Source organism: Pseudomonas sp. 14P_8.1_Bac3 (assembly GCF_025466085.1).
Lineage (GTDB): Bacteria > Pseudomonadota > Gammaproteobacteria > Pseudomonadales > Pseudomonadaceae > Aquipseudomonas.
Genome location: NZ_JANLOD010000010.1, coordinates 57,672 through 113,524, shown reverse-complemented (window position 1 = coordinate 113,524; position 55,853 = coordinate 57,672). Strand labels below are relative to the sequence as shown.

Here is a 55,853-nt window from a genome sequence, read left to right as displayed (position 1 = left end):
CCAGGCATAAATGAAACTGCCGAGGGGAATGTCGCCCATGCCGATCTCGTCGCCCGACAAGTACGGTTTGACCGCCAGCGCCTGATCAGCCATCGACAGCAGCTCGGTGCATTCCTTGATCGCGGCGTGAATGGCCGGCCAGTCCTGTTTGTCCGCCGGCGTGCGCAGGACACCCCAGAACACCGTGCGGAACGGGCCGGCAAAACTTGACGTGGTCCAGTCCATCCATTTGTCGGCGGCGGCGCGAACTTTCAGGTCCGCCGGATACCAGGCGGTGTCGCTGGCGTGGAGGGCCATCAGGTAACGCACGATGGCGTTGGATTCCCACAACACGAAGCCGTCATCCTCAATGACCGGCACACGGCCGTTGGGGTTCATCGCACGGTATTCCGGCGTATCGACGACACCAAAGGCACCGCCGGCATCGATGGCTTCATAGGCCAGGCCCAGTTCCTCGGCAGCCCACAAAGGTTTCCTGACATTCGACGAATTTTTCCGACCCCAGATCTTCAGCATGACCGCCTCTTTATGGATGAATGCGCAGGCAGCATACGCCGGATCAGGCGCGACTCAAATCGCTCTGCATGTCCCCCAGCAGCGGCGGCAGTTGCTCGCTGAACAGATGCGGGTAGCACTTTTCCAGGTGCTCGAAGAAGAACTTTTCCGGCACGTCGGTGAATTGGCCGTGGTCAACCAGGTATTCCATCAACTGCGCGCCGTCGCGATTGAACGGATGGAAAACGCTGCCGTTGATGCCGTCGAATTCCAGCGGTGCCACGTTGAACAGTTCGCACAGTTGCTGGTTGAACGCCGGCGTGGCTTTGACCCAGCGGCCGTTCAGGTACAGCTCGGTATAACCATGCATGGCGAACACGTCACTTTTAAGCAATTGCAGCAAACGAGGGGTCGACAAATGATTGCGCACATCCGCCAAGCCAATCCGCGCGGGAACCCCGCAATGCCGGGCCGCAGCGGCCAGCAGCGTGGCTTTGGGCACGCAATAGCTTTCGCCCGTCGCCAGCGCATAACTGCCGCGCAAGGTGACCGGATCGCGACTGAACGTGTAAGGGTTGTAACGCACGGCCTCGCGCACCGCGTAATAGAGGTTGATGGCTTGCTCGAGCGGATTGCGGCTACTGCCACGATGTTTTTCGGCGAACTCCACCACCGACGGGTGGTCACTATCGATGAAGCGGCCGGGACTCAGATACTCGTGCATGAGAACAATCTCCTGAAGATGCCACGAGTCTAGCGACAGCTTCAGCACGGAGATAACGACGTATCGGCCAAACCTGGACGCTTAGCCGCCCGCTCAACGAACGATTTGCCCCGGCGGCTGCCAACCGGTCCGACAAAACTCATCGAAGGTTTCCCACGATTTCAATCCCATCGCTCTGACCACCCTGTTTTGCGGATGCCGTCTAAGCTCTGAAGGTTGTTTTTGCCCTTGTTTCACGGAGGATTAAATATGCTGCTGTTGTGGATACTGGTTCTGGTTGTCGGGATTGCGTATTTAGCCCACCGCCGCATCGCCCCGCTGCCCGCCCTGTGCATCGTTGCCGTTTATGTGGTGGCAATGGGCGCCTTCAGTCGCGCGCCGGGCTGGTTGCTGCTGGTGTTGTGGCTGTTGATCGCCGCCGTCGCGGCGCCTTTGCTGCTACCCGACCTGCGCCGTAAATACTTCAGTGCGCCGCTGTTCAACTGGTTCCAGAAAACCCTGCCGCCGATGTCGGAAACCGAACGCGACGCCATCGACGCCGGCACGGTGTGGTGGGACGGCGAACTGTTCAGCGGCCGTCCGGACTGGGACAAGCTGCTGTCCTACCCGAAAGCGCATCTGACCGAAGAGGAACAGGCCTTCATCGACGGCCCGACCGACGAGCTCTGCGCGATGGTCAGTGACTGGCAGATTGGCCAGGACATGGACCTTCCCGCCGAAGCCTGGGCGCACATCAAGGAAAACGGCTTCTTCGCCCTGATCATTCCCAAGGAATACGGCGGCAAGGGCTTTTCTGCCTACGCTCACTCCCAGGTGGCGATGAAACTGGCAACCCGCAGCGGCGACCTCGCTTCCACCGTGATGGTCCCCAACTCCCTCGGTCCGGCCGAGCTGCTGTTGCATTACGGCACCGACGAACAACGCAATCATTACTTGCCACGCCTGGCACGCGGCGATGACATCCCGTGCTTCGCCTTGACCGGGCCACTGGCCGGCTCCGACGCCGGTTCGATGCCCGACAGCGGCGTGATCTGCAAAGGCGAATGGGAAGGCCGGGAGACCCTTGGCCTGCGCCTGAATTGGGAGAAGCGTTACATCACGCTCGGCCCGGTCGCCACCCTCCTCGGCCTGGCGTTCAAGGCCTATGACCCTGATCACTTGCTCGGCGATAAAGAAGACCTGGGCATCAGTCTGGCGTTGATTCCGACCGACACTGCGGGCGTTGAAATCGGCCGTCGTCACTTGCCTTTGGGCGCGGCGTTCATGAACGGTCCGAACTCCGGCAAAGACGTGTTCATCCCGCTGGACTTCCTCATCGGCGGCCAGGACATGCTCGGCAAAGGCTGGATGATGCTGATGAACTGTCTGTCGGTCGGGCGTTCGATTTCATTGCCGGCGGTCGGCACCGGCGCAGCGAAGTTCACCAGTCTGGTGACCGGTCAATACGCGCAGGTTCGTGAGCAGTTCAACGTGCCGCTGTCGGCATTCGAAGGTATTCAGGAAGCCATGGCGCGCATCGGCGGCAATGCCTGGATGATGGACGCGGCGCGGATGCTCACCGCCAATGCGGTGGATCTGGGTGAGAAACCATCGGTGCTGTCGGCGATTCTCAAGTATCACCTGACCGAACGCGGCCGCGAGTGCATCAGCCACGCCATGGATGTTCACGGCGGCAAGGCGATCATCATGGGGCCGAACAATTACCTAGGCCGCAGCTGGAATGGCGCGCCGATCTTCATCACCGTGGAAGGTGCGAACATCCTCTCGCGCAACCTGATGATCTTCGGCCAGGGTGCGATTCGCTGCCATCCGTTCGTCCTGAAGGAAATGGCCCTCGCCGGTCGCGAAGACAAGGATCAGGCCCTCGTCGAGTTCGATGGCCTGCTGCTCCAGCACATCGGTTTTGCCGTGAGCAATGCCGCCAGCACGCTGGTGCTCAACCTGGGTTTCGGCCACTTCGAACACGCGCCAGGCAACACGCTCAGTCAGGGTTACTTCCGTGCGCTCAACCGTCAGGCCGCGGCGTTCGCCATGCTCGCCGACCTGAGCATGATGTTGCTGGGCGGCGAATTGAAACGCCGCGAACGCCTGTCGGCGCGCTTGGGGGACGTGCTCAGCAACATGTACCTCGCCTCCGCCGCGCTCAAGCGTTATCACGACCTCGACTCGCCGGAACACATGGCGCCGCTGTTCATCTGGGCCATGGAAGAAAGCCTCGGCCAGTCGGAGCGCGCGCTGGATGAACTGCTGACCAATTTCCCGAACAAGGTGCTGGGTTGTCTGTTACGGGTGATCGTGTTCCCGTTCGGTCGTCGCCACAAAGGGCCGTCGGACAAACTCGGTGCCGAAGTGGCTGCGGTCATTGGCCGGGCCAAGGGCGATCCGACCCTCGAGGAATTGCTGGGTGGCTGCTTCCGTCCGCAATCAGCCGACGACGCCGTGGGCGCCCTGCAACACGCGTGCGACTTGTTGAACGCCGCGCAGCCCCTGCATAAAAAACTGCATGTGGCGCTCAAAAGCGGTCAAGTCAAACCGTCTGCCGGGGAAAATGCCGTCGATGCCGCGCTGGAGGCGGGCGTACTGCAACCGGTGGAAGCGCAAAACCTGCGAAATGCCGAAGTGGCGCGGCGCAAGGTGATTGACGTCGATGATTTCGACAAAGAGGAGTTGGCGCTGGCCGAAGGAAAGGTCCGCTGATCCCCGTGACCATGTAAAAAAGGGCGCGGGCGCTTTATACTCCCGCGCCCGTTTTGCTCTTGAGGACTTATCTCGTGTCCAACGTCGTTGCCGATCATCTCGTTTTGCTTGACCACTTGCGCAGCATCCTGGTCGCCGTGGGTGAGGCCGAACAGGTTCCCGAAGAAAGCCATGCCTTGTTCCTGGAGCGCTTCGACGAACTGCGCGCGTTGCTGCCGGTCGACCCGATCGAAAGCCAGTACCTGGGCCAGGACATTCTGTGCCAGGTGATCACCCGTTACCCGCAAATCGCCCATCTGGTCCCGCGTGACCTGCTGTGGTATTTCGCCGGGGACTGCCTGCATTACATGCCCGATGATGAAATCGACCTGTACCAGGCCCTTGAAGAACGCCGCTTCGAAGCCGAACAGAACGACGAACCGTTTGACTGGAATCAGGAAAAACAGCTGCTGGCGATGTCGAACGACGACAGCAAGCACTGATCCCGATCAGTCACGCAAAAGGCCCGCATGGTTGTTCATGCGGGCCTTTTTTTGGAGTGGGTTATGAGGGGCTCGCCCGCGAAGGGGCCTCAAAGCAACCCTTCACTTTCAGGCAGCTCATATTCCACCGCCATCCGACCTGACGCACCCGGCTTCCCCGGTTTGCTCAAGGTTGGCTCCTTCTCCAGGCACTCCACCAGATAATCGATCAATACCCGCAGCTTCGGCGGCATATAGCGGGTTGGTGAATGCAGCAACCACGCACCGCCGTGGTACGACGCCAGAAACGTCCAATCCGGCAACACCTGCACGATCAAGCCCTGCTCCAGCGCATAACGCGCCGTGAAGTACGGCAAGCTGCCAATCCCGATGTGCTGCAGCACCGCGCCGAGTCGCACGCCGGTGTGATTGGCGGCATATCGCCCGCGTACCCCGACGGTCACGGCCTTGGAGCCTTTCTTGAATTTCCAGCGCGCATCACTCGGCGTTTCGCCCAGGTAGATGCAACTGTGGTTAAGCAAGTCATGGGGATGCGTCGGCGTACCATGCTTTGCCAGATACTCCGGTGTCGCGCAGAGCATATGGTCGATGGTCAGCAATTGCCGCCCCACCAGCCCGGCGGGGGGGTGATCGGTAATACGAATCGCCAGATCGACGTTGTCGTCGATCAGATCCACCTGACGGTCCTCAAGCAGCAATTCCACATCCACCTTGGGATAACGCCGCAAGAATTCCGGTATATGCGGGTGAATCACGAACCGTCCTACCGCCTTGGGCACGCTGACTCGCACCAGCCCTTCCGCTTCATCGGTGAACTGACCACTGATTTCCATCACCGACTTGGCGGCGCTGACCATCTCCTGACAACGCTTGAACACCTCCTCACCACCGTCGCTGAGCCGCAACTTGCGCGTGGTGCGTTGCAGCAGTCGGGTGGCGAGCGCCTTCTCCAGGCGCGAAATGCTGCGACTGACCGCCGACGGCGACGAGCCCAATTGGCGCGCGGCTTCCGAGAAACTCCCGGTCTCGACGACTTTGACGAAAATCGCCATTTCACCGAGCAATGGCAGCGGAAGATTTATGCTCACAGCGCAACAGTCCTTTGAGGTTGGAACGGATTATCACGCAATTCCACGATTCATATAATGAAAAACATCTTTAACGAGGGCATGGAATATGACGCTTCGCCTCTTTTTCCATAGTGATGACCTCAAGGCCAATGTGGAAGTACTGGAATGCACACCCCACGAGAACGAATTCGCCGTGGAGTTGCGCGCAACACTGTTTCACCCTCAGGGCGGCGGACAACCGTTCGACACCGGCTGGATCGGTGATAGCCAGGTGCTGCGCGTGGTGCAGGATCCGCAGCGGATCATCCATTTCGTCGATCGCCCGGTCACTCTCGGCATGACCCAGATTCGCGTCGATGAGGCGCGTCGTCAGTTCAATACGCGGATGCATTCCGCCGGCCATCTGATCGGACATTTCGTACAGGCCATGGGCTGGATGCCGATCAAGGCCCATCACTGGCCAGGCGAAGGCCGGGTGCAGTTCAAACCGGCTGAGTCAGCACAGGAAGTCGACGCCCGAACCGTCGAGTTCGGCATCGAACAATGGATCGCCCATGACCTGCCGCGTCTGACATCCCTGCGCGAAGGCGCCCGGGAAATCGGCTTTGGTGAACTCCCCGCCTACGGCTGCGGCGGCACCCACGTACGTAGCCTGACCGATCTGGGTACGGTCACGATCGCTTCCGTCTCGCAGAAGAAAGGCACGTTGTCAGTGCACTACAGCGTGAATTGAGCCTAGGGGCGCTGCACGTTCCGGCAGCACCCGACGCCTGGGGAGCCCGCATTCGCCGGCTCCGTTGACTCTCCAATGGATGGACCTGAACCATGATGCTTGATGTCGAGCGTCTCGATGAGACGTGCATAAAAAAACTGGCCAACGAAGAAGTCCTCGCCATTCGCGTCAAGCGCTTCCTCGCCCCGCCGCTGGCGCTGCAGATCGGCGACAGGATTCTTGCGCCCGGCTTCGAAGGCTATATCAACGCGCCGAGCATCGGCCGAATCGGCATGGCGTTTTACGAGGCGGAAAACCAGCCACTGCTGATCGAGGATTATTTCGAGCGCGCCACCCGCAATATCGCGGAGTTGCGCAACCGTTGCGCGCCCTACTCGTCTCCGGTCGACACCTTGCGCTGCATGCTCGACGAATCCTGGCCGGCCGGCGCCCATCTGGAAAACCTCTACGGTCGCAAGATGTACGTCGGTCTGTCCCGAGTGGTGAAACCCGGCGTGTGCTTCCTGGCTCACCACGACATCTTCGCCAAGGACGCTCCGGACAGTTACCAGGCGAGAAGCCTTGACGCGCAGTTCGCCTGCAATGTGTACCTGAATATGCCTGCCGAGGGCGGTGCCCTGCAGATGTGGGACCACGACATTTCCCCGGACCAGTTCGACGAGATGCGTGGCGACAGCTACGGCATCGACCCCGCGTTGCTCGGCACTCCGATCCTGGAGATTCGTCCCGAGCCCGGTGATTTCATCATGTTCAACTCGCGCCGCATGCACGCGGTGACGCCGGGCGTGGCCGATCCGCGCCTGAGCCTTTCATTCTTTGTCGGCTACCGCGGCAATGCTTCACCCCTGACCTTCTGGAGTTGAGATGCAGTATTCGAACTACCTGGGTGAATTTCTGGCCCTGGCAATCATCCATTTTCTGGCTGTGGTTGCGCCGGGGCCGGACTTCGCGGTCACCATCCGCCAAAGCGTGCGTTTTGGGCGTTGGGTGGGAATCTGCACAGCGCTCGGCATCGGCGCGGGCATCTCCGTGCATGTGCTTTACACCTTGCTCGGTGTCGGTGCCTTGATGCACGCCACGCCCTGGCTGTTAACCGTGGCCAAGATCGTCGGTGGCGCCTACATCCTGTACCTCGGTGTCAGCCTGCTGCGCAGCCAACCGAAATCGGTGCTTGAGGGCGAAAAAGACGCCGGCGAAGCGGTGGCCGGGCAAACGCTGCTGAAAGCCTTCACCACCGGATTTCTGACCAATGCCACCAACCCCAAGGCCACATTGTTCTTCCTGGCGATCTTCACCACCCTCATCAGTGCGACGACGCCCCTCAGCATTCAGGCGCTGTACGGCGTGTGGATGTGTTTCGTGAACGCGCTGTGGTTTGTGATCGTTGCGCTGTTCTTCTCCAGCGCCCGGGTGCGCGTGCTGTTCATGCGCATGGGGCACTGGTTCGAACGCAGCATGGGGGTGATTCTGATTTTGTTCGCGGGGCGCCTGATCCTGTCGATGTAAAAACATAGCCCACGCAAAAGGCCCGCTCAGTCTGACTGGCGGGCCTTTTTGCTGACATCGGATACAAATCCCACGCAAACAAAAACGCCACTCAATGAGCGGCGTTTTTGTGAATTTGGAGCGGGAAACGAGACTCGAACTCGCGACCCCGACCTTGGCAAGGTCGTGCTCTACCAACTGAGCTATTCCCGCAAATGGCGTCCCCTAGGGGACTCGAACCCCTGTTACCGCCGTGAAAGGGCGGTGTCCTAGGCCACTAGACGAAGGGGACACGCTACCCGGAACACATGGTGTGTGTTTCGGAGCCCAGATCCGCGTCCGAAGACTTGGTTCTGGTTTCACTCAGCCCTGCCCGAAAGCAACGCTGTTTAAAATTGGAGCGGGAAACGAGACTCGAACTCGCGACCCCGACCTTGGCAAGGTCGTGCTCTACCAACTGAGCTATTCCCGCATTGGCGTCCCCTAGGGGACTCGAACCCCTGTTACCGCCGTGAAAGGGCGGTGTCCTAGGCCACTAGACGAAGGGGACACACGTACAACATTCACTCCCTACCGCGTTTCGCTGTGTGCTTTACGCTGTAAGTGGCGCGCATTCTATGGATGGATTGAGGGGTCGTCAACCCCCAGATATAAATTTATTTAAATCAATGACTTCGCCCTGCTTTGGGCCGTGAATACAGCTTTTTGGTCAACCAATGTTTGACGCCTATATTCTGACGCTCGCCAAGACGATATAGTCCCCCTTGCAACAGATGATGGCAATCTGCACCTCGCACACTGTTGCTTATATAGGCAGCGTTGCAGTCGCTACGGGTAGAAGCCCGCTCGAACCAACCCGTCGGGCGGCGCTATGCGCTCCCAGGCCGAGCCACTACACTTCCACGCGAATCCCACGAAGAGGTCTTACCGGTGACACCACTCATGATCACCCTGCTAGTTGTAGCCGGGATCGCACTATTGATCGCCATTGGGTACATGAACCATGTGGTGGAAAGCAACAAACTGGAAAGGGCCCGCACCAAGGTCGAACTCAACGACCGCCTGCGCCGCTGCGGCGAAATCACCGAGACGTTTCCCGGCCAGCTGATGACACCGGCCCTCAAGCTGTTGCTGACCCGCCTGGAACTGAACGTCTGCCAGCGCCTGCTGAACCTGGAAAAATCCAGCGCCAACCTCAAGGTGCGGATCAGCGAACTGGAAACCCTGGTCGCCCAGGGCGAATCGATCCCGGTCAACAACCCACCGGCGCCGATCCAGACCGAAGCCAAGGCCAAGGACGTCCGTTTCCTGCTGGAAGCCCTTCACGGCCAGATCACCCGCGCGGCCCAGGATGGCTTCCTGCCGACCAACGAAGCCAAACGCTGGATCCGCGAAGTCCGCCACATCCTGGTCCTGCTGCACATCGAATTCTTCAACAACCTCGGCCAGCACTCCCTGCAACAGAACCAGCCCGGCCAGGCTCGCCTGGCGTTCGAGCGCGGCGTGCAATACCTGCGCAAACAACAGGAACCGCAGGTCTACGCCGAACAGCTCGAATACCTGGAAAAACTCCTGGCCCGGGCCAATGCGCAAGTCATGGACAACAATGCGAAAGCTGAAGACGAAGTGAACGAGTTGACCGTAGGCCTCAAAGATGTCGAGGCGGATGCGGACTGGAAGAAGAAAGTGATTTACGACTGATCAGCGCATGCGGAAAAGAGCCACCTGAATGGGTGGCTTTTTTTATGGTGAGTTTGAGCAGCGCGAACGTACGAAGGGCAAGCTGGCGCCTACTGGGGGTGAGAGCGCCCGCAACCCGCCTCTTCAGAGCCGGAAGTGCCCCACCATGCCCTTCAGTTCAACGCCCAACTGCGCCAGTTCGATACTCGATGCCGCATTCCCCTGCATCGCCAATGACGACTGATCCGCACTGGCGCGAATACTGGTCACACTGCGATTGATCTCCTCCGCTACCGAGCTCTGCTCTTCGGCAGCCGCGGCGATCTGCTGGTTCATCTGCTGAATCAACGACACCGCCGCCGCAATACTGCCCAACGCACTCTCGGTCTGTAACGCGTCACTGACCGCCAACTGCACCAACTCGCCACTGCTCTGAATCTGCTGTACCGACGACTGCGCCGCTGAGCGCAAGGCACTGACCAGTCGTTCGATTTCCTCAGTCGATTGTTGCGTGCGCTTGGCCAGGGCCCGCACTTCATCGGCGACCACTGCAAAACCCCTGCCCTGCTCACCGGCACGGGCCGCCTCGATCGCCGCGTTGAGTGCCAACAGGTTGGTTTGTTCCGCCACACTCTTGATGACGCTGAGCACCGTGCCGATATTCTGGATTTCCGCGCTCAGGCTCTCGATGCTGGAACTGGCCGAAGACGCCGATTCCGCCAACTGCTCGATCCGCGCCATGCTCTGACGCACCACCGCCTGACCGCTTTCAACCTTGCCGTCTGCCGTTTGTGCGGCCTGTGCAGCTTCTTCCGCATTGCGCGCAACATCGTGCACGGTGGCAGTCATCTCGTTCATCGCCGTGGCGACCTGCTCGGTCTCTTCCTTCTGGCTGCTGACCTCAAGGTTGGTCTGCTCGGTCACCGCCGACAGCGATTGCGCCGAACTGGCCAATTGCTCGATGCCCGCCTGCAACCCGCTGACAATGCTGCTCAACCCTGCGCCCATCTGCTGCATGGCCTGCATCAGCTGGCCGATCTCGTCGCGGCGAGTCACCTCAACCGTGCCGCTCAAATCCCCCGCGGCAATCTGCTGAGCAACACCGATCACACTGCGCAACGGACTAACGATCAAACGCGTAATCACCCACGCCGCGATCAGACCGACCAGCAAGGCCAGGGCCGAGGAGCCGATAATCAGCAAGGAATTCTTTTTCAGTTCGCTCTGCATCGACTGGTCTTCGGCCACATAGGCTTGGTCGACCCGCTCCATCACCTGGGCGGCGCGCTGATGCAATTGCTCGTAGACGGTTTTTTCCTGAACCAGCAGACCGGTGTATTCCGCGAGTTTTTCGCTGAAACCGCCGATATGCCCAACTACTTCATTGAGCACAGTCAGGTAGCCTTCGTCCTTTATCTGGGTTTTCAGTTGTTCGGCTTGAGTCAGTGCCTGGTCGGCCTGTTCGATCTTGCCTTGACCGGCGCTGTCGTCGCCCTTGCGGCTCTGGTCCAGGCGCACGCGCGCTTCGTTCATGGCTTGCAGCATCAGTCGCGACACCTGACTGATCTGACTGGCCTGCTCGATGAACTGGGAGCCGTCCTTGCCTTCGGATTCCTTCAGGGTATAAGCGCCATCGTCGGCCAGCCCGGCCTGCAACACATCGAGGTTATTGGCGACGCTGGAGACCGACCAACTGGCCATTTCCAGCGCCAGGTCCTTGGCCTGACTCAACGAGACGAACTCATCAAAGGCTTTACGGTAAGCGCCCAGGGACTGCTCGACGTCGGTCATCACCGGCACGTTGGCCGGCGATTGCGCCTTGAGCTGGTTCGCCAGGGCGACCAGGCTATCGACACCCTCATGCAGCGCCGTGACGTTTTTCGGATTGCCGTGCAAGGCGTACTCCTGCTCAAGCAGGCGCACCTTGAGCACGCCACTGTTGAGCGACGACATCTGCTTGAGGCCGTCGAAGCGATGGCTGATGGTTTGCAGAGACCATACGCCGATGGCCGCCACCAGGGCAGTCAAGAGGAGCACCAGCACAAACCCGACACCCATTTTTTTTGCCATACCGAGGTTGGCAAAACGTCCTTGCACGGCCGAAATCATTGCACTTAGTCCCCTGACATAGTCTGTTGACGCAGATTCGCAACGGGTCTGTGCCAACACAAGTCTCTGGCGTCGGAATAATGGCAAAAAGCTACGCCCACGTCGTTTTCAGAACGCTTGAGGTCGATCCGAAGCGGTGGCCTGAAAAAACGCCCGGGCACGGGGATCGCAGGCGCAGGCCACATTGATTCGCTGCCAGTCAGTGGCCGTACCGGCGGGGCTGAATGCCGTCGCTGAAGACAGCAGGACCCCTAAGCGCCGAGCCTGTGCCCGCAGGTGAGCGTAGTCGCACTTGCGCGGCCGTGCCCAGATGAACAAACCGCCGACGGGTTTGCCAAAAACCTCCCATTCAGCGTCTTCCAGCACCTGCAGCGCGGCTTCGCGGTCATGCCTCAAACGCTGCCGCAGACGCAGCACCAGCTTGCGATAAGCACCGCTGTCCAGCAGGCAGGCCAGTACCGATTCGCAAAATCCGGAGGCACCCAGGCTGCTGATCCGCTTGACCTCGGCCAGCTGTGAAATGACCTCTGCCCCGCCCACGATAAAGCCGACCCGCAATGAACTGCTGAGGGTTTTCGAGAAGCTGCCGACGTAGATCACGTTGTCATCCAATGCCGCGAGCCGCGTCCCGGGGCCGCTGTGCAAATCGGCGTAGACGTCGTCTTCAATCACCTGCACATCATGCTCTTTGGCCAAATGCAGGACCTGCTTTGCCACCACCGGCGCCAGGTTGCTGCCCGTGGGGTTGTGATAGAAGCTGTTAATGAACAAGGCGCGAGGCTTGTTCTCAAGCAGCAGTGCCTCCAGCGCCCCGACGTCAGGCCCGCGCGGCGTGCGCGGCACTTCGAGCATCGCTACACCCTGCTGCCTGAGCAATTCGAACAGCAGGGAATAACCGGGACTTTCGACCACCACGCAATCGCCCGGTTTGAGCAACGCACGCACGATCAGGTCGAGCCCCTGGCTGGCCCCTGCCGTCGTCATGACCCGGTGTTCGTCTACGGCGATATCAAGCAGGCTCAGGCGCTTGATAATGTGCTGACGCAACGCCGGCAGCCCCTGCGGCGAGCTGTAGTTGAACAAGGCCGCCATGTCCGTACGACTGACCTCGCGGATCGCGTAGGTCAGGTCATCCGTCTCCCGCCAGCTTTCGGGGAGCCCGCCACAGCCCAGCCGCAACTCAGCCGCCACATTGGCTGGCTGCGGAGCCGTGCCCTCTAACCAAGGCGAATCCACCGCCAGCGTTGGGGCGGCCACAATGAATCCGGTGCCTTGCCTCGACGCCAGTACCCCTTGCGCCACCAGCCGGTCACACGCCTCGACCACGCTGGACTGGCTAAGCAGATTGATCCGCGCGATTTGCCGGGCAGACGGCAGGCGTGTTCCCGGCACGATGTCACTTTGACGCAGCCAGCACGCCAACGCGTCGACGATTTGCTGTACGACCGGCACCAGGGCCTGTCGATCGATTCTCAACTCCATGAGCAAGCAAACTCCTGTTCGTTTGACGCAGGCAGTTAATCACAGCCGCGCTTGAGGGGCTGTGAGACAACGCCGTCAAAATTCATCGATCTAACCATTTGAAACACATTGCCGACCGTTCCACGAAGCGAAAAAAAACCCGCACAAGGCGGGTCTTTTCCTGAGTTGGGGTGACTTAGAACGCTGTGACACCACCGTCCACCGCCAGCGAATGGCCGGTGGTGAACGCGGCGCCATCACTGCACAGGTACAACACGGCGCTGGCGATTTCCTCGACCTTGCCGATGCGTCCCACCGGATGCATGGCGTTGGCGAACTCGCCCTTCTTCGGGTCCGCTTCATAGGCACGGCGGAACATGTCGGTGTCGATGACCGCCGGGCACACCGCATTCACGCGGATTTTTTTCTTGGCGTATTCGATCGCCGCCGATTTGGTCAGGCCGATCACCGCGTGCTTCGACGCCGCATAAATGCTCATCTTCGGCGCAGCGCCGAGGCCGGCGACCGACGCGGTGTTGACGATCGCGCCACCGCCCTGGGCCAGCAACAGCGGCAACTGGTACTTCATGCACAGCCAGACGCCTTTGACATTGACGCCCATGATCGCGTCGAACTCATCGACGGTGCCTTCGGCCAGTTTGCCTTTTTCGATTTCGATGCCGGCGTTATTGAAGGCGTAGTCGAGACGGCCGTAGGTCTGCACCACTTCGTCCATCAGATTTTTTACCTCGCTTTCCACGGTGACGTTGCAACGCACGAAGGTCGCTTCGCCCCCCGCCGTGCGAATCAGCGCCACCGTGCCCTCGCCACCGGCCGTGTCCATGTCGGCCACCACCACTTTCAAGCCTTCGGCGGCGAACGCCTGTGCGGTCGCACGGCCGATACCGTTGGCGGCGCCCGTGACGACAGCGACCTGGCCGGAAAACGTCATGCTCATTGTTAGGTCCTCGAAGAGAAGAATGCGGGGGGGGTTGCGTGCACCCAGTCTAGCCATAGGCGCCACCGGCACGGCAGCACTATCAGAAGGCCGGTTGAGCGTTCATGAGTTGCAGTGATAAAACCACCGCACTAACTATCACTGGACTGGATCAGCCTGCATTCGCCGTATCAGCCAAACTTGCGGCATCGACCTTGAAGGTCTATCAACAAGGTTTCATTCATCTTGAGTGCCTGTCATGACTTCCCAGACCAATCGTCAGTTCCTGCTCGCCAAACGTCCAGTGGGCGCGGCTACCCGCGAGACGTTCACCTATCAGGAAGTACCGGTCGGCGAACCGGCCGCGGGGCAGGTCCTGGTCAAAAACGAATATCTGTCCCTGGACCCGGCCATGCGGGGCTGGATGAACGAAGGCAAGTCCTACATCCCGCCGGTCGGTCTCGGCGAGGTCATGCGCGCGTTGGGTGTAGGCAAAGTCGTGGCGTCGAACAACCCGGGCTTCGCGGTCGGGGACTATGTCAACGGCGCCTTGGGCGTGCAGGACTACTTCCTCGGTGAGCCGCGCGGTTTCTACAAGGTAGACCCGAAGCTGGCGCCGCTGCCGCGTTATCTGTCGGCGCTGGGCATGACCGGGATGACCGCCTACTTCGCCCTGCTCGATGTCGGCGCACCGAAGGAAGGCGACACCGTGGTGCTGTCCGGCGCCGCGGGCGCGGTGGGCAGCATTGCCGGACAGATCGCCAGGATTAAAGGGTGCCGGGTGGTCGGCATCGCTGGCGGCGCGGACAAGTGCAAGTTCCTGATCGATGAACTGGGTTTTGACGGCGCCATCGACTACAAGAATGAAGACGTCATCGCCGGCCTCAAGCGCGAGTGCCCGAAAGGCGTCGACGTGTATTTCGATAACGTCGGCGGCGACATCCTCGATGCGGTGCTAAGCCGACTGAACATGAAGGCACGGGTAGTGATTTGCGGCGCCATCAGCCAGTACAACAACAAGGAAGCGGTGAAAGGGCCGGCCAACTACCTGTCGCTGCTGGTCAATCGCGCGCGGATGGAAGGTTTTGTGGTGATGGACTACGCCGCGCAATTCGCCGCTGCCGGGCAGGAAATGGCCGGCTGGATGGCCAAGGGGCAGCTCAAGAGCAAGGAAGATATCGTCGACGGACTGGAGACGTTCCCGGAGACGCTGACAAAGTTGTTCAGCGGTGAGAATTTCGGCAAGTTGGTGCTGAAGGTTTAACGCGAAGGCCAGCTCACTGCAAAACCAACTGTGGGAGCGAGCCTGCTCGCTCCCACAGGTGTATCGGTGTTTACGCGATCTCGGCAACCACCGCTGCCAACGCCTGCGCCGGATCCGCCGCCTGGCTGATAGGACGGCCGATCACCAGATAATCGGAACCGGCATCCAGCGCCTGACGCGGCGTCAGGATACGGCGCTGATCGTCCTGAGCGCTGCCCGCCGGGCGAATCCCCGGGGTCACCAGTTGCAGCGACGGGTGCGCCGACTTCAAGGCCTGGGCTTCCAGCGCTGAGCACACCAGCCCGTCCATCCCGGCTTTTTCCGCGAGTGCCGCCAGACGCAGCACCTGTTCCTGCGGTTCGATGTCCAGACCGATGCCCGCCAAGTCCTCGCGCTCCATGCTGGTCAGCACGGTCACGCCGATCAGCAGCGGCTTCGGCCCGGTGCGCTGGTCCAGCACATCCCGGCAAGCGGCCATCATGCGCAGGCCGCCGGAGCAGTGCACGTTGACCATCCATACACCCATTTCCGCCGCCGCCTTCACCGCCATGGCAGTGGTGTTCGGGATGTCGTGGAACTTGAGGTCGAGGAACACTTCGAAGCCCTTGTCGCGCAGGGTGCCGACGATTTCCGCGGCGCAGCTGGTGAACAGCTCCTTGCCGACTTTGACCCGGCACAGTGTCGGGTCCAATTGGTCGGCCAGCTTCAGTGCGGCGTCACGGGTGGGGAAATCCAGGGCGACGATGATAGGAGTCTGGCAGACGGACATGTGCGGGCTCTCAGGCAGGACGAAATCGGCGCGCATTGTAGCGGAACCAGCGCGGCTGCGGGACCCGATGATCGGTAATTCGTCGCCGGCGCTCCGCCAAAGACTAGCCTTTTCGCCCATTGTGTCGAGGCCGATACACACCCGACACGCCCACAACACCCTCCCTCACTACCCTCGGCAGCCGCAACACGTCCTTACAGCACTTCCCGCCTACGGGCCGGTCGCCTATGCTGAAGCCACAACCTCGCGGCCTAATCTTTGTGGTTGGCAGCCTACCTGGCAGATGAACCCACGTATGCACAGCATCCAAGCTCCTTTGAACGACGATCTGAAAGTGCCCGGCGACGATAAGCGCTGGAGCATTCGCGCACTGATCGTCGACGATGACGTTCCGATCCGCGAACTGATGATCGATTACCTGGCCCGGTTCAACATCCACGCCAGTGGTGTCACCGACGGCGCCGCGATGCGCCTGGCGTTGCAATCGGAGCATTTCGACGTGGTGGTGCTCGACCTGATGCTGCCCGGCGAAGACGGCCTGTCGCTGTGCCGCTGGCTGCGCGCCGAGTCGGACATCCCGATCCTGATGCTCACCGCACGCTGCGAACCCACCGACCGGATCATCGGCCTGGAACTGGGGGCCGACGATTACATGGCCAAGCCGTTCGAACCGCGAGAGCTGGTCGCGCGGATTCAGACCATTCTGCGGCGGGTGCGCGACGACCGCACCGAACAGCGTGCGAACATTCGCTTCGACAACTGGCGCCTGAACAGCGTGCTGCGTCAGTTGATCGCCGCGGATGGCCTGGTGGTGCCGCTGTCCAACGCTGAATTCCGTTTGCTGTGGGTGTTCATCGAACGTCCGCGCCGGGTGCTCAGCCGCGAACAACTGCTGGACGCGGCGCGCGGTCGCTCGATCGAAGCGTTTGATCGCAGCATCGATTTGCTGGTCTCGCGCCTGCGCCAGAAACTCGGTGACGATCCGAAAGCCCCACAGCTGATCAAGACCGTTCGCGGCGAGGGTTACCTGTTCGACGCCCGAGACATCGGCTGATGCGTGCGCGCTTCGATACGCTGTTCGGCCGCCTGTTTGGCGTGCTGCTGGTGGCGATCATCCTGGCGCACTTGTTGGCTTTTGCCTGGTTTCACCATTACGGTCCGCCACCTCCACCACCGCCCCCCGAGTTCTCCGAAGGCTTCGACGAACAACAGCCGCCGCTTGACCCGCGTTTCGAAAAGCGGCCACCGCGACCCTGGTTCGGTGGGCCGCTGGTGCCGCTGACATTCCAGCTGATCTCGCTGATCATCGCGGCGTGGTACGGCGCCAAATTGCTGAGCCGGCCGATCCAGCGCCTGAGCGCCGCCGCCGAGCGCCTGAGCGAAAATCTCGACAGTCCGCCGCTGGAGGAATCCGGCCCGCGTGAAGCCCGACAGGCAGCCAACACCTTCAACCTGATGCAGAAACGCATCATCGAACAGATGCAACAACGTTCACGAATGCTTGGCGCGGTTTCCCACGACCTGCGCACTCCGCTTTCACGGCTCAAACTGCGGCTGGAACAGATCGACGATGACAAGCTGCAAGGCCAGATGCGCCAGGATCTGGACGACATGATCAGCATGCTCGACGCCACCCTCACCTACCTGCACGAACAGCGCACCAGCGAAGCTCTGCAATGGATGGATGTGCAGGCGCTGGTCGAATCCTTGAGTGAAAACGCTCAGGACCAGGGCGCCGACGTCCAGGCCAGCGGCCATTGCGCACCGTTGCAAGTGCAGCCGATGGCCCTGCGCTCATGTGTCAACAACCTGCTGGACAACGCCCTGCGTTATGCCGGCCAGGCGCAGATCGTGCTCGAAGATCATCGCGAACACCTGGTGATCCGGGTCATCGACCACGGACCGGGGATCGCCGCTGATAAGCGCGAAGCGGTGTTCGAACCGTTCTTCCGCCTGGAAGGCTCGCGCAATCGCAACTCCGGCGGTGTCGGCCTGGGCATGACCATTGCTCGCGAAGCGGCCGAACGGCTGGGTGGGCAATTGAGCCTGGAAGAGACTCCGGATGGCGGTCTGACTGCGGTGATCCGCCTGCCCCGCGTTTGAACCAGACGCTCCCAAAGGATTTGCGTCTGGCCTTAAAGCCGTGTGTATCGCACGGTACAAACCTCACATACCTACGACACCTTGCCCCCTGAGGCTGCATGAGCCGGTGCCTCCACCGGTTTTCCATCCCAGGGAGTGAACCCAATGATCGGTAGCGTCAGCAACTACACGAGCTATAACAGCACGGCCAACACCACCAGCACCCCCGCAGTCAGCAGTTCCAGAAAGAGCTGCTGGCCAAACTAGACACCAACGGCGACGGCTCGGTGGATCAGGACGAACTCAAAAGCGCCTTGTCGCAGAAGTCCGACGACGGTTTGCTGGTCAGCCTGAGCAAGCAGTTCGCCGACCTCGACAGTGACGACAGCGGCAGTCTGAGCAGCGAAGAAATGGCCACGATGGCACCGCCACCCCCGCCACCCCAGCAGGTATCCAGCGATGAGCTGTTCAGTCAACTCGATGCAGACGGCGACGGCAGTGTCAGCGCCACTGAACTGGGCAGCGCGTTGCAGGCCAGCGACAACGGTTCAGCGACCAGCACCGACACTGGCGCTGAGCTGCTCAAGGTGCTGGACACCGACAGCAGTGGGGGTGTCAGCAGCGACGAACTGAAGGCGGCGCTGCAGGCGGGTCGTGAAAAGAACAGCGACAGCTCCACCGATCAGGCGAACGTCGCTGAAGCGCTGAACAAGATGATCGCCAACCTGAGCAAGCAGTACTCGCTCGACAAGGTGGCGACGGTGGGCAAGTACCTCAACGTGGCCACCTGAGTCAAAAGCTTCGCGAGCAGGCTCGCTCCCACAGTGGATCTGCATTGATTACCTGATCTGTGATCGATACAAAACTACTGTGGGAGCGAGCCTGCTCGCGATAGGGTCCTTAGCCTCAATCAAAAACTCAGGGTCGGCGATCTTCCACCCGCGCCTGGCTTTTGCTCCAGTCAGTCAGCAGGCTGTAAGCCACTGCCAGCAACGTCGGCCCGATAAACAGGCCGATGAAGCCAAAGGCAATCAAACCGCCAAACACGCCCAGCAGCACGATCACCAACGGTAAATTGCCGCCGCGACTGATCAGGTAAGGCTTGAGCACGTTATCGACCCCGCTGATGATGAACGTGCCCCAGATCCCGAGGAACACCGCCATCCCGTACTCGCCTTTCCAGGCCAGCCAAGCGGTGGCCGGAATCCACACCAGTGGCGGGCCCATGGGAATCAGGCTGAGCAGAAAGGTGACGATGCCCAGCACCAAGGCCCCGGGCACCCCGGCAATCAGGAAGCCGATCAACGCCAGCAGCGCTTGAGCCGCCGCAGTGCCAATCACACCATTCACCACCCGTTGCACCGTACCCGCCACCAGTTCGATGTAATAGCCGGCGCGATCACCGATCAAGCGCTGCAACAGTCCGTGGACAAACGCTGCCAGGCGCGGGCCGTCCCGGTAGAAAAAGAACACGAACACAATACTCAGGGTCAGTTCGAGAATGCCGCCGCCGATCTGCGCGCTACGCGCCAGCAGCCAATTGCCGACCTGCCCCAGGTAAGGCTTGATCGCCACCATCATCGCCGCGCCCTGCTGATCGATGCTGTTCCAGATCACCACCAGCCGCTCGCCGACCAGCGGAATGCTGCCCAGCCAGGTCGGCGCCTCGGGCAAGCCATCCATCTGCACATCCTTGATGAACGCCGTGGCGTCGCGCACATGGTCCGCCAGGTTGAACCCCAGCCACACCAGCGGCACCGCCACCAGCAACATCCAGCCGAGGGTCAGCAACGCCGCCGCCAGGGATTCGCGACCGTTGAGCCAACGGGTCAGCAAACGCATCAGCGGCCAACTGGCGAACGCCAGCACCGCGCCCCAGAACAACGCCGACCAGAACGGCGCCATCACCCATAAGCTCGCGCCAAACAGCACCAGGAGCAGGATTTGCACCAACAGCCGATCGTTATTGATCATCCGAATCCCGAAAAAAGTCAGTCCGCAAAAGAGTAGGCGAACACGGTCAGCGCGTTCGCCCGGTACAGCTTATCGCAACAGCTCGATGTGCAGGCCAGAGCCTTCGACGCTGCCCGTCTCCATGCGTGCCGCGCGCACACCCTGGAGTATCAATGCCTGACGCCAGGCTTCGGCGTTCGGCCCGGAAACGCTCACCCGCAGGGTCGTGTCCAGGTTCAGGCCGCGGGAAAGCAGGCGCAGCCAGGTTTCGTCCGGCGCTTCGGTCAATTTCGGAAAATCGAGTTCACCGGTGCTTTTGAGCTCCCTCAACAGGGTTGCGGAGGTCGGCAACAAATCTCCCAGCGGGGCCGCCGCGTCGAACTGTTCGACGTGCAGGTAAGCCTTGCGATTGCCACGGGTAATGCCGTAAAGCGCCACCAGCGTATTGTCGTGAGGGGCGGCCAATCGCAACAATAGATACGCCTGCTGATCGTCAGCGCCATAGAGCTTGGCGTTGCCGAAGACTTCATTGGCCCACAGGCTGCTTTCCCCGCAATCACGGGCCTGGCACCAGAACAGCAACTGGGCGTCCTGTTTCTGCAAGGCTTCGCGCGCGACGGTAAACGCTTCGGTAGAGGAATGCTCGGAGGGCAGCTCGTAGGTCACCGATGTGGTTTGTCCACGGGCACTGACCTGGCCGTCGAAACGCAACTGGCCGCTGATCTTGCGAATCGACCCCATTGGGTAGATCCGTTCGAGCTCGACCGGCGGGCGATAGTCGACGATCTGCGAATCGGTGACACGCGGCACGATCGGCAGGTCCTGACTGCCCGGCACATCGGCGGCAAACGACAACGGACTGAAACAACACAGCGCCAGCAGACTGAGTGAACGCATGGATAAGCTCATCGGATCAGCATGGCCCGGGCACCTTCGGTGTAGAGATGGATCATGGTTGTCTCCCTTTTCAACCCGCCCAGCCTCGACAGTTGCCCGGCGCAAGTCAAGGAACGGCGAAGAACCGATTGAAACAGTCTGCGACAAGGTCGGCACCGGGCTCGTCATTCAGGTGCAAATGATGACCGCCAGGCAGCTGTTCACGGCTAAAGGGTAGACGCTCCAGCAACTCAGAGTGTTTGGCGAGCATGCCGTCGGCCGCAACGACCAAGCGTGCAGGACAACTGACGCGCTGGACGAAGGCCATTGCCTGCTCGGTGGTCAGACGCAGCGGCGATGGCAGCGTCAGGCGATTATCCGTGCGCCAGGTATAACCGCCCGGCACCGGCATCAGGCCACGCTGGGCCAGCAGTTCGGCGGCTTCGCGACTGACTGCCACCAGGCCCTTCATGCGGGCTTCGATGGCGCGGTCGAGGGTGGTGTAGACCGGTTTGCGTTTCTCCCGCAGATCCAGCTGCGCCTGCAGGGCCATGCCCATGCGCTCAGCGGCATTTTCGCCTTTGTCTGTAGGAGGGATGATGCCGTCGATCAATGCCAGATGGGTGACGCGTTGCGGCATTGATCCCGCGATGATCAGCGAAGCGATGGCGCCCATGGAGTGTCCCAGCAATGCGAAACGCTTCAAACCGAGTTGTTCGGCGACTTGCAGCACGTCATGGGCGTAATCCCACATCGCGTAACCGGCCCCCGCCGGACGATGTCCGGAATGACCGTGACCGGCCATGTCCAGCGCGATGATGCGCAGCCCTTTGAGCTTCGGTGCCAGCCGGGCGAAGCTGTTGGCGTTGTCCAGCCATCCGTGCAAGGCGATCACCGGCAAGCCGTCCTCCGGGCCGAACAGGTGCGCTGCCAGCTCGATGTGCGGCAGGCTCAGGCGAACTTCTTCCACGACATTGCTCATGCACAATCCTGTTGATGGCGAGCGTCCCAGCGACTGAACAGACTCTTCAGCAGTGCGGCCGTGTCCTGGGGACGTTCGAGTGGAAACATGTGCCCGCCGGGCATGGTCAGGGATTCACCCAACGGCATGCGGCCGACGGAACTGGCGTGATGGCGCATCACCACACGGCTCTTGTGCCCGCGCACCACCGCCAGCGGCACTTTCAACTGGCGCGCCCGGCCGGGACTGGTATCGGGCACGCCACGGTAGATACTGATTTCCGTGGCCGGGTCGAAACGCAGGCGCAGTTTGTCGCCGACCTTGTGCAGGCCGTGCTGCAGATAGGCGTCGAAACATTCCGGATCGAAGCTGCGAAACAGGGTTTTGCCGGCAAAATAGCGGCGGGCACTGTCGAGGTCGGTGAATTCTTCCCGACGTCCCAACGTACGACCTGCCGGTGTCAGCCGGTCGATGAAACCGAAACGCTTGGCCGCGCGGATCACCCATTGATCGGCGCGGGTCAGCACTGGCGAATCGAGCATCACCACGCCGCGGTACAGTTCAGGACAGCGCAACGCGGCATGCAGGTGCAGCACGCCGCCGAAGGAATGCCCGACGCCCCACACCGGTTCCGCCTGTTGCTTGAGGTGGTGAATCAGCTCATCGACCAGGTTGTACCAGTTGTCATCCGCCGGAAAACGCGGGTCATGGGCATGTTGCTGCAAATGGGCGACCTGATACTCCGGCGCCAACGCCGTGAACAACTTGCCGTAGGTTCCCGAAGGGAAACCATTGGCGTGGGCGAAAAATACCTGCTGCGACATACCGGCAAATCCATAAGCGAAATCAGGCGTTGATTGTCCGTAAGAGCAGGTCCGGCAGCAATGACTGTAACTGCCAGGAATGATGACAGTCCGGTCAGGGCTATATTCCGGAACGCGGCGATTCGAGCAACGCCGGTGTTCAGCGTGCCGGCGGATTTTCGCCCAGTGGAACCACCGCCATGGTCAGTCTCGACACACAACTGGCCTTGCCTTCATCACTGGTCAGCCGGATGTCCCAGACATGGGTCGTGCGTCCGATATGAATCGCCCTGGCCACCGCCGTCACCCGGCCGCTGCGCAGCCCACGCAGGTGGTTGGCGTTGATTTCCAGGCCTACGCAGTAAAACTTGCTCGCATCAATGCACAGATAGCTGGCCATGGAGCCGACCGATTCCGCCAGCACCACCGATGCGCCGCCGTGGAGCAAACCATAAGGCTGGTGCGTGCGGTGGTCGATGACCATGCTCGCAGTCAGCGATTCTTCGTCGAAGGCCTCAAAGCGGATATCCAGCACTTCGCCGATGGTGTTCTTCTGGATCGCGTTCAACTGCTCGATATTGGGAGTGGTACGCCACAAGCTCATTGCTGACATCCTTTGTTGGATTGGTTCGGCTCAATCCTGCCACAGCACCGCCTCATTGCGCTCGCTCCATTCCTCGAACCGGGCACCGTAGGCCGCTTCGATCACGTTGCGCTTGATCTTCAGGGTCGGCGTCAGGAAGCCGTTTTCCACGGCCCAGCTGTCCTTGACCACGACCAGCCGGCGCAGGCGCTCATGTTTATCGAGGGCGCCGTTAACCTCCTCCAGAAGTTTTTCCAGGCTAGAATGCAGGCCGGCGCGCGCGGTTCCATCGGCATCCTGCTGCCCGACCGCCGACAGCACACACAATCCCAGCGGCGCGCTCAAACCGTCGCCGACCACGCACACCTGCTCGATCCGCGAATGCACTGCCAGGCGGTTTTCGATCGGCGCCGGGGCCACGTATTTGCCTTTGCTGGTTTTGAAAATTTCCTTCAGGCGCCCGGTCAGGCGCAGATTGCCTTCAGCGTCCTGTTCGCCCTTGTCACCGGTGCGCAGGAAATCGTCCTCGGTAATCGTGTCGGCGGTTTTTTCCGGCTCCTTGAAATAACCGAGCATGGTCGCGCCGCTGCGCACCAGGACTTCGCCCGATTCAGCGATCCGCACTTCGACCTCCGGGCAGGGCTTGCCGATCCAGCCAGGCTTATTCTCGCCGGGCCGGCAAATGTGGGAATACCCACAACTTTCGGTCATGCCGTACACCTCCAGCACGTCGAGCCCGAGCTTGCGATACCACAGTAGCAAGGTCTGCGGCACCGGCGCCGCGCCGGACAGCGCCACACGCAAGGCGTCCAGCCCGAGCCCGGCGAGCACTTTGTGCCCTACCCGCTTGCCGATGAAGGGCAGCCCGAGCAGAAAGTCGAGGCGCTTTGCCGGGATCTTGCTGTACACGCCCATCTGGAACTTGGTCCAGATACGCGGTACGCCAAACATCGCGGTCGGCCGTGCGCGCTGCAAATCGGTAAGGAAGGTATCGACGCTCTCAGCGAAAAACACGGTTTGCCCGGTATAGATTGCCGCCAGTTCGACGAACATGCGCTCGGCAACGTGGCACAGCGGCAGGTACGACAGCAGCCGATCGGACTCATTGAGGCCGAACAACTGCGTGCCGCGGGTGGTGGCGAATCCCAGGTTGCCGAAGCTGTGCATGACGCCCTTGGGCAGGCCGGTGGTGCCGGAGGTGTAGATAATGGTCGCCAACTGGTCGGCGGAAGGTTTGGGGTCGTCCTGGATCGGCGAATACGCCTGCAAGTCAGCCCAACTGAAAGGGAAGCTCCCGGACGGATGCAGGGGCAGGCTGATGGTGGGCAGGTCGGGGCTGACCCCGCGGGACATGCCGGGCCAGTCATCGAGCTTGCCGATGAACGCCAGCGCCGCTTCGGAGTGCTGGAGCACTTGCGCGATGGATTCGGCGGTAAGGTTGGGGTACAGCGGCACGGAAACATGCCCGGCCATCCAGATCGCCAGGTCGGCGATGATCCAGTGGGCGCAGTTTTTCGAGATCAGCGCGATATGGCTGCCTTGGGGCAATTCCCGCGACCGCAGCCAGTGCGCGGCGCAACGGGCCTGATGACCGACGTCTTCCCAGGTCAGCGTCTCGACCTGACCACCGCCCACCGGTTGCACCAGAAAGCGCTGGCGAGGATGACGGGCTTCACGTTCGTAGAAGACGTCCAGCGGCAAACGAAAAGCAGCAGACATGCGACTCGCTCCTGTGTTTTTGTTCTGGAGCAAGCGTAGTCAACCAAGCGGTTGCTTGGTCGACTATTTCATTACAAAAAACGATTCGAAGCAGGTTCCAGTGGGAGCGCTGTCTAGCCTGGGTGCTTGATGCCTTTTAGCTTCATCGCGCCCGCCAGCGGCAAATCACCTTCCAGTTCCGCCAGACCTGCGGTTTGCACCGCTTCCGGGTCCTGCACATGGCCGTGCTGGAGGTAACCCAGCAAATTCCCCACCAGCGGGTTGTGACTGACCAGCAGCGCGTGGTCCACGGACACCAACTGCTCGGCTACCGCTTGCGGGCGGTTGTCGGGGGTCAGCCATTCGACGGTGCGGATTTCCGGTGCGAAGCCCAGTGCCGTCCGCACGATTTCGGCGGTCTCCTGCGCGCGCAGGTAGGGACTGGCGTAGATGGCCGTAATCGGTGTGCCGATCAGCTCGGCGGCCGTGCGCAATACTTCTTCCCGACCGTGGGCGGTCAACGCGCGTTCGGAATCGGGACGTTTACCGTGTGGCTCGGCTTCACCATGACGCAATACCCAGAGTTTCATAGCTTGGGTTCCTCATCTCGGGCCGGATGGGGTGTCGGCGCCACAACGTGCGGCGCTTCACCTTCCGGCGTACGCGGCGTTGGCCAGTCGGCGAACGGCCAGGGTTTCTGGTCGGTATGAAACGTGCCGAAACGACCGATCTGGGCCAGGAACTGGCTCAGGCTGTCGCCGAAATTCATCAGGCTGGCGCTCGGCGCGCCATAGAACAAACGATAGACCAGTTGCACCAGTACCACGGCGCCGAGGATGAATTGCGCGACCTGCCACACCAGCAGGAAGACGATCATCCACAACACCCGCAGCAGGATGGACTCGTACCTGGCCTCTACTTTCGGATCGTTCATGTGCAATTCCCTGCCTCTATCAAAGCGTGATCAGTTGAAACCACTGGTGGAAATAAAGTCGACGTCAGTCTTTGGTTCGGCGCGCATCAGCAGCTCGATCACCTGATTCAGCGTGCGCCCTTCAAACAGGATCGCATGCAGCCCCGCGACCAGCGGCATGTAAACGCCCACTTCCTGGGCCTTGGCCTTGAGCACTTTCAGGGTGTTCACGCCTTCGGCGACTTCGCCCAGGCGGGTCACCGCATCTTCCAGGCTCAAGCCCTGGCCGAGGGCGAACCCGACCTGATAGTTACGGCTCTTGGGCGACGAGCAGGTCACGATCAAGTCACCGACCCCCGCCAGCCCGAGGAAGGTCATCGGATTGGCGCCCTGATTCACCGCGAAACGGGTCATTTCCGCCAGTGCCCGGGTGATCAGCATGCTCTTGGTGTTTTCGCCCATGCCCAGCGCCACCGCCATGCCGGCAATGATCGCGTAGACATTTTTCAGCGCCCCGCCCAACTCCACACCGTAGCGGTCGGCGCTGGCGTACACGCGAAAAGTGCGGCCATGCAGCGCGGTCTGCACGTGCTGGCAGAGCTCTTCGTCTTCGCTGGCGACCACCGTCGCGGTCAATGCATGTTCGGCGATTTCACGAGCCAGGTTCGGCCCGGACAACACACCGATGCGCGCTTGCGGTGCGATGTCTTCGAGGATCTCGCTCATCAGTTTGAACGTGTGGGCTTCGATGCCTTTGGTCAGGCTCACCAGCATCTTGCCGCTCAGGCGCTCTGCGTGCGGCGCGAGTACCGAGCGCAGTGCGCTCGAAGGCAACGCAACGAAACACAACTCGCAGGCTTGCAGGGTCGCGAGCAGGTCAGTCACCGCTTCCACGGCGGGGAGGACCTTGATGCCTTTAAGGTAACGCGGGTTTTCGCGGTTGACCCGGATGGCCTCGGCCTGTTCGGGATCACGCATCCACAGGCGGACCTGATGCCCGTTCTCGGCCAGCAGGTTAGCCACGGCGGTACCAAAACTTCCGCCTCCCAGGACCGCAATCGGGCGCTGTTCAGTCATATGCAATCCGTTAATCCATACCAGTGGCGATGCCGGCATTATACGGAGCGGCCCAGTGGCGGCCAGCCCCCGCATCAATTAGCGGCACTTGTCAGAAGAAGACCAATAAATCCGAGGAAAATGCCGCTATCGTGACTGGAAAAGTCGACGGGCTCGGTTAACATGCGCGCCAGTTACTCGCTATCAAGGATGTGATGTGTCGTTCGGCTCCGCTTCACCTCGCTCGCCGCTGGTTCTGGCGCTGATGTTCAGCCCGCCGTTGCTGGCTGACGATCTGTTTCTCGACAGCGAACTGGTCAGCGCCAGCGGCGCCCGGGACTCAGCGGCATGAACTATCGTTACGACCGGGCCGATTCCGCGACCTGCGTCAGCGGCACACTCGGTGACATCACCTGGCGTACCATCGGCCAACTCGAATGGCGGGCGACCGAACACTGGCGGGTGCAAGGCGGGGCGATGTTCGAGAACAGCATCAACTGGAGCTATCGGGTGACCAACCTGCATCCCAGTGCCTTTGGCCAGAGCAGTGCCCGGAACAGTGCGCGCTTCACTGGCGGCGAAACCCGGCTCGACCAACGGCGAGTGATGGACTTCAGCGCGGAGCGGGTGTTCTAGATGCTGCCGTGGCCGTCACGGAAGACGCCAACCCTTGGCCGCCTGCTGGCCGGGGTGTGCCTGGTGTTTGCCGGCTGGCTGCCGAGCCTGTCCGCCAGTGCCGAGGACATTTTGCTGACCGGCGCCGAGGACAGTACCGGCATACAGGCGTTCGCGACAGCCCTTGGCCACTTGCGCCCTGGCGACACCGTGCATTTCGAGCCTTTGGCCAGCCTGCCGGCACCGAGCAAACTGCCCGGCAGAACCCGCCTGATTTTGCTCGACCTGCCGAGTCTCGACTGGCGCCTGCAAGACCCTCAAAGCCCGGCGACGCTGGTGCTGCGCATCAGTCGCCTGCAAGCACGGCAACGCCTGGGGGCTACTACCCCCGCCCATTTGAGTCTGCTCTGGAGCGACCCGCCGCCGGATCGGCAACTGCGCCTGGTCCGACTCCTGCTGCCCCAGGCCAAACGGGTCGGCGTGCTCTACGACAACCACAGCGAATTCCTCTTGAACGAATTGCGCCAGGCGGCCCAGCCCCTGGGCCTGGAAATCGTCGCCGAGCACTGGGACAACACCAATGACAGTCGACCGCTGCAGACCCTGCTGCGAAACAGCGACGTACTGTTAGGCCTCGATGATCCCGACCTGTACAACCCCAAAACCGCGAAGAACCTGTTGCTCAGCAGCTACGCCCGGCAAACTGCGCTGATCGGCCCGAACGTCGGGTTCGTCAAGGCCGGTAGCCTGGCCAGCAGCTACAGCGACCAGAACGACTGGCTGGCGATTCTCAACGAACTGCTCGACCGACCACCGGCCACGTGGCCACGCACGCATTACGCCAACCGCTTCAAAGTCTTGAGTAACCCGCAAGTGGCTCGTTCATTGGGCCTTGAACAGATTAACGAAGCGTTTGTGGCAACACAGTTGGCCGAAGGAGAAAGCCGCCCATGACCTTCCGTCGTCGTTGGGACATCAATACCCGTACGCAAATCATCAGCCTCGGCCCTGCCCTGCTGCTGACCTTGCTGTTGATCAGTTTCTTCACCTTCGTGCGGATTCAGGATTTGCGTCAGGAGCTCAATCACACCGGGCAACTGATCGCCAACCAACTGGCGCCGGCCGCGGAATACGGGGTGATTTCCGGCAACAACGAGGTGCTCGAAAGCCTGCTCAAGGCGATGCTGGCCACGCCGAACGTGCGCTTTCTGGAAGTCCAGGACAGCGCCAACCGGATTCTGGTGTACGTCGAGCACCCGTCGGAAACCCACACCCGCTCGCAACAGGTTGAAGTGTTCCAGGCGCCGGTACGCTTGCAGCGGATCGCGCTGCACAACGATTTTTTCCAGGCCAGCAAAGTCGCCAACATCGCGTCCTCCGAGGATTATCTGGGCCGGGTGATCGTCGGTCTGTCGAACGATGCGTTCAGCAAACGTCAACAGGAAATCCTGTTCAAGGCCGGCATATTGGCGGCATTCGCCCTGCTGTTTACCTGCCTGATCGCTCGGCGCCTGGCCAGCAGTCTGTCGCAGCCGATTCGCGATATCGGCAACGCGGTCAAGGCGATCCAGAGCGGCGACTACAAGACCCCGCTGCCGATTGTCGACGACACCGAACTGGGCGCGCTGTCGCAGCACATCAACAACCTCGCCAGCGGTCTCGAACAGGCCAGCCGCGAACAGCACCAGGCCATGGCGCAGTTGATCCAGACGCGGGAAGAAGCAGAAAAGGCCAACAACGCCAAATCAGATTTCCTGGCGATGATGAGCCACGAACTGCGCACGCCGATGAATGGTGTGCTCGGTATGTTGCAACTGCTGGAAACCACCGAGATGACCGAAGAACAGGTCGAGTACGCGGCGCTGGCGTCGGAGTCCACAGAACACCTGCTCAAGGTCATCAACGATATCCTCGACTTCTCGCGCATCGAACGTTCGGAGCTTGAGCTGGAGCACATTCCGTTCAACCTGGCCGACCTGATCAGCAGCTGCGCCCAGTCGTTCCAGCACAGCGCGGCGCAACGTGGGCTCGATCTGGCCCTGCTGATTCCCGACGACATGCATGCCTTGCAGGTTCAGGGCGACCCGACGCGTATCCGGCAGATCCTGGTGAACCTGGTGGGCAATGCGCTGAAGTTCACCGAGCAGGGCCGCGTGACCATCGAACCGCAGTGGCAGTCGCTGGATCACGAATTGTTGTGGTTCACCTGCACCGTGCGCGACAGCGGAATCGGCATCTCGCCGGAAAGCCTGGAACTGATGTTCAACGCGTTCCAGCAGGCCGACAGTTCTATTTCAAGGCGTTACGGCGGCACCGGGTTGGGGCTGCCGATTGCCCGCACCCTCGCGGAACGCATGGGCGGTACCTTGCGCGCGACGAGTGAAGAAGGCCGCGGTTCGGTGTTCACCCTGGAAATCCCGCTGGCGCTCTATAAACAGACGCTGCCGGTGCTGACGCCGCGCCCGCTGACCGACAGTGGTGATGGCGCAGGGCGCAATGTGCTGCTGGTCGAGGACAATCCGGTCAACCAGACGGTCATCGAGGCGATGCTGCGTAGCCTGGGGTTTACGGTCAGCGTCGCCACCGACGGCGCCCAGGCGGTTCGCAGCGCCGAAAGCCTGATTTTCGAAGCGATCCTGATGGACTGCCGGCTGCCGATCATCGACGGTTACGAGGCCACTCGACAGATCCGCCAATTGCCCGGTTGCACCGATCTGCCGATCATTGCGCTGACCGCCAACGCCTTGCAGGGCGACCGTGAAACCTGCCTGTCCGCGGGTATGAACGATTATCTGGCCAAGCCGTTCAAACGTGCGGATTTGCAGCAGATTCTGCAGCGATGGGTGCAGTAGTGCAGGCCTTTCGACCATCTGCGACTGGCGTGAAAGGCGAAAGTGCGGCAGTCTTAGGCACCCGATCAGGCCCGAAAAGGGGCTTGTATAATAATTTCAGTGCACAAGTGTACATTCATGTCCTTGGTGCTGTGACTTTCACCACAACGCAATAGTCTATGAGTAGGCTGCTGACTCGAGGCATGAACGCTTCGATCGGCCGGGAAGATTTGCCCCACCTGCCGCATGGGACTATTGAGGAGCTCGCATGACCAAACAACACGCCTTTACTCGGGAAGACCTGCTGCGCTGCAGTCGCGGTGAGCTGTTCGGCCCAGGTAACGCGCAATTGCCCGCCCCTAACATGCTGATGGTGGATCGCATCACCCATATCAGCGAAGAGGGTGGCAAGTACAACAAAGGTGAATTGGTCGCCGAGCTGGATATCACTCCGGACCTGTGGTTTTTCGCCTGTCACTTCGAAGGTGACCCGGTGATGCCAGGCTGCCTGGGCCTCGACGCCATGTGGCAACTGGTCGGTTTCTTCCTCGGCTGGCAAGGCCTTCCGGGCCGCGGCCGTGCGCTGGGTTCGGGCGAAGTGAAGTTCTTCGGTCAGGTCCTGCCGACCGCCAAAAAAGTTACGTATAACATTCAGATCAAGCGCGTGTTGAAAGGCAAGCTGAACCTGGCCATCGCCGATGGTTCGGTCAGTGTCGACGGCCGCGAGATCTACACCGCCGAAGGCCTTCGGGTCGGCGTTTTCACCTCCACTGACAACTTCTAAGGGTTATCCGCATGCGCCGCGTCGTTATCACTGGTCTGGGCATCGTTTCGTGCCTGGGCAATGACAAAGAGACCGTCTCCGCTAACCTGCGTGCAAGCCGCCCTGGCATCCGGTTCAACCCGGAATATGCTGAAATGGGTCTGCGTAGCCAGGTTTCCGGCTCCATTGACCTGCCGCTTAAAGAGCTGATTGACCGCAAGACCTTCCGCTTCGTTGGTGATGCAGCGGCTTACGCTTATGTAGCGATGAAGAGCGCCATCGAAGACTCTGGGCTGACCGAAGAGCAGGTATCCAACCCGCGTACCGGTCTGATCGCCGGTTCCGGCGGCGCCTCCACTCTGAACCAGATGGAAGCGCTGGACACCCTGCGCGAAAAAGGCATCAAGAAGGTTCTGCCGTACTACGTTACGCGGACCATGAGCAGCACCGTTTCCGCCTGCCTGGCCACCCCATTCAAGATCAAGGGCCTGAACTACTCCATCGCTTCTGCCTGCGCCACCAGTGCCCACTGCATCGGTACCGCCATGGAACAGATCCAGATGGGCAAGCAGGACGTCGTATTCGCCGGCGGCGGTGAAGAAGAACACTGGAGCCAGTCGTTCCTGTTCGACGCCATGGGCGCACTGTCCAGCCAGTACAACGAAACCCCGGAAAAGGCCTCCCGCGCCTACGACGCCAAGCGTGACGGTTTTGTCATTGCCGGCGGTGGCGGCATGGTCGTGGTCGAAGAGCTGGAACACGCTCTGGCCCGCGGCGCGAAAATCTACGCGGAAGTGGTTGGCTACGGCGCGACCTCCGACGGCTACGACATGGTTGCCCCAAGCGGCGAAGGCGCCATCCGCTGCATGCAGATGGCGATGTCCACCGTTGATTCCCCGATCGACTACCTGAACACCCACGGCACCTCGACGCCGGTCGGCGACCTTGCGGAAATGAAAGGTGTGCGTGCCGTGTTCGGCGACAAGGCCCCGGCCATCAGCTCCACCAAAAGCCTGTCGGGTCACTCCCTGGGCGCCGCCGGCGTTCACGAAGCGATCTACTGCATGCTGATGATGGAAGGCAACTTCATGGCGGGTTCCGCCAACATCGACGAACTGGACCCGGAAGTGGCTGACATGCCGATCCTGACCAAGACTCGCGAAGACGCCACCATCAACACCGTGATGAGCAACAGCTTCGGCTTCGGTGGCACCAACGCCACGCTGGTGCTGAAACGCTGGTCGGGCAAGTAATACCCCGCCGCTTTGCCGCACACAAAAACGCCCCGACTGGTTCGGGGCGTTTTTTTGTCTGTACACCCTGCCCCACAATAGGAGCGAGCATGCTCGCGATGGTCGTGAACGATGACGCTGGGTGTCTGGATGCCTGTGGTGGCTGAACGTTCTTCGCGAGCATGCTCGCTCCTGCAGAGATAAATGATCGAATGAAACATGAAGCTTTTGTCATGCAACTCCCTGCCCTGCGACCGAATGTCGCGTATTCCGCGGCCTGCAGCATTGTTGCAAAAATCGCAATGACTCGTTACCCAACACAGCCGTTTACTTAGCAAGCTACCAAAACATATAACAGAGTCCTGCACATGCCTTGGTGCAGCTAACTGAAATTGGAGCTAGCAGATGACTGTGAAAGTAACTGAACGCGACGATTCACATATGTCCCATGAAGGCGTAGCCGCCGGTATCCGTATTTGGGATGTGCACCAGCAAGACATGCTGGTCGGGATGTTCCACTCCGAGACCGACGCGCACAATTACAAAGCCGAACTGGAAACGCTGGAGCAGCAACGTGAATTGCGTTCCGCCTAGGCGTGAAGCACAAGTCACTACAGCATTGAAAACGACAAACCCCGCCATGAGCGGGGTTTGTCGTTGTTGCAACCGTTAACGGCTTACCACATCAGATCGTCGGGGATCTGATAGGCCGCGTACGGATCGTCCTCGGCGGCCGCTTCTTCGGTCTGCACGTTGAGCTGCACGATGCGCTGTGGATCGCGCTCCTGGATCTTCAGGGCTGCTTCACGCGGAATCACTTCGTAGCCACCGGCATGGTGCACGATCGCCAGCGAACCGTTGCTGAGCTTGTTACGCATCAGCGTGTTGACGGACAGGCGCTTGACCTTCTTGTCGTCTACAAAGTTGTAGTAGTCCTCGGTGGTCAGTTTCGGCAGGCGCGAGACTTCAATCAGTTGCTTGATCTGCGCAGCGCGGGCCTTGGCCTCGGCCTTCTCCTGCTGCTGGCGGTTCAGTTCCTGGTCGCGCTTGACCTTTTCGGCCATGGCTTCCTGAGCGGCACGCTGCTGGGAGTCATCGAGTTCGATCTGCCCCTTGTGGGCCAGACGCTGCTGTTTCTGCTTCTCTTTGCCGACCTGTTTGGCCTGCTTTTGGTTGACCAGCCCTGCCTTTAGCAACTGGTCGCGAAGGGAAATGCTCATGGTGCTTATTTCTCACTTAGGCCACTGCTCAACCGCAGCTGGGCAAATTCTTTTCCTGACGTTTGGCTTCGCCCCACAGGGCGTCCAACTCTTCGAGGGTGCAATCTTCTATGGGACGGTGGGTGTCGCGCAATGCCTGTTCGATAAAACGGAAGCGTCTTTCGAATTTACTGTTGGCCCCGCGTAACGCGGTTTCCGGATCGACCTTCAAATGACGCGCCAGATTGACCACGGAAAACAGCAGGTCACCGACCTCATCGGCGATCGCTGCCGGGTCGTTGTCGGCCATGGCTTCGAGCACCTCATCGAGTTCTTCGCGGACCTTGTCCAGCACCGGCAAGGCGTCCGGCCAGTCGAAACCGACCTGCCCTGCGCGCTTCTGCAGCTTCGCCGAACGGGACAACGCCGGCAACGCGGAGGGTACATCATCGAGCAAAGACAGTTGCTCCGGCGCTGCTGACTGCTCCGCGCGCTCTTCGGCCTTGATCTCTTCCCAGCGCTGCTTGACCTGCTCCTCACTCAAACGCGGAACATCCAGCGGCGCATACAGCTCGCCGGTCGGGAAGACGTGGGGATGACGGCGGATCAACTTGCGGGTGATGCCGTCGATGACGCCGGCAAATTCGAAGCGCCCTTCTTCCCTGGCCAACTGGCTGTAATACACCACCTGGAACAGCAAATCGCCCAACTCGCCCTGCAGATGATCGAAGTCGCCGCGCTCGATGGCATCGGCGACTTCGTAGGCTTCCTCGAGGGTGTGCGGGACGATGGTGGCGTAGGTTTGCTTGAGGTCCCACGGGCAGCCGAATTGCGGGTCGCGCAGGCGGTTCATCAGGTGCAGCAGGTCTTCAAGGCTGTACATTATTTTTCTGTCTCACCACAAAACCCTGTGGGAGCTGGCCTGCCAGCGATACAGGCACCTCGGTCTTTCAGGGGAATCGAGGTGATGCAATCGCTGGCAGGCCAGCTCCCACACAGGATCATCTTCAAGGCGTGCGGTTACGGCGGGTTTCGATGATGTTCGGCAGCTGGGATATCCGCCCCAGCAACCGCCCCAGCGCATCCAGCCCCGGAATCTCGATGGTCAAGGACATCAGCGCGGTGTTGTCCTCCTTGTTCGAGCGGGTGTTGACCGCCAGCACGTTGATCCGCTCATTGAGCAGCACTTGCGACACGTCACGCAGCAAACCGGAACGGTCGTAGGCGCGGATGATGATGTCCACCGGATAGGTGAGCACCGGTACCGGGCCCCAGCTGACCTGGATGATCCGCTCCGGCTCGCGCCCGGCCAGTTGCAGCACCGACGCGCAGTCCTGACGGTGAATGCTCACGCCACGGCCCTGGGTGATGTAGCCGACGATCGCATCCCCCGGCAACGGCTGGCAGCAGCCCGCCATCTGCGTCATCAGGTTGCCGACGCCCTGGATCTGAATGTCGCCGCGCTTGCCCGGCTTGTAGCCGGTGGCCTTGCGCGGGATCAGTTCCAGCTGTTCGTTGCCACGCTCCGGCTCGACCAGCTGCTGCGCCAGGTTCACCAGTTGCGCCAGGCGCAAATCACCGGCACCCAACGCCGCGTACATGTCCTCGGCGGTCTTCATGTTGGCCTTGTCGGCCAGCTTGTCGAAGTCCACCGCCGGCAACCCGAGGCGACTGAGTTCGCGTTCGAGCAGGGTCTTGCCCGCCGCAACGTTCTGATCCCGCGCCTGCAACTTGAACCAGTGAACGATCTTCGCCCGCGCCCGCGACGTGGTGATGTAGCCCAGGTTCGGGTTCAACCAGTCGCGGCTCGGGGTGCCGTGCTTGCTGGTGATGATCTCGACTTGCTCACCGGTTTGCAGGCTGTAGTTGAGCGGTACGATGCGCCCGTTGATCTTCGCGCCCCGGCAGTTATGACCGATTTCCGTGTGCACGCGGTAGGCGAAGTCCAGCGGCGTCGCGCCTTTCGGCAAGTCGATGGCATGGCCGTCCGGGGTGAAGATGTAGACCCGGTCCGGTTCGATATCGACGCGCAGCTGTTCGGCCAGGCCACCAATGTCGCCGAGTTCTTCGTGCCACTCGAGGACCTGACGCAGCCAGGAAATTTTCTCTTCGTAGTGGTTGGAGCCGGATTTGACGTCGGTGCCCTTGTAGCGCCAGTGCGCGCAAACGCCGAGCTCGGCCTCTTCGTGCATGGCGTGGGTGCGGATCTGCACTTCCAGCACCTTGCCTTCAGGCCCGATCACCGCCGTGTGCAACGAGCGGTAGCCGTTCTCTTTCGGGTTGGCGATGTAGTCGTCGAATTCTTTCGGAATGTGTCGCCACAAGGTGTGGACGATACCGAGCGCGGTGTAGCAATCGCGCATCTCCGGCACCAGCACGCGAACGGCGCGCACGTCGTAGATCTGGCTGAACTCCAGACCCTTGCGCTGCATTTTGCGCCAGATCGAATAGATGTGTTTGGCCCGGCCGCTGATGTCGGCTTCGACGCCAGTGGCTTGCAATTCATTTTTCAGCTGGCTCATCACGTCGCTGATGAAGCGCTCGCGATCGAGGCGCCGCTCATGCAGCAACTTGGCGATCTGCTTGTACTGATCGGGCTCGAGGTAGCGAAAGGACAAGTCCTCCAGCTCCCATTTGATGTGGCCGATACCGAGCCGGTGTGCCAGAGGCGCGTAGATGTCGAAGACTTCGCGAGCAACGCGGTTGCGCTTTTCGTCGTCGGCGGTTTTCACCGCACGGATCGCGCAGGTGCGCTCGGCCAGTTTGATCAGCGCGACGCGCACGTCATCGACCATGGCCACGAGCATTTTGCGCAGGTTTTCCACCTGCCCCTGCGTGCCCAGCACCAGGGATTGACGGGGGCTCAGGCTGGCGCTGATCGCCGCCATGCGCAACACGCCGTCGATGAGTTTGGCAACCACCGGACCGAAGCGCTGGCTCACCGCCGGCAGTTCGATCTGGCCTTCGCGCACGCCGCGGTAAAGCACCGCGGCGACCAGCGAATCCTGGTCGAGTTTGAGGTCGGCGAGAATCTCGGCGATCTCAAGGCCCGTGCTGAAACTCGAAGTCCCTTCGGACCACAGGTTTTTCGCCGCATTGGCCTGCTGTTCAGACGCACGAGCAAACTCGCACGCGTCCTTCAAGGCTTCGCGATCCAGTGCGAGATCGACACTGACCGCATGATCGAGCCAAGCCTCGAGGTTGATACTGCCGTCGGTGTTGATCGGCTGGTGTGCTCTCACCTGTACCATCTTGCTTTACCTTCCCTACGACGCAGATTCAATGCGTCAAATCGCTGACCTTCGTTGCCGAATGCACTCGCGGGGCCAAGACGAGTGCTGAACGGGCAAGTCAGTCGGACCAGACGAGCCTTCCTAGCTCGCTTCAAATAACGCCATGGCCTCGACATGTGCCGTCTGAGGAAACATATCGAGAATCCCGGCACGTTTTAACCGGTAGCCCTGCTTGATCAATTCGACCGTATCGCGCGCCAGAGTTGCCGGGTTGCACGACACATACACCAACCGTTCGGCGCCCAGGGTCTTGAGCTTGCGCACCACCTCGTAAGCGCCGTCACGCGGTGGGTCCAAGAGTACCGCACAAAAGCCTTCGCGCGCCCATTCGGCATCCGTCAAAGGCTGGGATAAATCGGCCTGAAAAAACGTCGCGTTATGCAGATTGTTACTAGCAGCGTTCGCGGCTGCCCGCTCAACCATCGCCTGCACGCCTTCGACCGCGACCACTTCGCGCACGGCCTTGGCCAGCGGCAAGGCGAAGTTGCCCAAACCACAGAATAGATCGAGCACGCGGTCTTCTGCTGTCGGCTTCAGCCAGTCCAGCGCCTGGGCCACCATCGCCTCGTTGACCGCTGCGTTGACCTGGATGAAATCGCCCGGCCGGTACGCCAGGTTCAAATCCCACGACTCCAGGCGATAGCCCAACGACTGATCGGCTTCCACCGGCTGCGGTTCACCTTCGCCATGCAGCCACAGTTGAGCTTTATGGAATGCGCAAAAATCCTTGAGGATCGTCATGTCGGCATCGGACAACGGCGCCATGTGCCGCAGCAACACTGCCAGCTTCGAGCCACTGAACAACTCCACATGTCCCAACGCCTGTGGTTTGCTCAAACGCCGCAACATTTCCGGCAAGCGGGTCATGATCGGTTGCAAAGGCTGTACCAGCACCGGGCATTCGTTGATCGCGACGATGTCCTGGCTGCCTGCCGCACGGAAGCCGACGTCGAGTTTTTTCGCCTTCATGTCCCAGCGCACCGCCACCCGGGCCCGTCGGCGGTAAGCGAATTCCGGACCGCTCAAGGGCGCTGCCCATTCTTCGGGTTCGACGCCGGCGACCTTGGACAGTTGCTCGGCGAGCATGCGCTGTTTCAGGGCAAGCTGCTCGGCGTGAGGCAGATGCTGAACACTGCAACCGCCACAGCGGCCGGCATGCGGGCACGGGGCCGGGCGCCGCACTTCACTGGCCTGGAACACCCGCTCAGTACGCGCCTCGACCACTTTGCCATGGGCGCCGAGCACCCGCGCCTCGACCTCTTCCCCGGCCAATGCGCCGAGGACGAACCAGGTACGACCTTCGAAAAACGCGATACCGCGACCGTCATTGGCCAGGCGCTCGATACTCAGGCGCTGCTTTTTGCCGGTCGGAATTTGCGCGGCTTTACTGCCGCCCGTGGGCTGGAAGCGCAGGCCTCTCTCATGCTTGGCCATCAGTTGGGCGCGTCGAAAATGCCGGTCGACAGGTAACGGTCGCCACGGTCGCAGATGATCGCAACGATCACCGCGTTTTCAACTTCTTTGGACAAACGCAGCATCGCTGCCACGGCACCGCCCGAGGACACGCCGCAGAAGATGCCTTCTTCGCGCGCCAGACGACGGGTCACGTCCTCGGCTTCGCTTTGTGCCATGTCGACGATGCGATCGACGCGATCGGCCTGGTAAATCTTCGGCAGGTATTCCTGGGGCCAGCGACGGATACCCGGGATCGCCGAGCCTTCCATCGGTTGCAGGCCGATGATCTGCACGCTGTCGCTCTGCTCTTTCAAGTAGCGCGACACACCCATGATGGTGCCGGTGGTGCCCATCGAGCTGACGAAATGAGTGAGGGTACCCCCGGTCTGGCGCCAGATTTCCGGGCCGGTGGTGGTGTAGTGCGCTTCCGGGTTGTCACCGTTGGCGAACTGGTCCAGCACCTTGCCACGGCCTTCGGCTTCCATCCGCTGGGCGAGGTCGCGGGCGCCTTCCATGCCTTCTTCCTGGGTGACCAGAATCAGCTCGGCGCCATACGCCGTCATCGCGGCCTTGCGTTCGGCGCTGGAGTTGTCCGGCATGATCAGGATCATTTTGTAACCCTTGATCGCCGCGGCCATCGCCAGGGCGATCCCGGTGTTGCCGGAGGTTGCTTCGATCAGCGTATCGCCAGCGCGGATCTGCCCGCGCAGCTCGGCGCGGGTGATCATCGACAACGCCGGACGGTCCTTGACCGAACCCGCCGGGTTGTTCCCTTCGAGCTTGAGCAAAAGGGTGTTGCTGGTAGCACCAGGCAAGCGCTGCAAACGGACCAGCGGGGTGTTGCCGACGCAATCGGCAATGGTTGGGTACTGCAAGGTCATGGCGTATTCGCAATCCAGACTGCGGGGGCGCCTATCATACCGGCAAACTTACGCAGGCCATATCACGCAAAGTGTGGTGCTTATGTCTTATGGGAATAACCGGTCGATTCAGTATTTTCTTCCTGCGCCACATCCAGGGCATAGAACTCATGCAGCTTGGCCTGCAGCAATCGTTTGTCCGGTAGCTGGACTTGATACTCGGCGATCAGCGCGGGGGACAGGCTGCGGTTCAGGGCGTATTCGACCACTTCGTCATCCTTGCTCGCGCAGAGCAACACGCCAATGGCGGGGTTTTCGTGCGATTTGCGTTCATCGCGATCCAAGGCCTCGAGGTAGAAATCCAGCTTGCCCAGGTATTCAGGCTCGAAACGACCGACCTTGAGCTCGATCGCGACCAGGCAGTTGAGCCCCCGATGAAAAAACAACAGGTCCAGAGCAAAATCCCGCCCACCCACCTGCAGCGGGTATTCGGACCCGACGAAGCAGAAGTCGCGGCCCAACTCGATCAGGAACTCCTTGAGACGCACGAGCAACCCCTGATGCAAATCGGTTTCGGCATGAGCCCCGGGCAGGTCGAGAAATTCGACCATGTAGGCGTCGCGGAAGATATCAAGCGCGGATGGATGAGTTTGCGTCAGGGCTGCCGAAGCTTTTGCAGGTTGGGTCACGCTGCGCTCGAACAGGGCCGCCTTGAACTGGCGCTCCAGCTCGCGCTTCGACCATTTCTCCTGAATCGCCATGCGCAAGTAAAACTCCCGCTCCTCTGGCAGTTTGCTTTGGCTGAAGATGACCAGATTATGGGTCCAAGGTAATTGTCTCACCAGTGGTGAGACTTTTTCGTCGCCACGGTATGTCTCGTAAAACTGACGCATGCGGAAAAGATTGGGTCGGGTAAAACCACGCAATCCGGGCTGGGTCTGAGCGAGATGCTCAGCCAGTTGCCCGATCACGGCATCACCCCACTCGGCTTTTTCCAGCTTGCGGCTGATGTAAGCACCGACCTGCCAGTACAACTCGATCAGTTGGGTATTTACCGCCCTGATCGCCTGCTGCCTGGCACCATGAATCAGGGAGAGCACTTCATTGAAACGGTCGTTGCCTGTGCTGCCTGGAACGCTGGATGCATTCATGCCCAAATCCTTGACGAGGAGTAAAAGCACAGCTTAAACGGTCAAGGAAGCCTCAAAATGCCGGTCATACCCTTTAGGAAAGGTCGTACAAAAACAACAGAACGCTCCGGCAAAACAAACGTGGTGTTTAATGCACCTACATCCCGAGCAGACTCTTCCACAGAGGAGTTGGATGGCTCACACGGTTTGCGGCTGGCACACGTCCACGGTGGGAGCGAGCCTGCTCGCGAAAGCGTCGTCACCGGTGGCACCATCATCGGCCTTCAATCGCATATTCACCCGCAACCCGGTCCCGGTGTTCTCAGCCCAAAGCCGCCCGCCCTGCCGCTGCACCGCGTTCCTCGCGATGCTCAACCCCAACCCGAACCCACCATCCCCCGGCCGCGAACCATCAAGTCGAATGAACGGCGAGAAGATCCGCTCCAGATCCTCTTCCGCCACCCCGCCCCCTTCGTCCTCCAGCCATAAATGCCAGAAGTCGCCATCACGGCGCCCGCCCAGACGCACAACCCCGCCCTTCGGCGAGTGACGAATGGCGTTACGCAGGATATTTTCCAACGCCTGGGCCAGGGTGTTGAGATTGCCGCGCACCCAGCAGGATGAATCCACCGCGCATTGCAACTGCCCTGCCGGGCAACAACTTTCATAGCAGGCGTTTTCCGTGAGCATTTCCCACATCGCCTGAATCTGGATCGCTTCGTCGGGCAATGGCGAGCGTTCGGTGTCGAGCCAGGCCAACTGCAACGTGTCTTCGACCAAGCGCTGCATGCCGTCGACTTCTCGGCCAATGCGTTCGCGCAATTGCGTCAGGCTCTGTTCACCTTCGCTGGCCACCCGCAAACGGCTCAAGGGCGTGCGCAACTCATGGGACAGGTCGCGCAACAGCTGTTGTTGCAGGGCCACCGTGCTTTGCAGGCGTTCGGACATGTGGTCGAACGCCCGGCCCAGCTCGCCCAATTCATCGGACCGATTGGTCGTGCGGTGCGACAGGCGTACGCCCAGTTGATCAGCGCGCCAGGCGTTGGCCTGCTCGCGCAGTTGGTTGAGGGGCACCACCAGCAATCGATACAGGCCGATGCACAGCAATAAGGTGAACAGGCCGGGAATCACGCCGTTGGTGATGACCCGCCAGAACACCTGATAGCGTCCGGGCATGAACCGCTGGGGCAATTCGATGACCAGGTTTCCGGCGGAATGGTCCTCGGGAAACGGCACGCGCAACCATGGCAGGCGTTTCTTGTGGATCGGCCAGTCGAGGCCACGGAGAAAAGTCAGTCGCTCGATCTCCTGTTCGGTCAGCGGCAGACTGCTCAACGACTGCAAATCACCACCGATGACACCCACCCAGCCTTTTTCTCGGTGCTGCATGCTCTTCAGCCAATCATCGACACCCGCGCCCTGGTCCTGACGCCACGCCTGTTCGGCTTCAGCGGCATAGCGCGTCAGAGTGGCTCGGGCCTCATCCGAGAGAAACTGGTTGCGCTCCTCCATGTAGCGGCCCCAGGACCAGCTCAGCCAGATCATCAGCAGACAGAACGCCACCAGCAAACAGGCGAGCTTCCAGAACAGCGAATGCCTGCCCGGCAGGTCAGCCCACTTCATGGTCAGCACTCAGGACGTAGCCTTTGCCCCACACCGTGCGTACTTCCCGCTCGGTGTAGCCGATGGCCTTGAGCTTGCGCCGGATCTGGCTGATGTGCATGTCAAGGCTGCGGTCATGAGCCGCGTAACCGCGTTGCAGCACGTGCTGATAAAGGAAGGCTTTGCTCAGTACCTCATCGCCGTTGCGATTGAGGGTGTCGAGCAAGCGATACTCGCTGCGGGTCAGGCCGGCTGCCTGCTCGCCGTAGAACACCTCAAAGCCTTCGTCGTCGAAACGCAGGCTGTCCACCGCCACGACAGCGGGTTCGAGAGGCGGCCGACGGTCAAGCGCGACGCGGCGCAGGATCGCTTCGATGCGCACACGCAACTCAGCCATGCTGAACGGCTTGGGCAGATAATCATCGGCGCCAAGACGGAAACCACTGATGCGGTCCGCCTCCGCCCCCAGCGCCGACATCAGCACCACCGGGGTGGAATGACTCTGGCGCAGTTGGGTCAGCACATTCAGACCGTTCATGCCCGGCAGCAGAATGTCCATCAGCACCACATCGAACGCCTGTTCGCGGGCCATCGTCAGGCCTTCCTGGCCGTTCTGACACCAGGTCACCTGGAAGCCGCTGCGGCCCAATTGCTCGTGCACATAGGCACCGAGCACCAGGTCGTCTTCGATGGAGAGGATGCGGGGATGACCAATAGAGATGGGAGTCATGAGTATCTGCAAATAATTCTCAGTTGACTGATTATTCAAGATTGCCTCGCCGGGGGCAACCCAAGGTTTGCCCGCAACGCCAAAGCGCTGATTGGCCCGACGAATGACGACATCAATTTTACGAAGATTGCCCGCAAGCAAATCGCTACACTGCCCAAGTGGCGCGTGCCGGATGTACGCGCAGAGTCCCAAATGGCTGGATGCAGGAGAGAGGCGTGCTCAAGAAACTGGGAATTAAAGGCCGCGTGCTGTTGCTGACCCTGCTTCCGACCAGCCTGATGGCGCTGGTGCTGGGCGGCTATTTTACCTGGATGCAGCAATCCGACCTGCAAACCCAACTCATGCAGCGCGGCGAAATGATCGCCGAACAGCTCGCGCCCCTCGTTGCCCCGGCCATGAGTCACAGGGACACCGAGTTGCTGGAACGCATCGCCACACAATCCCTGGAAACCCCCGACGTGCGCGCGGTGACCTTCCTCGCCCCGGACCGCTCGCCGCTCGCCCATGCCGGCCCGACCATGCTCAATCAGGCGCCCCTGGGCAATGGCTCGCAGATGCTGCGACGCAGTGGCAACGATGCGACGCGCTACCTGCTGCCGGTGTTCGGCAAGCACCGCAACCTCGCCGGTGACGTGATTCCCGAAGAAGCCGACCGCCTGCTGGGCTGGGTCGAACTCGAGCTGTCCCACAACGGCATGCTGTTGCGCGGTTATCGCAGCCTGTTCGCCAGCCTGCTGCTGATCGGCGCGGGTCTGGCCGGTGCGGCGCTGCTGGCGTTGCGCATGGGTCGCACGATCAACCGGCCGCTGAGCCAGATCAAGCAAGCGGTGACGCAACTCAAGGACGGTCATCTGGAAACCCGTTTGCCACCCCTTGGCAGCCAGGAGCTGGACGAACTGGCGTCCGGCATCAACCGCATGGCCGGGACCCTGCAAAACGCTCAGGAAGAATTGCAGCACAGCATCGACCAGGCCACCGAAGACGTGCGCCAGAACCTGGAAACCATCGAAATCCAGAACATCGAGCTGGACCTGGCGCGCAAGGAAGCCCTGGAAGCGAGCCGGATCAAATCCGAATTCCTCGCCAACATGAGCCATGAGATTCGCACGCCGCTCAACGGTATTCTCGGTTTCACTCACCTGCTGCAAAAAAGCGAGCTGACCCCGCGCCAGCTCGACTACCTGGGCACCATCGAAAAATCCGCCGATAGCCTGCTGGGGATCATCAACGAGATCCTCGATTTCTCGAAAATCGAGGCCGGCAAACTGGTGCTCGACCATATTCCGTTCAACCTGCGCGACCTGCTGCAGGACACCCTGACCATCCTCGCCCCAGCCGCCCACGCCAAACAGCTGGAACTGGTGAGCCTGGTGTACCGCGATACGCCGCTGTCGCTGGTGGGCGATCCGCTGCGACTGAAGCAGATCCTCACCAACCTGGTGAGCAACGCGATCAAGTTCACCCGCGAAGGCACCATCGTCGCCCGCGCGATGCTTGAAGAAGAACACGAAGACAGCGTGCAGCTGCGCATCAGCATTCAGGACACCGGCATTGGTCTGTCGAACGAGGACGTACGCGCGTTGTTCCAGGCCTTCAGCCAGGCTGATAATTCGCTGTCGCGGCAGCCCGGCGGCACCGGTCTGGGTCTGGTGATTTCCAAGCGCCTGATCGAACAGATGGGCGGCGAGATCGGCGTCGATAGCACGCCGGGGGAAGGTTCGGAGTTCTGGATCAGCCTGAGCCTGCCGAAAACCCGCGACGATGCCGAAGACCTGCCCGGCGCGCCGCTGCTGGGACGTCGCGTCGCGGTACTGGAAAACCACGAACTGGCGCGTCAGGCGTTGCAGCATCAACTGGAGGATTGTGGGCTGGAGGTCACGCCGTTCAACACCCTGGAAAGCCTGACCAATGGCGTAACCGGGGCGCACCAGACCGATCAGGCCATCGACCTCGCCGTGCTCGGTATCACCAGCAACGACATGCCGCCGGAGCGGTTGAACCAACACATCTGGGACCTTGAGCACCTCGGCTGCAAAGTGCTGGTGCTGTGCCCGACCACCGAACAGACGCTGTTCCATCTCTCTGTGCCCAACCCGCACAGTCAGTTGCAGGCCAAACCGGCCTGCACCCGCAAGCTGCGACGCGCGCTATCGGACCTGGTCAATCCGCGCCAGCAGCGCAGCGAGCCTGGGGAGCCGGTGTCGAGCCGTGCGCCGAAAGTGCTGTGCGTCGACGACAACCCGGCCAATCTGCTGCTGGTGCAAACCCTGCTCGAGGACCTCGGGGCGAAGGTGCTGGCGGTGGAAAGCGGTTATGCCGCGGTCAAGGCGGTGCAGAGCGAGACCTTCGACCTGGTGCTGATGGACGTGCAGATGCCCGGCATGGATGGACGACAAAGTACCGAGAGCATCCGTCAGTGGGAAAGCGAGCGGCACTGCACGCCGCTGCCGATCGTGGCCCTCACCGCCCACGCCATGGCCAATGAGAAACGCGCGCTGCTGCAAAGCGGCATGGACGATTACCTGACCAAACCGATCAGCGAACGGCAATTGGCGCAAGTGGTGCTGAAATGGACCGGGCTGGCGCTGCGCAACCAAGGGCCGGAGCGTGCCAGCGACAACCCTGGCAGCGGCCAGGAGTTGCAGGTGCTGGACCATGAGGAAGGTCTGCGCCTGGCGGCCGGCAAGGCGGATCTGGCAGCGGACATGCTGGCGATGTTGCTGGCGTCGCTCGAAGCCGACCGCGAAGCGATCCGCGTGGCTCGGGAAACCCACGATCACAATGCGCTGATCGAGCGGGTCCACCGCCTGCACGGTGCGACCCGTTATTGCGGCGTGCCGCAACTGCGCGCGGCCTGCCAACGCAGCGAAACCCTGCTCAAGCAACAGGACCCGAAAGCGCCCGGCGCGCTGGAAGACCTGGATCGAGCGATCAATCGGCTGGCGGCGCATGCACGGATCAATGCTTGATGCGGCGCAACGATCTTTTGTGGGAGCGAGCCTGCTCGCGAAGGCGGCGGGTCAGGCACCATTGATATTGACTGACAGGCCCCCTTCGCGAGCAGGCTCGCTCCCACATTGAATCGGAGGGTGACCAAAAGCTTGATACCTCAAGGAGGATGCATGCGCACGATTCTTTTCAGCAGCCAGACCTACGACCGTGACAGTTTTCTCGGCGCCGACCTCCCCGCCGGCATCGAGCTGCATTTCCAATCGGCGCGACTGAGCGTGGACACGGTGGCGCTCGCGGAGCATCACGAAGTGGTCTGCGCGTTTATCAACGATGACCTCAGCGCCCCGGTGCTCGAACACCTGGCCGCGGGCGGCACGCGCCTGATCGCCCTGCGCTCGGCGGGCTACAACCATGTTGACCTGGCGGCGGCGAAACGCCTGGGACTGGCGGTCGTGCGGGTCCCGGCCTACTCGCCCCATGCGGTGGCTGAACATGCGGTGGCGCTGATCCTGGCGCTCAACCGTCGTCTGCATCGCGCCTACAACCGCACCCGCGAAGGGGATTTCAGCCTCCACGGACTGACAGGCTTCGATCTGGTGGGCAAGACGGTCGGTGTGGTCGGCACCGGCCAGATCGGTGCAACCTTCGCGAAAATCATGAACGGCTTTGGCTGCCAGCTCCTGGCCTACGACCCCTACCCCAATCCGCAGGTCGAAGCCCTCGGCGCCCGTTACTTGAGTTTGCCGCAGTTGCTGGCCGAGTCGCAGATCATCAGCCTGCACTGCCCGCTCAACGAGCAGAGCAAGTACCTGATCAACCGTGAATCACTGGCGCACATGCAACCCGGCGCCATGTTGATCAACACCGGGCGTGGCGGTCTGGTGGACACGCCAGCGTTGATCGACGCATTGAAGGACGGCCAGCTCGGTTATCTGGGGCTGGATGTGTACGAGGAGGAAGCACAACTGTTCTTCGAGGACCGCTCCGATTTGCCGCTGCAAGACGATGTGCTGGCGCGTCTGCTGACCTTCCCCAACGTGATCATCACCGCGCATCAGGCCTTTCTGACCCGTGAAGCCCTGGGCGCGATTGCCGGGACAACGTTGCAGAATATTGCGGCCTGGGCGGCCGGGCAGACGCAAAATCAGGTGGAGGTGGGCTGAACCGGATCGAAGGTCACGTGCCTGCGCAGTGCGGCGCCGATGTCCGTGCTAGCATGCCGCGCATATTTGGAGGACCCATGGTCGAACACGATTTTCGCTATAGCCTGATGAACCCGCAGCACACCCTCACCGAATGCCGCGCCCTCGTGCCGGGGCGTTATCAAGTCACCGGCAACGGCGGCTCGATTCGCAACAATGACGTGCTTGTCGTGACCCTCAAAGGTGCCAAGGACCTGTCCATGCGCCTCACCGTCGAAACGGTTCGCCACCTGATCAACCCGCCCGGCCAATGGGTCGCGGTGGCCAGCGGCCCGGTGTTCGGCGAGCTGGCGATTCACACTTGGAAGGTCAACTGCGACAGCTGCGCCAAAGAACTGAGCTTCGAGTTCGCGGTGGACGCCAAGCTCGGCAACAAGGCGGAAAAGCCTGCCGCCACCGCGCGGATCGTCGAGTTGGGCTGGACCACCGTTGGCGAGAAACACCTGTGCCCGACCTGCCAGGAGCCCGTGTGATGAAACACCTCGCTCTGACCGCAATGGTCGGCGCCAGCCTGCTGGGCTGCGCCGCCGAGCCGGTGCAACTGCAACAAAACCGCAGCTACATCCTTGAATGGATCGGTGAACGCCCGCTGATGGATTACAGCCACCTGACCATCACCCTTGGTGAAGACGGTCGGGCCTACGGCAATGGCGGCTGCAACCACTGGTTCGCGCCGTACACCCTCGATGGCGACAAACTGAGTTTCGGCAAGATCGGCAGCACTCGCAAACTCTGCGCACCGGCGATCATGGAACAGGAAAAACGCTTCCTACAGGCGCTGGAAGGCGTGCAGCGCTGGGACGTCTCGCCGATCGAGCAGATGCGCTTCTGGCCCGCCGAAGGCAAGCCGCTGCGCTGGTGGCTCGAAGAGGGTTAACACGTTGCAGGAGCCGGCTTGCTGGCTCCTGCAAGGGATCGCAGTTCGGCAGATGGAATCAGTGGGTCGCTTGCAACGCCTCGAGCTTGGCCATCACGCCCGCCGCGGTCTGTTCGCCCATCAACTGTTCACGCACCTTGCCCTTGTTATCGATGATGTAGGTCACCGGCAACGCTTCACTGCGTGGCAACTCGAACAACTCCGCCGGATCCTGCGCCAGCACGGTGAACTTGATTCCCAGCTTCTCACTGGCGCTTTTCAGCTCTTCACCCTGCACGTTGTCGAAGTTGACCCCGAACACACCGATCTTCCTGTCTTTCAATCGATCGGCCAGCACGTTCAATTCCGGGATCTCAGTCCGGCACGGACCGCACCACTCGGCCCAGTAATTGAGCACCAGCCATTGTTTGTCCAGGCGTTCGGCGGCGACTTTATGGCCATTCTGGTCGACGCCATAGTCGTTGCCGCAGCCCCCTAGCATCAACGTCCCGATGATCGCCAATGCCGCTGCCAGTCGCCTTGTCATGTCGTAATCCTTGTTCAAAATTGAATGCGCCTGCGACCCATCGCCTCCCAAGGTTCTGGAATACGCGCTGCCCAGTTAGAATAGCCGCCACCTTACGCAAGATGCGACCCGCACATGACCGATCTGACGCTTTATCACAACCCGCGCTGCTCGAAATCCCGCGGTGCGCTCGAACTGCTCGAAGCCCGCGGCCTGACCCCGACCGTGGTCCGCTACCTCGAAACCCCGCTGGACACCACGCAGTTGCAGAGCCTGCTGAAAAAGCTCGGCCTCAGCGCCCGCCAACTGCTGCGCACCGGTGAGGACGAGTACAAATCCCTCAACCTCGCCGACGCCAGCCTGAGCGAGGCGCAATTGATCGCCGCCATCGCCGCGCACCCGAAACTCATGGAGCGACCGATTCTCGAAGTCGGCGACAAAGCCATCATCGGCCGTCCGCCGGAGAACGTGCTGGAGTTGTTGCCGTGAGTGCGCCGTACATTCTGGTTCTGTATTACAGCCGCAGCGGCTCGACCAATGAAATGGCGCGGCAGATCGCCCGTGGCGTCGAACAGGCCGGAATGGAAGCGCGCCTGCGTACCGTGCCGGCGATTTCCACCGAATGCGAAGCCGTGTCGCCAGACATTCCGGACGAGGGCGCGCTGTACGCCAGCCTCGAGGACCTGAAGAACTGCGCCGGCCTGGCCCTCGGCAGTCCGACGCGTTTTGGCAACATGGCGGCGCCGCTCAAGTATTTCCTCGACGGCAGCAGCAACCTGTGGCTCACCGGCGCGCTGGTGGGTAAACCGGCCGGCGTGTTCACCTCCACGGCGAGCCTGCACGGCGGACAGGAAACCACGCTGTTGTCGATGATGCTGCCGCTGCTGCACCACGGCATGCTGATCACCGGCCTGCCCTACAGCGAATCGGCGTTGCTGGAGACCCGTGGCGGCGGCACGCCGTACGGCGCCAGTCATCACGCCGGTGCCGATGGCAAACTCGGTCTGAATGAACATGAAGTGGCGCTGTGCCGCGCCCTGGGTCTGCGCCTGGCGAAGACTGCGCAAAAGTTGGTGAGCTGACATGGCGAAAAAGCCGAAGGTGCTGCCTTCCATCGAATGGCTCGAACCGCGGGTGCGGGCGATGCGCGTCATCAGCCTGTTGTGGTACTTCGGCCTGGTGGGATTGCTCTGCGTTTATTACCTGGTGGTCGCCGACCTGCATGGCGCGCGGCCGTGGGTGATTTTGCTGATTGAACTGGTGCCATTGCTGTTGCTCGCACCGGGGATGATCGTCGGCAGCGCGCGCGGGCATTCGTGGATGTGCTTCGTGGTGAACCTGTATTTCATCAAGGGCGCATTGGCAGCGTATGACCCCAACCGGCAGTGGTTCGGGTTGCTGGAGATGGGCGCGAGCCTGGCGGTGTTTTGCTCGGCGTTGCTGTATGTGCGGTGGCGGTTTCAGTTGAACCGCAAGTTGGCGGGTGAGGGCGAGATTTCAGTCGCCTGACAGGACGCCTTCGAGCAAGCCCGCTCCCACAGAGGATTTGCGAACACCGCAGCTCCAAAATGTGGGAGCGGGCTTGCTCGCGAAGGGATCAACTCGGCCTCAATGATTGGCGGTGTACGCCAGCATCATCGATAGCTGGCTAATCGCCCGCCCACCGCTCTGTTCATGCCACTGGTTAAATACATCCTGCACCAACGCCAGGTCGCGCAGGCTGGTCGGCACCTTGTCGACAATCTTCTGCGCGTTCAACGCTGCAACCACGTCATAGCTCGGCACAAACGTGTCCTTGCCGACCATGCGCAAAAAGCGCGGCGCCGACAAACCGCCCAGTTGATGGCCGCGTTTTTTCAGGTAGGTCCACAAGCCGACGATATCCGTCACCGGCCAATCGGCGATCAACGCGCCGAAGCTGCCCTTCTCCTGCGCCACATCCAGGATGAGCTGCGCATTGCGCGGCACGCTCTTGAGCTTGCCCAAGTGGCGGATGATCCGCGCGTCCTGCATCAGGCGCTCAAGGTGTTCGGCACTCATCAGCACGACCTTTTCCGGGTCGAACTTGAAAAACACTTCTTCGAAGGCCGGCCATTTGGCGTCCACCAGGCTGTGCTTGAGGCCGGCGCGGAACACGCGCAGCGCCATGGTCGAGAGGTATCGGTCGTCGCTGATCTTGCGCAATTGCGCCGGCGTCTTGGGGACGGGCAGATGGGCTTCCAGTTCAGCTGCTGAACCGAAGCGGTTCAGACAGTATTCGTGCAGCCACTTGTAGTCGCGCATGCCCTCTCCTGAGGAATAAAGATGACCTGTGGGAGCGGGCTTGCTCGCGAAAGCGGTGTATCAGCCAACATCATTGTTGAATGACACTCCCCTTCGCGAGCAAGCCCGCTCCCACAGTTTTTTGATCAAAGGTTGACGACGTTGACGAAGCGCGAAGCCGCGGTTTCGTCGATCTTGAGGCTGGTGAAATCAAACAGGTTGCGATCCGCCAGCTGCGACGGAATCACGTTCTGCAAGCTGCGGAAAATGCTTTCGGTGCGGCCCGGCGTCTTGCGCTCCCAGTCCTGAAGCATGTCCTTGACCACCTGACGCTGCAGGTTTTCCTGGGAACCGCAGAGGTTGCACGGGATGATCGGGAATTGCTTGAAGTCCGAGTAGGCCTGAATGTCTTTTTCGTTGCAGTAGGCCAGCGGGCGAATCACCACGTTGCGGCCGTCGTCGGCGCGCAGCTTCGGCGGCATGGCCTTTAGCGAGCCGTTGAAGAACATGTTGAGGAAGAACGTCTCGACGATGTCGTCGCGATGATGACCGAGGGCCATCTTGGTCGCGCCGATTTCGTCGGCGAAGGTGTAGAGCGTGCCGCGACGCAGGCGCGAGCACAGCGAGCAGGTGGTCTTGCCTTCCGGAATCAGTTCCTTGACCACCGAGTAGGTATCTTTCTCGACGATGTGGTACTCGATCCCCAGCGCTTTCAGATACGCCGGCAGCACATGCTCAGGAAAGCCCGGCTGCTTCTGGTCCATGTTCACGGCGACGATCTCGAACCGGATCGGCGCGACCTTCTGCAAATGCATCAGCACGTCGAGCATGGTGTAGCTGTCCTTGCCACCGGACAGGCAGACCATGACCTTGTCGCCGTCTTCGATCATGTTGAAATCGGCAACCGCCTCACCGGCCTGACGGCGAAGGCGCTTTTGCAGTTTGTTCTGGTTGACCGTGAGAGTGCCCATGACGCGAAATCCGTGAGGTGTGACGAAAGGCCGGCATTTTACGCAAAAACCCTGCGCGGGCGAAGTGCCCTCCATCCCTGCGGGACAGTTCCAGCGGCGATTAGTAGGAGGGTTTACAGCGCGATTTGCTCTAACGCCCCACAACCTGCGCCGGTAACTCCTTTCTATACTGCGACATAAGGTCGCATACATATCCAGACCTTTACTTACTTGGCCACTTTGGCCTGTAGGCGCTCCACTGGGGGGCGACGGTAAAAACAAGAGGAGTGACTGGCATGATCCATCACGTAGTGGGGCTCTTCACCCACCCCGACCAGGAATGGAAAGACATCCGTGGCGACCAGGAGGAAAGCATCAGCCACATGTACCTGACCCACACGCTGATTCTGGCGGCGATCCCCGCCGTGTCGGCGTTTATCGGCACCACGCAGGTCGGCTGGGTCATCGGCAATCGAGCGCCGGTGATGCTGACGACCGAGAGTGCGCTATGGATGACAATCATGTCGTACGTGGCGATGCTCGGGGGCGTTGCAGTCATGGGCGCATTCATCCACTGGATGGCGCGCACCTATGATGCCAATCCGAGCCTGGCCCGTTGCGTTGCGTTTGCGACCTATACCGCCACCCCGCTGTTCATCGGCGGCCTCGCGGCGCTGTACCCGCACATGTGGCTGGGGATGATTATCGGGACGGCGGCCATCTGCTACACGGTGTACCTGCTGTATGTGGGTTTGCCCACGTTCATGAACATTCCAACCGACGAAGGATTCCTGTTTTCAAGTTCGGTGCTCGCTGTTGGCCTGGTGGTGCTGGTAGCCATCATGGCATTCACGGTCATTGTCTGGGGACTCGGCGTGGGGCCGGTCTATACGAATTAGCAATATCCTTCCTAAAACAAGATCTGCCAATACAGGCCGCCGCAAGGCGGCCTTTCACTGCCAGGAACGAAACAGCGGGACGACCATTCGGCGCCTCGGCGATTCGCAAGCCTTCAGGCTTGCGGCATACTCGACGTCTCTGGAGATCCATCAAGCATGCCCGAGCAACTCAATACCCGTGTCGAAGACTGTTTCCAACAAGCCGAATCCTTTTTCAAACGTACTTTCAAACGCCCCGTAGTCAGCCTCAAGCTGCGCGGGCAAAAAGCCGGTGTCGCGCATCTGCACGAGAACCTGCTGCGCTTCAATCCGCAGCTGTACCGGGAAAACACCGAAGACTTCCTCAAGCAGACCGTCGCCCACGAAGTGGCGCACCTGATCGCCCATCAGTTGTTTGGCGATCGTATCCAGCCCCACGGCGAGGAGTGGCAGTTGATCATGCGCGGCGTGTACGAACTGCCACCCAATCGCTGCCACACCTATGACGTCAAGCGTCGTAGCGTGACCCGCTATATCTACCGATGCCCGTGCGCCGACAGCGATTTCCCGTTTTCGGCGCAACGCCATAGCCTGGTGCGACAGGGGCGACGGTATTTGTGCCGGCGTTGCCGGAGTACGTTGGTGTTCAGTGGGGAGATGCGGGTCGAGTAAGGCGGATTTTGTGGTGCCCACACGGGCCTCTTCGCGGGCAAGCCCGCTCCCACAGGGATCGGCGTCGTTCACAAATCGGATATTCAACACCACAACCTGTGGGAGCGGGCTTGCCCGCGAAGAGGCCCGCAAGACCACTAGAGAATCACCTTGGCCCGCCGCAAGGCTTCAATGCGCTCCACACCAAACCCCAACTCCCCCAACACCTGATCCGTATGCTGCCCCAGCGCCGCACCCATATGCTTCGGCTCCGGCAACCCCGCTGAAAACTTCAACGGACAGGCCATCTGCGGTTGACTGGAGCCGTCTCCCCGCGGCACGTCAACCACCACCTGCCGTGCCTGCAACTGCGGATGCCGCACCGCCTCGCCGAGACTCAGCACCGGTTCGACACAAGCATCCAGCTCGGCAAACAGCGCGCACAACTCGGCAAAGTCATGCTTCTCGAATTCAGTCTTCAGCGCCTCCTTGAGCTTCTTTTGCTGGGCCGGCTGAGGCGACAAACCCAGAGCAGCCAGCTCCTCCAGCCCCAGCGCCGTGCACAGTTGCTTCATGAAGGCCGGCTCCAGGCTGCCCACCGACAGCCAACGTCCGTCCCGCGAACGGTAGTAGTCATAAAAACTGCCGCCATTGAGCATCTGCGCTTCCCGATCCGGCGACTCACCACAGGCCAGATAGCCGGCACCGGCCATGGCGTTCAGGCTGAACGCGCAGTCGGTCATGCTCACGTCCAGATGCTGTCCCACGCCGCTTTGCTGCCGGGCAATCACCGCTGCCAGCAGGCCGATGACGCCGTGCAACGAACCACCGGCGACATCCGCCACTTGCATGCCCAAGGGCAATGGCCCGTTGTCGGCGCGGCCGGTGTAGCTCGCCAGCCCTGCCAGCGCCAGATAATTGATGTCATGGCCGGCGCGGTCCTTGTAGGGGCCGGTCTGCCCGTAGCCGGTGATCGACACGTAGATCAGCCGTGGATTGATCGCCTTCAACGCTTCATAACCCAGGCCCAGCCGCTCCATAACGCCGGGGCGAAATTGTTCGAGGACGATGTCGTGGTCCTGAAGCAACTGCGTGATGACTTCCAGCGCCTCGGGCTGCTTGAGGTCCAGCGCAAGGCTGCGCTTGTTGCGATTGAGGTACGCATGGCTGGCCGACACCCCTTGGTCGTGGGGCGGCAGCACCCGCAGCAGGTCCAGGCGGGTCGGCGATTCGATGCGCAACACCTCGGCGCCCATGTCGGCTAACAGCAGCGAGGCAAACGGCCCCGGCAGCAGTGTCGAGAAATCCAGAACCTTGAGTGATGCCAGTGGACCGAGCATGAGTGACCTCCTGTGCGATCCTTCCAGCCTAGGCAGCCGATGGCATTGCGGCAATCACCTGATGTGTCAGCAACTGTGACCGTTACGCTCAAATCGCAGCCATGAAAAAACCCGCCGAAGCGGGTTTTTTCAGGGTGCAGCGTGTGTTACTTGACGCTGGTCGGGGTTGGGCCTTCGGCCACACCCAGGTCGTCTTCGACACGTACGTCGGAGATACCGCGACCGCCCGAGGCCAGCTCGGATTGCAGCACGTCGATGTCCAGTTCCTTGACCCACTTGGCCACAACGATGGTGGCAACGGCATTACCGACCAGGTTGGTCAGGGCACGGGCTTCGGACATGAAGCGGTCGATACCGAGGATCAGCGCCAGGCCGGCAACCGGCAGGTGGCCTACGGCAGACAGGGTGGCGGCCAACACGATGAAGCCACTGCCGGTCACGCCAGCCGCGCCTTTCGACGACAGCAGCAACACCACCAACAGGGTGATCTGGTGCGTAATGTCCATGTGGGTGTCAGTCGCTTGCGCGATGAACACGGCCGCCATGGTCAGGTAGATGGCGGTACCGTCGAGGTTGAACGAGTAACCGGTCGGGATCACCAGACCCACCACGGATTTCTTCGCGCCCAGACGCTCCATCTTGATCAGCATGCGAGGCAATACCGATTCCGAAGAAGAAGTACCCAGCACGATCAGCAGTTCTTCACGGATGTAGCGGATCAGTTTCAATACGCTGAAGCCGTGGGCGCGAGCGATACCGCCCAGCACGATCAGGATGAACAGCAGGCAGGTGATGTAGAAGCAGGCCATCAACTGACCCAGTTGCACCAGCGAACCGACACCGTAGGCACCGATGGTGAAGGCCATGGCACCGAAGGCACCGATCGGCGCAAGCTTCATGATCATGTTGATGATGTTGAACATCACGTGGGCGAAGCGATCGATGAAGTCCAGGATCGGCTTGCCGTAGGCACCCAGGCGATGCAGGGCGAAACCGAAGATCACCGAAAACATCAGCACTTGCAGGATATCGCCGGTGGCGAATGCGCCAACGATGGTCGCCGGGATCACGTTCAACAGGAAGCCGACGACGCTTTGATCAGCACCGGCCGAAACGTATTGAGCCACCTTGGACGCGTCCAGCGTAGCCACGTCGATGTGCATGCCGTTGCCCGGCTGGACGATGTTGACCACCACCAGGCCGACCAGCAGTGCGATGGTCGAAACGATTTCGAAGTACAGCAGCGCGTAGCCGCCGGTCTTGCCCACCGACTTCATGTTCTGCATGCCAGCGATACCGCTGACGACGGTGCAGAAGATGATCGGGGCGATGACCATTTTGATCAGTTTGATGAACCCGTCACCCAGTGGCTTGACCGCCACACCGAGCTGCGGGTAGTAGTGACCGAGCAGAATGCCGATAACGATGGCAACGATCACCTGGGCATACAGGGATTTGTACAGTGGCTGACGAGTCGTCATTGCAAAGTTCCTCAAGAGTGCGCGGTGACAACATCCACCTGTTGTCCACGACACCTGAATTGCGAACCCTCCTGCACTGGAGGGATTTGTTTTTTCGAGCTGCGCGACGGCAGGCATCTGCCCGATGTATCGCAAGTGGCGTGCCACCTTTGCCAAAACACCTGCAAGCCTTTTGACATCAGGGGTTGCAGGTGCAACGTGCCATAAACGCGTT

The 55,853-nt window shown here is 60.9% G+C and carries 53 protein-coding genes, 4 tRNA genes and 3 pseudogenes (1 of these 60 only partly in view); 26 read left to right on the top strand and 34 right to left on the bottom strand.

Annotated elements, in window-relative coordinates; all coding sequences use genetic code 11:
* Together NTD84_RS04265 and NTD84_RS04260 are read right to left on the bottom strand one after the other, a co-directional pair.
* Positions 1 to 516: the 5' portion of a glutathione S-transferase family protein gene (locus NTD84_RS04265; protein ID WP_262163761.1), read on the bottom strand. The gene continues 108 nt to the left of window position 1, outside the view; 516 of the gene's 624 nt are visible here — the first part of the coding sequence; the start codon lies at positions 514 to 516; its stop codon lies off the left edge, out of view.
* Between the two features lie 43 nt (positions 517 to 559).
* On the bottom strand, positions 560 to 1,219 hold the full coding sequence (locus NTD84_RS04260; protein WP_262163760.1) for a transglutaminase-like domain-containing protein: 660 nt from the start codon (positions 1,217 to 1,219) through the stop codon (positions 560 to 562).
* Positions 1,220 to 1,468: 249 nt separating this feature from the next.
* Between NTD84_RS04260 and NTD84_RS04255 the strand changes: the two genes are divergently transcribed.
* Both NTD84_RS04255 and NTD84_RS04250 read left to right on the top strand, forming a co-directional pair.
* The gene (locus NTD84_RS04255; protein WP_262163759.1) at positions 1,469 to 3,916 is read left to right on the top strand and encodes an acyl-CoA dehydrogenase; all 2,448 of its coding nucleotides are present in this window, start codon (positions 1,469 to 1,471) and stop codon (positions 3,914 to 3,916) included.
* A gap of 74 nt (positions 3,917 to 3,990) precedes the next feature.
* Positions 3,991 to 4,398 carry a PA2817 family protein gene (locus NTD84_RS04250; protein WP_027924016.1) on the top strand — a complete coding sequence of 136 codons (408 nt, stop codon included), beginning with the start codon at positions 3,991 to 3,993 and terminating at the stop codon, positions 4,396 to 4,398.
* Between the two features lie 89 nt (positions 4,399 to 4,487).
* Here the strand turns inward: NTD84_RS04250 and NTD84_RS04245 are convergent, their stop codons facing one another.
* Positions 4,488 to 5,486, bottom strand: a complete 999-nt coding sequence (locus NTD84_RS04245) for a LysR family transcriptional regulator (RefSeq protein ID WP_262163758.1) — start codon at positions 5,484 to 5,486, stop codon at positions 4,488 to 4,490.
* An 88-nt stretch (positions 5,487 to 5,574) separates the two neighbouring features.
* Between NTD84_RS04245 and NTD84_RS04240 the strand changes: the two genes are divergently transcribed.
* From NTD84_RS04240 to NTD84_RS04230, 3 genes are all read left to right on the top strand, one after another.
* Positions 5,575 to 6,201, top strand: a complete 627-nt coding sequence (locus NTD84_RS04240; protein ID WP_262163757.1) for an alanyl-tRNA editing protein — start codon at positions 5,575 to 5,577, stop codon at positions 6,199 to 6,201.
* A 92-nt stretch (positions 6,202 to 6,293) separates the two neighbouring features.
* Positions 6,294 to 7,064 (top strand): 2OG-Fe(II) oxygenase, encoded by a 771-nt coding sequence (locus NTD84_RS04235; protein WP_262163756.1) that lies wholly within the window; start codon positions 6,294 to 6,296, stop codon positions 7,062 to 7,064.
* Position 7,065: 1 nt separating this feature from the next.
* Positions 7,066 to 7,707 carry a LysE family translocator gene (locus NTD84_RS04230; protein WP_262163755.1) on the top strand — a complete coding sequence of 214 codons (642 nt, stop codon included), beginning with the start codon at positions 7,066 to 7,068 and terminating at the stop codon, positions 7,705 to 7,707.
* 116 nt (positions 7,708 to 7,823) lie between these two features.
* Here the strand turns inward: NTD84_RS04230 and NTD84_RS04225 are convergent.
* From NTD84_RS04225 to NTD84_RS04210, 4 genes are all read right to left on the bottom strand, one after another.
* Positions 7,824 to 7,899 (bottom strand) — tRNA-Gly (locus tag NTD84_RS04225).
* A 3-nt stretch (positions 7,900 to 7,902) separates the two neighbouring features.
* Positions 7,903 to 7,978, bottom strand: a tRNA-Glu gene (locus NTD84_RS04220).
* Between the two features lie 104 nt (positions 7,979 to 8,082).
* Positions 8,083 to 8,158 (bottom strand) — tRNA-Gly (locus NTD84_RS04215).
* A gap of 2 nt (positions 8,159 to 8,160) precedes the next feature.
* Positions 8,161 to 8,236: transfer RNA gene (locus tag NTD84_RS04210), tRNA-Glu, on the bottom strand.
* A gap of 392 nt (positions 8,237 to 8,628) precedes the next feature.
* On the opposite strand from NTD84_RS04210, the gene NTD84_RS04205 reads away from it, so the two are divergent.
* Complete coding sequence (locus tag NTD84_RS04205; RefSeq protein WP_262163754.1) at positions 8,629 to 9,387, top strand: hypothetical protein; 759 nt, start codon at positions 8,629 to 8,631, stop codon at positions 9,385 to 9,387.
* A gap of 123 nt (positions 9,388 to 9,510) precedes the next feature.
* On the opposite strand, the gene NTD84_RS29975 is transcribed toward NTD84_RS04205, so the two are convergent.
* The 4 genes and pseudogenes from NTD84_RS29975 to NTD84_RS04190 form a co-directional block, all read right to left on the bottom strand.
* Positions 9,511 to 10,374, bottom strand: coding sequence for a methyl-accepting chemotaxis protein (locus NTD84_RS29975; protein ID WP_410017325.1), 864 nt, complete (start codon positions 10,372 to 10,374; stop codon positions 9,511 to 9,513).
* A pseudogene (locus tag NTD84_RS29970) lies at positions 10,372 to 10,596 on the bottom strand (HAMP domain-containing protein); the annotation flags it as partial. The pseudogene NTD84_RS29970 and the gene NTD84_RS29975, both read right to left, overlap by 3 nt.
* Before the next feature lie 987 nt (positions 10,597 to 11,583).
* On the bottom strand, positions 11,584 to 12,957 hold the full coding sequence (locus tag NTD84_RS04195) for a PLP-dependent aminotransferase family protein (protein ID WP_262163752.1): 1,374 nt from the start codon (positions 12,955 to 12,957) through the stop codon (positions 11,584 to 11,586).
* Between the two features lie 175 nt (positions 12,958 to 13,132).
* Positions 13,133 to 13,894, bottom strand: coding sequence for an SDR family oxidoreductase (locus NTD84_RS04190; protein WP_262163751.1), 762 nt, complete (start codon positions 13,892 to 13,894; stop codon positions 13,133 to 13,135).
* A 238-nt stretch (positions 13,895 to 14,132) separates the two neighbouring features.
* On the opposite strand from NTD84_RS04190, the gene NTD84_RS04185 reads away from it, so the two are divergent.
* Complete coding sequence (locus NTD84_RS04185) at positions 14,133 to 15,137, top strand: NADP-dependent oxidoreductase (protein ID WP_262163750.1); 1,005 nt, start codon at positions 14,133 to 14,135, stop codon at positions 15,135 to 15,137.
* Positions 15,138 to 15,207: 70 nt separating this feature from the next.
* Here the strand turns inward: NTD84_RS04185 and pyrF are convergent, their stop codons facing one another.
* Positions 15,208 to 15,906, bottom strand: coding sequence for an orotidine-5'-phosphate decarboxylase (gene pyrF / locus NTD84_RS04180; RefSeq protein ID WP_262163749.1), 699 nt, complete (start codon positions 15,904 to 15,906; stop codon positions 15,208 to 15,210).
* Positions 15,907 to 16,201: 295 nt separating this feature from the next.
* Here pyrF and NTD84_RS04175 point away from each other — a divergent pair, with 295 nt between their 5' ends.
* From NTD84_RS04175 to xopAW, 3 genes and pseudogenes are all read left to right on the top strand, one after another.
* Positions 16,202 to 16,960, top strand: coding sequence for a response regulator (locus NTD84_RS04175; RefSeq protein WP_262163748.1), 759 nt, complete (start codon positions 16,202 to 16,204; stop codon positions 16,958 to 16,960).
* Entirely contained in the window at positions 16,960 to 18,009 is a 1,050-nt protein-coding gene (locus tag NTD84_RS04170; protein ID WP_262163747.1) for a sensor histidine kinase, read from the top strand. Before NTD84_RS04175 ends, NTD84_RS04170 begins: the two co-directional genes overlap by 1 nt.
* Positions 18,010 to 18,153: 144 nt before the next feature.
* Positions 18,154 to 18,779 (top strand): annotated as a pseudogene (gene xopAW, locus NTD84_RS04165) (XopAW family type III secretion system calcium-binding effector).
* Between the two features lie 127 nt (positions 18,780 to 18,906).
* On the opposite strand, the gene NTD84_RS04160 reads toward xopAW, so the two are convergent.
* The 9 genes from NTD84_RS04160 to NTD84_RS04120 all read right to left on the bottom strand — a co-directional run bounded on the left by NTD84_RS04160 (position 18,907) and on the right by NTD84_RS04120 (position 26,852).
* Positions 18,907 to 19,962: an AI-2E family transporter gene (locus NTD84_RS04160; RefSeq protein ID WP_262163746.1), complete on the bottom strand. Its 1,056-nt coding sequence runs from the start codon at positions 19,960 to 19,962 to the stop codon at positions 18,907 to 18,909.
* Positions 19,963 to 20,031: 69 nt separating this feature from the next.
* The gene (locus tag NTD84_RS04155) at positions 20,032 to 20,838 is read right to left on the bottom strand and encodes a DUF4892 domain-containing protein (protein WP_262163745.1); all 807 of its coding nucleotides are present in this window, start codon (positions 20,836 to 20,838) and stop codon (positions 20,032 to 20,034) included.
* Between the two features lie 106 nt (positions 20,839 to 20,944).
* On the bottom strand, positions 20,945 to 21,799 hold the full coding sequence (locus NTD84_RS04150) for an alpha/beta hydrolase (RefSeq protein WP_262163744.1): 855 nt from the start codon (positions 21,797 to 21,799) through the stop codon (positions 20,945 to 20,947).
* Positions 21,796 to 22,602, bottom strand: coding sequence for an alpha/beta fold hydrolase (locus NTD84_RS04145; protein WP_262163743.1), 807 nt, complete (start codon positions 22,600 to 22,602; stop codon positions 21,796 to 21,798). The genes NTD84_RS04150 and NTD84_RS04145 overlap by 4 nt, the downstream gene beginning before the upstream one ends.
* 139 nt (positions 22,603 to 22,741) lie before the next feature.
* On the bottom strand, positions 22,742 to 23,185 hold the full coding sequence (locus NTD84_RS04140; RefSeq protein WP_150772815.1) for a hotdog fold thioesterase: 444 nt from the start codon (positions 23,183 to 23,185) through the stop codon (positions 22,742 to 22,744).
* A gap of 30 nt (positions 23,186 to 23,215) precedes the next feature.
* Positions 23,216 to 24,883, bottom strand: coding sequence for an AMP-binding protein (locus tag NTD84_RS04135; protein ID WP_262163742.1), 1,668 nt, complete (start codon positions 24,881 to 24,883; stop codon positions 23,216 to 23,218).
* A gap of 113 nt (positions 24,884 to 24,996) precedes the next feature.
* Positions 24,997 to 25,452 carry a phosphohistidine phosphatase SixA gene (sixA, locus tag NTD84_RS04130; RefSeq protein ID WP_262163741.1) on the bottom strand — a complete coding sequence of 152 codons (456 nt, stop codon included), beginning with the start codon at positions 25,450 to 25,452 and terminating at the stop codon, positions 24,997 to 24,999.
* Positions 25,449 to 25,796: a DUF4389 domain-containing protein gene (locus NTD84_RS04125; protein WP_262163740.1), complete on the bottom strand. Its 348-nt coding sequence runs from the start codon at positions 25,794 to 25,796 to the stop codon at positions 25,449 to 25,451. Before NTD84_RS04125 ends, sixA begins: the two co-directional genes overlap by 4 nt.
* Before the next feature lie 30 nt (positions 25,797 to 25,826).
* Positions 25,827 to 26,852: an NAD(P)H-dependent glycerol-3-phosphate dehydrogenase gene (locus NTD84_RS04120; protein WP_262163739.1), complete on the bottom strand. Its 1,026-nt coding sequence runs from the start codon at positions 26,850 to 26,852 to the stop codon at positions 25,827 to 25,829.
* 196 nt (positions 26,853 to 27,048) lie between these two features.
* On the opposite strand from NTD84_RS04120, the gene NTD84_RS04115 reads away from it, so the two are divergent.
* The 7 genes and pseudogenes from NTD84_RS04115 (at position 27,049) to NTD84_RS04085 (ending at position 32,866) form a co-directional block, all read left to right on the top strand.
* Entirely contained in the window at positions 27,049 to 27,183 is a 135-nt protein-coding gene (locus tag NTD84_RS04115; protein WP_262163738.1) for a hypothetical protein, read from the top strand.
* Positions 27,171 to 27,437 (top strand): annotated as a pseudogene (locus NTD84_RS04110) (TonB-dependent receptor); the annotation flags it as partial. The gene NTD84_RS04115 and the pseudogene NTD84_RS04110, both read left to right, overlap by 13 nt.
* 30 nt (positions 27,438 to 27,467) lie before the next feature.
* On the top strand, positions 27,468 to 28,400 hold the full coding sequence (locus tag NTD84_RS04105; RefSeq protein ID WP_262163737.1) for an ABC transporter substrate-binding protein: 933 nt from the start codon (positions 27,468 to 27,470) through the stop codon (positions 28,398 to 28,400).
* Entirely contained in the window at positions 28,397 to 30,298 is a 1,902-nt protein-coding gene (locus NTD84_RS04100) for an ATP-binding protein (RefSeq protein ID WP_262163736.1), read from the top strand. The genes NTD84_RS04105 and NTD84_RS04100 overlap by 4 nt, the downstream gene beginning before the upstream one ends.
* 247 nt (positions 30,299 to 30,545) lie before the next feature.
* Complete coding sequence (fabA, locus tag NTD84_RS04095) at positions 30,546 to 31,061, top strand: 3-hydroxyacyl-[acyl-carrier-protein] dehydratase FabA (RefSeq protein ID WP_262163735.1); 516 nt, start codon at positions 30,546 to 30,548, stop codon at positions 31,059 to 31,061.
* Between the two features lie 11 nt (positions 31,062 to 31,072).
* Positions 31,073 to 32,293 carry a beta-ketoacyl-ACP synthase I gene (gene fabB / locus NTD84_RS04090; protein WP_262163734.1) on the top strand — a complete coding sequence of 407 codons (1,221 nt, stop codon included), beginning with the start codon at positions 31,073 to 31,075 and terminating at the stop codon, positions 32,291 to 32,293.
* A gap of 384 nt (positions 32,294 to 32,677) precedes the next feature.
* Positions 32,678 to 32,866, top strand: coding sequence for a hypothetical protein (locus tag NTD84_RS04085; protein ID WP_262163733.1), 189 nt, complete (start codon positions 32,678 to 32,680; stop codon positions 32,864 to 32,866).
* A gap of 83 nt (positions 32,867 to 32,949) precedes the next feature.
* On the opposite strand, the gene NTD84_RS04080 is transcribed toward NTD84_RS04085, so the two are convergent.
* The 8 genes from NTD84_RS04080 to NTD84_RS04045 form a co-directional block, all read right to left on the bottom strand.
* Positions 32,950 to 33,492: a DUF2058 domain-containing protein gene (locus NTD84_RS04080; RefSeq protein WP_262163732.1), complete on the bottom strand. Its 543-nt coding sequence runs from the start codon at positions 33,490 to 33,492 to the stop codon at positions 32,950 to 32,952.
* A 28-nt stretch (positions 33,493 to 33,520) separates the two neighbouring features.
* The gene (gene mazG, locus NTD84_RS04075) at positions 33,521 to 34,354 is read right to left on the bottom strand and encodes a nucleoside triphosphate pyrophosphohydrolase (protein ID WP_262163731.1); all 834 of its coding nucleotides are present in this window, start codon (positions 34,352 to 34,354) and stop codon (positions 33,521 to 33,523) included.
* Between the two features lie 124 nt (positions 34,355 to 34,478).
* Entirely contained in the window at positions 34,479 to 36,722 is a 2,244-nt protein-coding gene (gene relA / locus NTD84_RS04070; RefSeq protein ID WP_262163730.1) for a GTP diphosphokinase, read from the bottom strand.
* Positions 36,723 to 36,845: 123 nt separating this feature from the next.
* Entirely contained in the window at positions 36,846 to 38,198 is a 1,353-nt protein-coding gene (rlmD, locus tag NTD84_RS04065) for a 23S rRNA (uracil(1939)-C(5))-methyltransferase RlmD (RefSeq protein WP_262163729.1), read from the bottom strand.
* Complete coding sequence (gene cysM, locus NTD84_RS04060) at positions 38,198 to 39,100, bottom strand: cysteine synthase CysM (RefSeq protein WP_262163728.1); 903 nt, start codon at positions 39,098 to 39,100, stop codon at positions 38,198 to 38,200. The genes rlmD and cysM overlap by 1 nt, the downstream gene beginning before the upstream one ends.
* An 80-nt stretch (positions 39,101 to 39,180) precedes the next feature.
* Positions 39,181 to 40,230 carry a YhcG family protein gene (locus NTD84_RS04055; RefSeq protein ID WP_262163727.1) on the bottom strand — a complete coding sequence of 350 codons (1,050 nt, stop codon included), beginning with the start codon at positions 40,228 to 40,230 and terminating at the stop codon, positions 39,181 to 39,183.
* Between the two features lie 177 nt (positions 40,231 to 40,407).
* A complete protein-coding gene (locus tag NTD84_RS04050) occupies positions 40,408 to 41,832 on the bottom strand; it encodes a sensor histidine kinase (protein ID WP_262163726.1) in 1,425 nt (474 codons plus the stop codon).
* A complete protein-coding gene (locus NTD84_RS04045; RefSeq protein ID WP_262163725.1) occupies positions 41,819 to 42,541 on the bottom strand; it encodes a response regulator transcription factor in 723 nt (240 codons plus the stop codon). Before NTD84_RS04045 ends, NTD84_RS04050 begins: the two co-directional genes overlap by 14 nt.
* A 215-nt stretch (positions 42,542 to 42,756) precedes the next feature.
* Here NTD84_RS04045 and NTD84_RS04040 point away from each other — a divergent pair, with 215 nt between their 5' ends.
* The 4 genes from NTD84_RS04040 (at position 42,757) to NTD84_RS04025 (ending at position 47,572) form a co-directional block, all read left to right on the top strand.
* A complete protein-coding gene (locus NTD84_RS04040; protein WP_262163724.1) occupies positions 42,757 to 45,510 on the top strand; it encodes a response regulator in 2,754 nt (917 codons plus the stop codon).
* Positions 45,511 to 45,663: 153 nt separating this feature from the next.
* Complete coding sequence (locus tag NTD84_RS04035; protein WP_262163723.1) at positions 45,664 to 46,656, top strand: 2-hydroxyacid dehydrogenase; 993 nt, start codon at positions 45,664 to 45,666, stop codon at positions 46,654 to 46,656.
* A 77-nt stretch (positions 46,657 to 46,733) separates the two neighbouring features.
* A complete protein-coding gene (locus NTD84_RS04030; RefSeq protein WP_262163722.1) occupies positions 46,734 to 47,168 on the top strand; it encodes a hypothetical protein in 435 nt (144 codons plus the stop codon).
* Positions 47,168 to 47,572 carry an META domain-containing protein gene (locus NTD84_RS04025; RefSeq protein ID WP_262163721.1) on the top strand — a complete coding sequence of 135 codons (405 nt, stop codon included), beginning with the start codon at positions 47,168 to 47,170 and terminating at the stop codon, positions 47,570 to 47,572. Before NTD84_RS04030 ends, NTD84_RS04025 begins: the two co-directional genes overlap by 1 nt.
* Before the next feature lie 58 nt (positions 47,573 to 47,630).
* On the opposite strand, the gene NTD84_RS04020 is transcribed toward NTD84_RS04025, so the two are convergent.
* Positions 47,631 to 48,098 carry a TlpA disulfide reductase family protein gene (locus NTD84_RS04020; protein WP_262163720.1) on the bottom strand — a complete coding sequence of 156 codons (468 nt, stop codon included), beginning with the start codon at positions 48,096 to 48,098 and terminating at the stop codon, positions 47,631 to 47,633.
* Positions 48,099 to 48,212: 114 nt separating this feature from the next.
* On the opposite strand from NTD84_RS04020, the gene arsC reads away from it, so the two are divergent.
* From arsC to NTD84_RS04005, 3 genes are read left to right on the top strand one after another with little or no spacing between them, the layout of a single operon-like run.
* A complete protein-coding gene (gene arsC, locus NTD84_RS04015; RefSeq protein WP_262163719.1) occupies positions 48,213 to 48,566 on the top strand; it encodes an arsenate reductase (glutaredoxin) in 354 nt (117 codons plus the stop codon).
* Positions 48,563 to 49,159: an NAD(P)H:quinone oxidoreductase gene (gene wrbA, locus NTD84_RS04010; RefSeq protein ID WP_262163718.1), complete on the top strand. Its 597-nt coding sequence runs from the start codon at positions 48,563 to 48,565 to the stop codon at positions 49,157 to 49,159. The genes arsC and wrbA overlap by 4 nt, the downstream gene beginning before the upstream one ends.
* A gap of 1 nt (position 49,160) precedes the next feature.
* On the top strand, positions 49,161 to 49,586 hold the full coding sequence (locus NTD84_RS04005) for a DUF2069 domain-containing protein (protein WP_262163717.1): 426 nt from the start codon (positions 49,161 to 49,163) through the stop codon (positions 49,584 to 49,586).
* Between the two features lie 99 nt (positions 49,587 to 49,685).
* On the opposite strand, the gene NTD84_RS04000 is transcribed toward NTD84_RS04005, so the two are convergent.
* Together NTD84_RS04000 and ttcA are read right to left on the bottom strand one after the other, a co-directional pair.
* Complete coding sequence (locus tag NTD84_RS04000; RefSeq protein WP_262163716.1) at positions 49,686 to 50,360, bottom strand: DNA-3-methyladenine glycosylase I; 675 nt, start codon at positions 50,358 to 50,360, stop codon at positions 49,686 to 49,688.
* Between the two features lie 125 nt (positions 50,361 to 50,485).
* On the bottom strand, positions 50,486 to 51,310 hold the full coding sequence (gene ttcA, locus NTD84_RS03995) for a tRNA 2-thiocytidine(32) synthetase TtcA (RefSeq protein ID WP_262163715.1): 825 nt from the start codon (positions 51,308 to 51,310) through the stop codon (positions 50,486 to 50,488).
* Positions 51,311 to 51,585: 275 nt separating this feature from the next.
* Here ttcA and NTD84_RS03990 point away from each other — a divergent pair, with 275 nt between their 5' ends.
* Both NTD84_RS03990 and NTD84_RS03985 read left to right on the top strand, forming a co-directional pair.
* A complete protein-coding gene (locus NTD84_RS03990; protein WP_262163714.1) occupies positions 51,586 to 52,188 on the top strand; it encodes a Yip1 family protein in 603 nt (200 codons plus the stop codon).
* Positions 52,189 to 52,344: 156 nt separating this feature from the next.
* Positions 52,345 to 52,839, top strand: a complete 495-nt coding sequence (locus NTD84_RS03985) for a SprT family zinc-dependent metalloprotease (RefSeq protein ID WP_262163713.1) — start codon at positions 52,345 to 52,347, stop codon at positions 52,837 to 52,839.
* A 137-nt stretch (positions 52,840 to 52,976) separates the two neighbouring features.
* Here NTD84_RS03985 and NTD84_RS03980 read toward each other — a convergent pair whose 3' ends face one another.
* Together NTD84_RS03980 and NTD84_RS03975 are read right to left on the bottom strand one after the other, a co-directional pair.
* Entirely contained in the window at positions 52,977 to 54,158 is a 1,182-nt protein-coding gene (locus NTD84_RS03980; RefSeq protein ID WP_262163712.1) for a CaiB/BaiF CoA transferase family protein, read from the bottom strand.
* A gap of 146 nt (positions 54,159 to 54,304) precedes the next feature.
* Positions 54,305 to 55,639 carry a dicarboxylate/amino acid:cation symporter gene (locus NTD84_RS03975; protein ID WP_262163711.1) on the bottom strand — a complete coding sequence of 445 codons (1,335 nt, stop codon included), beginning with the start codon at positions 55,637 to 55,639 and terminating at the stop codon, positions 54,305 to 54,307.
* Positions 55,640 to 55,853: the final 214 nt, after the last annotated feature.

Bases quoted from the DNA above. Each gene is read 5' to 3' on its own strand.
- NTD84_RS04160 (WP_262163746.1), bottom strand. From the start codon at position 19,962: ATGATCAATAACGATCGGCTGTTGGTGCAAATCCTGCTCCTGGTGCTG.
- NTD84_RS04170 (WP_262163747.1), top strand. From the start codon at position 16,960: ATGCGTGCGCGCTTCGATACGCTGTTCGGCCGCCTGTTTGGCGTGCTG.
- NTD84_RS04230 (WP_262163755.1), top strand. From the start codon at position 7,066: ATGCAGTATTCGAACTACCTGGGTGAATTTCTGGCCCTGGCAATCATC.
- NTD84_RS04195 (WP_262163752.1), bottom strand. From the start codon at position 12,957: ATGGAGTTGAGAATCGATCGACAGGCCCTGGTGCCGGTCGTACAGCAA.
- NTD84_RS04175 (WP_262163748.1), top strand. From the start codon at position 16,202: ATGCACAGCATCCAAGCTCCTTTGAACGACGATCTGAAAGTGCCCGGC.
- NTD84_RS04190 (WP_262163751.1), bottom strand. From the start codon at position 13,894: ATGAGCATGACGTTTTCCGGCCAGGTCGCTGTCGTCACGGGCGCCGCC.
- NTD84_RS04255 (WP_262163759.1), top strand. From the start codon at position 1,469: ATGCTGCTGTTGTGGATACTGGTTCTGGTTGTCGGGATTGCGTATTTA.
- NTD84_RS04080 (WP_262163732.1), bottom strand. From the start codon at position 33,492: ATGAGCATTTCCCTTCGCGACCAGTTGCTAAAGGCAGGGCTGGTCAAC.
- NTD84_RS04050 (WP_262163726.1), bottom strand. From the start codon at position 41,832: ATGAAGTGGGCTGACCTGCCGGGCAGGCATTCGCTGTTCTGGAAGCTC.
- NTD84_RS03990 (WP_262163714.1), top strand. From the start codon at position 51,586: ATGATCCATCACGTAGTGGGGCTCTTCACCCACCCCGACCAGGAATGG.
- NTD84_RS04125 (WP_262163740.1), bottom strand. From the start codon at position 25,796: ATGAACGATCCGAAAGTAGAGGCCAGGTACGAGTCCATCCTGCTGCGG.
- fabB (WP_262163734.1), top strand. From the start codon at position 31,073: ATGCGCCGCGTCGTTATCACTGGTCTGGGCATCGTTTCGTGCCTGGGC.
- cysM (WP_262163728.1), bottom strand. From the start codon at position 39,100: ATGACCTTGCAGTACCCAACCATTGCCGATTGCGTCGGCAACACCCCG.
- NTD84_RS04120 (WP_262163739.1), bottom strand. From the start codon at position 26,852: ATGACTGAACAGCGCCCGATTGCGGTCCTGGGAGGCGGAAGTTTTGGT.
- ttcA (WP_262163715.1), bottom strand. From the start codon at position 51,310: ATGGGCACTCTCACGGTCAACCAGAACAAACTGCAAAAGCGCCTTCGC.
- NTD84_RS04105 (WP_262163737.1), top strand. From the start codon at position 27,468: ATGCTGCCGTGGCCGTCACGGAAGACGCCAACCCTTGGCCGCCTGCTG.
- NTD84_RS04145 (WP_262163743.1), bottom strand. From the start codon at position 22,602: ATGTCGCAGCAGGTATTTTTCGCCCACGCCAATGGTTTCCCTTCGGGA.
- pyrF (WP_262163749.1), bottom strand. From the start codon at position 15,906: ATGTCCGTCTGCCAGACTCCTATCATCGTCGCCCTGGATTTCCCCACC.
- NTD84_RS29975 (WP_410017325.1), bottom strand. From the start codon at position 10,374: ATGGGCGCAGGGTTGAGCAGCATTGTCAGCGGGTTGCAGGCGGGCATC.
- sixA (WP_262163741.1), bottom strand. From the start codon at position 25,452: ATGAAACTCTGGGTATTGCGTCATGGTGAAGCCGAGCCACACGGTAAA.
- NTD84_RS03985 (WP_262163713.1), top strand. From the start codon at position 52,345: ATGCCCGAGCAACTCAATACCCGTGTCGAAGACTGTTTCCAACAAGCC.
- NTD84_RS04185 (WP_262163750.1), top strand. From the start codon at position 14,133: ATGACTTCCCAGACCAATCGTCAGTTCCTGCTCGCCAAACGTCCAGTG.
- NTD84_RS04205 (WP_262163754.1), top strand. From the start codon at position 8,629: ATGATCACCCTGCTAGTTGTAGCCGGGATCGCACTATTGATCGCCATT.
- NTD84_RS04235 (WP_262163756.1), top strand. From the start codon at position 6,294: ATGATGCTTGATGTCGAGCGTCTCGATGAGACGTGCATAAAAAAACTG.
- arsC (WP_262163719.1), top strand. From the start codon at position 48,213: ATGACCGATCTGACGCTTTATCACAACCCGCGCTGCTCGAAATCCCGC.
- relA (WP_262163730.1), bottom strand. From the start codon at position 36,722: ATGGTACAGGTGAGAGCACACCAGCCGATCAACACCGACGGCAGTATC.
- NTD84_RS04135 (WP_262163742.1), bottom strand. From the start codon at position 24,883: ATGTCTGCTGCTTTTCGTTTGCCGCTGGACGTCTTCTACGAACGTGAA.
- NTD84_RS04240 (WP_262163757.1), top strand. From the start codon at position 5,575: ATGACGCTTCGCCTCTTTTTCCATAGTGATGACCTCAAGGCCAATGTG.
- NTD84_RS04155 (WP_262163745.1), bottom strand. From the start codon at position 20,838: ATGCGTTCACTCAGTCTGCTGGCGCTGTGTTGTTTCAGTCCGTTGTCG.
- fabA (WP_262163735.1), top strand. From the start codon at position 30,546: ATGACCAAACAACACGCCTTTACTCGGGAAGACCTGCTGCGCTGCAGT.
- NTD84_RS04020 (WP_262163720.1), bottom strand. From the start codon at position 48,098: ATGACAAGGCGACTGGCAGCGGCATTGGCGATCATCGGGACGTTGATG.
- NTD84_RS04085 (WP_262163733.1), top strand. From the start codon at position 32,678: ATGACTGTGAAAGTAACTGAACGCGACGATTCACATATGTCCCATGAA.
- NTD84_RS04000 (WP_262163716.1), bottom strand. From the start codon at position 50,360: ATGCGCGACTACAAGTGGCTGCACGAATACTGTCTGAACCGCTTCGGT.
- NTD84_RS03980 (WP_262163712.1), bottom strand. From the start codon at position 54,158: ATGCTCGGTCCACTGGCATCACTCAAGGTTCTGGATTTCTCGACACTG.
- NTD84_RS04100 (WP_262163736.1), top strand. From the start codon at position 28,397: ATGACCTTCCGTCGTCGTTGGGACATCAATACCCGTACGCAAATCATC.
- NTD84_RS04030 (WP_262163722.1), top strand. From the start codon at position 46,734: ATGGTCGAACACGATTTTCGCTATAGCCTGATGAACCCGCAGCACACC.
- NTD84_RS04025 (WP_262163721.1), top strand. From the start codon at position 47,168: ATGAAACACCTCGCTCTGACCGCAATGGTCGGCGCCAGCCTGCTGGGC.
- NTD84_RS03975 (WP_262163711.1), bottom strand. From the start codon at position 55,639: ATGACGACTCGTCAGCCACTGTACAAATCCCTGTATGCCCAGGTGATC.
- NTD84_RS04045 (WP_262163725.1), bottom strand. From the start codon at position 42,541: ATGACTCCCATCTCTATTGGTCATCCCCGCATCCTCTCCATCGAAGAC.
- NTD84_RS04005 (WP_262163717.1), top strand. From the start codon at position 49,161: ATGGCGAAAAAGCCGAAGGTGCTGCCTTCCATCGAATGGCTCGAACCG.
- NTD84_RS04150 (WP_262163744.1), bottom strand. From the start codon at position 21,799: ATGAGCAATGTCGTGGAAGAAGTTCGCCTGAGCCTGCCGCACATCGAG.
- NTD84_RS04140 (WP_150772815.1), bottom strand. From the start codon at position 23,185: ATGAGCTTGTGGCGTACCACTCCCAATATCGAGCAGTTGAACGCGATC.
- mazG (WP_262163731.1), bottom strand. From the start codon at position 34,354: ATGTACAGCCTTGAAGACCTGCTGCACCTGATGAACCGCCTGCGCGAC.
- NTD84_RS04260 (WP_262163760.1), bottom strand. From the start codon at position 1,219: ATGCACGAGTATCTGAGTCCCGGCCGCTTCATCGATAGTGACCACCCG.
- rlmD (WP_262163729.1), bottom strand. From the start codon at position 38,198: ATGGCCAAGCATGAGAGAGGCCTGCGCTTCCAGCCCACGGGCGGCAGT.
- NTD84_RS04055 (WP_262163727.1), bottom strand. From the start codon at position 40,230: ATGAATGCATCCAGCGTTCCAGGCAGCACAGGCAACGACCGTTTCAAT.
- NTD84_RS04035 (WP_262163723.1), top strand. From the start codon at position 45,664: ATGCGCACGATTCTTTTCAGCAGCCAGACCTACGACCGTGACAGTTTT.